The following is a 57671-nucleotide window of genomic DNA, read 5'->3' as shown; positions in this document are numbered from 1 at the left end:
CGGCGTACCGGCCGTCGCCGGGTCGTGGTCCGGGTCAGTCGGACAGGCCCAGACGGGCGACGATCCGCTTGCCGACCGGCTCCTGAGCGACATCGAAGTCCTCCGCCACCGCCCGCACGATCTCCAGTCCGTGCTGGCCCACCCGCGTCGGATCGGGCGCGCGGGGCACCGGCAGCATCGGATCACTGTCCCAGACGACGATCTCCACCGCGGCTCCGGCGATGCGCAGCTGGAGCAGGACGGGCCCGGGCGCGTATCTGAGCGCGTTCGTGACCAGTTCGCTCACCACGAGCTGGGAAAGATCCATGGCCCGCGCCGACACGGCCAAGCCGTGCCGGCTCTGCACCCGACTCAGGAAGTCACCCGTGAGCCGACGTGCCCGGGCGATGCAACCGTCCTTGCCGTCCAGCGCCACCGTCGTCTCGGCAGGGTCCCCGTCGGGAACGGAAGAACCCTGGTCGGGCGGGACAGGTTCCATCCGGACCGCCTTCACTACCCCGTTCATATCGGCGCGACTACCCGCGAACCCTCCCCCTACGCCCCAGCCGTACCACTCACCCGGTCATCGTGCCGCCGTTCGTCGGGGGCGGCATCCGAAGACCCGCCCGGGATGCCGTCCGCAACCGATCTCTGTAACGCTTTCCGCATCTCGTTCCAGGTACGGGCGCGGGACGGAAGTCCGCCGGACCGGGCCGGCCACGGGGGAAGCCGGACGCGGCGCCAGGAGGCCGGCCGGGCGCCGGCTTCTCGCCCCGTCCCGGATCGCCGTCGTCGCGGCGGCCTGCGCGGCGGTCTGGTTCGGCGCGGCGGTGGTGCCCGGGTCGTCCGGCTGCTCGACGGCGCGTCTGCGAGCGCGGCAAGGGGTGGGAGGGCCTGGTGATTCTCGCCGTGATGTTCCTCGGCGCCGCGGTCCACCGGACCGGGAACGGCGGGGCCGACCGGCGGTGCGTGGCCGGCACGGCCGCCGGGGTGCTGGTCTGCGCCGTGGCGAGTGCGTACCGGGGCGGCGACGGCGGCCGCTTCACCCGGCAGGGCTGGATCCTGGCGTTCCTGCTGGCCGTGTTCACCTTCGGCGCCGGGCTGGCGGCACGTCACCTGCGCGTGCCGCGCCCGCTGACCGCGCCGGGAACGATCAGTTACTTGGTCTACCTGGTACATCCCGTGCTGCCGGCGGCCGCCGACGGCACGGTCGGCCGGTGGCGCCACGACGCTCCCGCGCTGGAGGCGGCGTTCCTCGCCGTGCTGCTGCCGCTGTGCGCCCTGACCCATCGGTACGTGGAGGTACCGGGTCAGGCCTGGGGCCGCAGACTGGCGCGCCGCGTCCAGCCGGGATCACGCCGGGGCGGTCAGCCGATGTGGTAGCTGTCGCCGTACACCTTCCAGTCCAGGGGCGGGTCGAGGTCGAGGTTTCCGTTGCGCAGGAAGACGCGCTGGGCGGTGTCGACTCGGCTGGTGTCGCTGTGCGCCTCCTCCTGCTTCATGGCCCAGACGCGGGCGTCGAGGAAGGCGTTCAGATACGTCGTCTCGTCGCCGCCCTGGGCCGGCGGCTTCGCCTTGGCCAGCGCGCGCTTGCGGATGTTGCGGAAGCTGGTGGGGTCGCTGCCGTCGCCGTGCATGACGATGGCGTCGTAGTAGGCGAACTGGCCCAGGACCCGCAGGCCGTCCGTCTTGCCCTGCTGGACGGCGGGGTTGAAGTAGACGCGGTCGCGTTCGTCGTTCTGGGCCTGCTGGAACGCCGCGTCCTGGGCGGCCTTGCGCCAGTCCTTCGGGTAGTTCGGGTCCAGGCCGGAGTGCGAGTCGCTGCCGTCGACCTCGCGCAGGGCGGGCAGGTACCTGGCGAGGACGTTGCCGGGCTTGCGGTCGCTGTAGAGCTCTACGAGGTCGAGCATGTCGCCGGTTCCGGAGCAGAATCCGATGATGCCGGCGGTGTAGCCCCGGCCGTCGCCGATGTCCTCGATGTACTGGTACTGGGCCTTCCAGTCGAGCGAGGAGTTCTCCGCGCTCGACACCAGCTTCATGGCGATCTCCTTCTTCGCCGGGTCGTCGAGGCCCTTCGCGGCGGGGGCCGCGTCCGCCCGGTGGGCGGCGAGGAGCGGGGCGGTCGCCAGGGCGCCGGTGAGGGCGAGGAAGAGGCGGCGGGAGGTGGGGGCTGGGCCGTCGACCGGCCGCGATATGTGCACCACAGTGGCTCCAGGTGAGGAGTGGGGGGTGGGGTGACGCTGCTGTGCAACTGACAGGAAAGTTTCCTATCAAGGCTGGGCGACAGAAGTAACCCCACCGAAGCCATGTTCGTACGATCGAACGAACGGCCGCACCGCCACCGCCCCTCCGTCACCGACCCTGCACCACCGACCCTCCGCCACCGGTTCGCCGCCACGGCGAGGCCGGGCAGGTCGGAGCCCCCCGACCGGCGACCGGAGAGTGGTCGACCCGTGCGCCCGTTTCATCCCTATAAGATCTGCATTGTGATCAGATCAGTTCGGCCTCGGCGCCGCCACCGTGCCCCCGGCGGTCAGCGGCAGGCCGCAACGCTGGCACCGGTGCTCGTCGCCGTACTCATCGCCGGCCTGGCGTTCGCCACTCCACGGGAGGTCGCGTTCAGCCGGCTCCTGCCCGCGGCACCCGCGCTCGCGGCCGCGGTGTGGCCCGTGCTGCCGACGGTCCTGCTGGGGGCCTTCTGCCTTCTGGTCATGATCGGCGTCAGCTTCTTCCACGCCGACCTGGGAACGCCCTACACGGCGGGCGCGATCGCCGCGGTCACCTTTGCAGCCGCATACGCGAGCCATCTCCGGCTCCAGCGCGAGGAGACGCTCTTCCAGGTCCGGCTCGTCGCCGACGCGGCCCAGAAGGTGCTGCTGCGCCCGCTGCCGCACCGCATCCAGGGCATCGAGATCGAGTCGCTGTACCGGGCCGCCCAGGAGCAGGCCCGGATCGGCGGCGACCTGTACGAGGCGGCCGACACGCCGTACGGAGTCCGCCTGCTCATCGGCGACGTCCGCGGCAAGGGCCTGTCGGCGGTGGGGGCGGCCGCGGCGGTGATCAACTGCTTCAGGGAGAACGCGTACGACCAGCCCGACCTGAAGGGGCTGGTCCATCGCCTGCAGATCACCATGACGCGCTACAGCGCCGCGATCCCGGCCGACGACCAGCAGGAGCACTTCGCCACCGCTCTGATCACCGAGATCCCCTACGACAGCGGGCACGTCAAGGTCCTCAACTGCGGGCACCCACCCCCGGTGTTCGTGCAGAACGGCGAGATCCACGTGCTCGAACCCACCCGCCCCTCCACACCTCTCAATCTCGCGGCGCTTCTCGGCGAGCACTACCACGTGGACACCGTCGCCTTCGTCCCCGGCGATCAGATGCTGCTCTACACCGACGGCGTAACGGAAACACGCGATCGCAACGGCACCTTCTTCCCGCTGCCGGACTGGATGCGCCGGCACCGCGCGGCACCGCCCCGTGAGCTGCTGGACCAGCTGCACCGGGACCTGCTCCGCTACGCCGGCGGACGGCTCGACGACGACGTCGCGGCCCTCGCCGTACGCTGCCGGCACCTCGCGGCTCGGGAGCCCTGGGACGTGCCTTAGTCCTCTCCCCGGGCGATCTGCCAGGGACCAAGCTTCTCGGGGTTTCGCACCGCCCAGATACGCCTGATCCGCTCGCCCGCGATCTCGAACGCGAACACGGTCGCGACGTCGCCGTCCTGCCGCGCCACCAAGCCGGGCAGGCCGTTCACCGTGCACTCCAGGAACGTCGTGCGGTCGCCCGACACGCGGGCGATCTCGGCGTAGGCATGGGCGATCCGTTCGCCGCCCGTGATCGGCTGCGGATGGGTGACGGCCAGCCCGCCGCCGTCGGCGGTCGCCGTGGCGTCGGGATCGAGCAGGCCGATCAGCGCGTCGATGTCCTTCGCCTCCCACGCCGTTCTGAACTGCCTCACGATGCGCGCCTGCCCCGCCCTCGGGCCCGCCGGGGCCTGCGCGGAGCGGACGCGACGGCGGGCGGACGAGGCCAGTTGGCGGCACGCCGCCGGAGTACGGCCGACGATCTCGGCGACTTCGCCGAAGGGGTAGCGGAAGACATCGTGCAGGACGAACGCCACCCGCTCGGCCGGGGTCATCGCGTCGAGGACGACCAGGAAGGCCATCGTCACCGACTCGTCGAGGGTGATCCGGTCGGCCGGATCGGCCCCGCCGACGCCGGAGCGCCCGCCGACCCACTCCATGGGCTCCGGCAGCGGTTCCGGGATCCAGTCGCCGACGTAGGTCTCCCGTCTGGCCCGCGCGGAGCCGAACAGGTTCAGGCAGATGCGGCTGGCGACCGTCATCAGCCAGGCGCCGGGCGACCGGATGGCCTGCCGCTCCCGAGGGGACATGGCGTACCAGCGGACGTAGGTCTCCTGCACGACGTCCTCGGCGTCGGCAAGGGACCCCAGGAGTCGATAGGCGAGGTTGATGAGTCTGCGCCTCTCGCTCATGATCGCGCCGAGGCCCGGATCGCTCTGCTCGTCGCCGGGCTCGTCTCCGGTGGTCATGGTCTGGCCGCTCCCTCGCTCGCCGCTGTGCCTCCACCCGTTACGACAGGACAGCGCGCCGGAATGTGAGGCCGACGCGCCGCCTCACATTCCGCAGGGCCGCGTTGTCGTAACGGTGAGGACGACAGCCTGACGAAGAGGGAACCCCGATGAACGATTTCCGGACCATCGCCGACCGCGTCGAGATCGAGGCACTGCGCGGCGAGTTCACCGACGCGGCGATGATGCGCGACCGGCCCCGCCTGGCGTCGCTGTTCACACCGGACGGCGTGCTGCGCATGCCCGACATCCCCGCCGAGCAGGTCGGCCGCGAGGAGATCCTCGCCGGGGGCGAACGGCTGCAGAGCCAGTGGGACTTCTTCGTGCAGACCACACACCCCGGGACGATCCTGCTCGACGGCGACACCGCCACCGGGCGCGCCTACATCCAGGAGCTGGTGCGTGCCCTCGACGGACGCCAGGGGCTGAACTACGCCGTCTACCACGACCGTTACCAGCGCACGATGGAGGGCTGGAAGTTCGCCGAGCGGGTGTACGAGGTCAGGTACCTCGACACCTCCCCGCTGGCGGGCACGGCTCCCCATGCGGCGCGGAGCTCCGGGACCGACCGGACGGACGCCGCGGTCTCCCCGGCTCCGGCCGCGTCCTTCGCCGACCCGGCCTCGTCGCGACGACTGGAGCGGGTGGCTGCCGCGCTGCGCGCCAACGGCTTCGCCGCCGAGGTCCTCGACGACGCCGCGGCCGCACGTGTCCGCGTCAAGGACCTGATCCCCGAGGGCGCCGTGGTGTTCACCGGGGCCAGCGAGACCCTCCGGCTGTCCGGCATCGACGAGGACATCAACGCCGGCGGCCGCTACGACGCCGTCAGGCCGCGCGTCCTGGCCATCGACCGTGCCACCGGCGCCGACGAGATCCGAACGCTGCTCGCAGCCCCCGAATTCGTGGTCAACAGCGTCGCCGCGGTCACCGAGACCGGCTCGCTGGTCCTCGCCTCGGGCAGCGGCAGCCAACTCCCCGCCAACGCGGGCGGCGCCGCCCACGCGGTCTGGATCGTCGGCGCGCAGAAGGTGGTGCCCGACCTGGGCACGGCGCTGCGCCGCATCGAGGAGCACGCCCTCCCGCTGGAGAACGCCCGCGCCCAGGCGGCGTACGGGACGCCGAGCGCCGTCAACCGTCTCCTCGTCCTCAACGCGGAACCCCGCCCGGGACGCGGCACCGTGCTGCTTCTCCGGGAGGCCATCGGATACTGACCCGGCCCCGGCCACGGAGTCGGGCTCGCCGGACGGCCGGCCGGCGGCAGCGGTCCGGCCGTCCGATGCCGGTGGCCGACTCCGCTCGCGCCGCGGGTGGGAAGGTACGCTGCCGGGGTGCTCCTTCCGACGCTCGCCGAGGTACGTGCGCTGCACGAGCGGTACGCGCCCTCGCCCGAGGCCCTGGACCTCGTCTTCACGCACTGCGAGATCGTCTGCGGCATCGCCGAACAGCTCGTGGCACGGACGGACCTCCCCCTCGACGCCGACCTCGTCCGTGTCGGCGCCCTGCTCCACGACATCGGCGTCTACCGCCTCTACGACGACGACGGTCGGATCGATCACCGCGACTACGTCCGTCACGGCGTGCTCGGCCACGAGATCCTCCACGCGGAAGGGTTCCCGGAGCGCCTGCGCCGCTTCTGTTCCTGCCACACGGGGGTCGGTCTCACCCGGCAGGACATCCGCGAGCAGGGACTCGGCATACCCGAGGCCGACTATCTGGCCGAGACCGTCGAAGAGCAACTCGTCATGTACGCCGACAAGTTCCACAGCAAGACGACTCCCCCCACATTCCTCACCGCCGACTCCTACGCGACGCGTGTGGGGAGGTTCGGCGCGGACAAGGTCCGCGCGTTCGGCGTTCTGCGTGCCCGGTTCGGCGAACCCGACCTGGCGTCGGCCCGGGTCCGATACGGCCACGCGCTGACGTGACGCCGACGGCGTGGACACGCGACGCGGAGTTCCGCTCCGAAGCTCGCGCCGAGGCCGCTCCCGAGCTGTCGGCCGGCCCGGATCTCTAGAGCAGTTGCAGCACCTGAGCGGCCAGGAATCCGAGCAGGCCGACGTGGAAGAGGACCAGGCAGATCCACTGCGTGACGGACATGCGCCAGCGCGCCGCCTGGAGGATCTCCCACTCGCTCACCGCGAAGGCCGCCAGCCCCAGGGCGAGCACCTCCCACACCACGTTCCACCAGCCCGAAGGGGTCGCCCCCGTCGTGGCGTCCATGGCTGCGGGGATGCGCGTGACGCGCCCCAGCAGGATGAAGGCGATCAGCAGCTTGTGCCAGCCATGACGGAACGTCGGCGCGGTGGTCGCCACCCGAGCGGCGGGTGCGGATCCTGTAGACATTCGCACATTTGATCACCATCGCGGGATGGAAGCCATTGTTCCGTTCGCCCGGCCGGGCGGTCCTGCCTCTTCTCCCGCCGCGCGAGATCTCTTTACGGAGGTGTCATGCCCCTGTAACTTCCGTTCGCAAGTCCTTTCAGGAAGTTGCCGGTTGCTCTTTCATGGCGACTCCCTCCATCCGCTGCCCGTACCGGGAGAGGCCATGAGGCGCGCACCGAGAACATCCCGCAGGCGCACACCACCACGTTCGCTCGCCGCCGCCCTCGTGGCGGCCGGACTGGTCGGGCTGCTCGCCGGCCCGTCCGGATCCGACCCCGTCCCGCTGCGGACGACGGCCGCGGACTCGAACACGGCGACCGTCTTCTACTACACGAAGACGAAGAACTGGGCCGCGACCTATCTGCACTACGCCCCCGACGGCGGCGCCTGGACGACCGTCCCCGGCGCGCTCATGGAGGCCGCCTGCACCGACTGGGTGAAGCGGACCGTCGACCTCGGCTCGGCCGCGGGGCTCCAGGCCACGTTCAACAACGGCAGCGGCACCTGGGACAACAACGGCGGCGCCAACTACGCGCTGGGCACCGGCCCGGTGACCGTCAAGGACGGGGTGATCGCCCACAGCGATCCGTGCGCGGGCACGGAGACGGGCAACGGCAACGCGGCCACCCTCTACTACTCCACCACCACCTCCGGATGGACCACCGCCAACATCCACTACGCGCCCACCGGCGGCACGTGGACGACGGCACCCGGCGTCGGCATGGAGGCCGCCTGCACGGGCTGGTGGAAGAAGACCCTGGACATCGGTACGGCGACATCCCTCGAAGCCGCGTTCAACAACGGGAACGGCGTCTGGGACAACAACAACAGCGCGGACTACACGATCCCGCTCGGCACCACGACCGTGAAGGACCGGACGGTCACCTCCGGCGCGGCGGACCCCTGCGCGGCCGAGGTACCCGACACGCAGGCGCCGACCGCCCCGGCCGGGGTCACGGCGAGCGCCACCGGCACGTCGGTGGTGGTGGGCTGGGGCGCCGCCACCGACAACAAGGGCGTGACGAAGTACCAGGTCACGCGCACCGGAGGCACCCTGGGGACGAGGGTCACGGATGTCGGCTCGACGGTCCTCTCCGACACGGGGCTCGAGGAGAAGACCACCTACACGTACACGGTGAAGGCGGTCGACGCGGCCGGGAACACCTCGCCCGCCTCCGCAGCGGCGACCGCGACGACCGGTGAGCGCGCACCGGCCCCGGCGAGCGGCACCCCGCTGGGCACCGACCCGCGCAAGGACCCCATCTACTTCGTACTCACCGCTCGCTTCTACGACGGTGACACCACGAACGACCGCGGCGGCAGCCAGCACGTCAAGTCCGGGAACGCGGCGAACGACGACCCCATGTTCCGCGGGGACTTCAAGGGCCTGGTCGAGAAACTCGACTACATCAAGGCGCTCGGCTTCTCGGCGGTCTGGATCACGCCCGTGGTCCTCAACCGCTCGGACTACGACTACCACGGCTACCACGGCTACGACTTCTACAGGGTCGACCCGCGCCTGGAGTCCGCCGGCGCCTCCTACCAGGATCTGATCAACGCCGCCCACGCCAAGGGCATGAAGATCTACCAGGACGTCGTCTACAACCACAGCTCGCGCTGGGGCGCCAAGGGCCTGTTCACACCGACCGTGTACGGGGTCCGCGACACCCAGTGGAGCTGGTACTACGACGAGAAGGCCGAGGGCTTCGAGTACGACGGTCTGACGGTGGAGCCGAAGTCGGGGAAGTCGTACTACAACGGCGACCTGTGGTCGACGGCCGAACCGACCGGCAACACCTGCCTGAACTGGGGCAAGCCCACCGGAGGCAAGAGCGCCGAGGGCTACACCCTCTACAACTGCCAGTGGCCGAGCCCCACTTCGGGCATGTTCCCGAAGACCTATTACCACCGGTGCTGGATCGGCAACTGGGAAGGCGAGGACTCCCGGTCCTGCTGGCTGCACGAGGACCTGGCCGATTTCGACACCGAGTCGACGCCGGTGCAGAACTACCTCATCGGCGCCTACGACAAGTACATCGACATGGGCGTCGACGGCTTCCGGATCGACACGGCCGTCCACATCCCGCGTGTCACCTGGAACCGCCGCTTCCTGCCCGCCATCTACGACCGGGTCACCCAGAAGTTCGGCACGCAGGCGGCCGCCAACTTCTTCGTCTTCGGCGAGGTCGGCGCGTTCGTCAACGACAAGTGGAACCGCGGATCCGTGAACCACTCCGCGCAGTTCTTCACGTGGAAGGAGCGCAAGGAGTACAGCGCGGACGACGAGACGGCGGCCCTCGAACAGTTCACCTACGAGAACAACCTCGGTACCGGGAACCAGCCGACGTCGGCCAACGCCTTCCTGAGCGGCAACAGCTACCACACGCCCGACCGCAGCCTGTTCTCCGGCATGAACATCATCGACATGCGGATGCACATGAACTTCGGCGACGCGCAGAACGCCTTCAGCAACGGCAAGGACTCCGACGACAGCGTCAACGACGCCACCTACAACGTGGTCTACGTGGACAGCCATGACTACGGGCCCAACAAGTCGAGCACGCGCTACAGCGGCGGCACCGACGCCTGGGCCGAGAACATGGCGCTCATGTGGACCTTCCGCGGCATCCCGACGCTGTACTACGGCTCGGAGATCGAGTTCCAGAAGGGCAAGCAGATCGACTGCGGGCCGACCTGCCCGCTGGCGTCCACCGGGCGCGCGTACTTCGGCGACCAACTGGCCGGTTCCGTGACCGCCTCGGACTTCGGCACGGTCGCCGGCGCGAGCGGTACGGTCGCCACCACCCTGGCCCAGCCACTGGTCAAGCACCTCCAGCGGCTGAACCAGATCCGCCGGTCGGTCCCGGCTCTCCAGATGGGCCAGTACTCGACCGACGGGATCAGCGGCGGAATGGCCTTCAAGCGCCGCTACACCAGCGGCGGCACGGACAGTTTCGCCCTGGTGACGGTCACCGGCGCAGCGAGCTTCACGGGTATCCCGAACGGCACGTACACGGACGCCGTCACGGGTGACGTGAAGAGCGTCTCGAACGGCACCCTGTCGGTCGCCGCCCCCGGCAAGGGCAACCTGCGGGTGTACATACTGAACGGGCCCGGGAAGATCGGCACCGACGGGCCCTATCTGAAGTAGCACCGCCGCGGGACCAGGGCTGGTTCAGGGGGCGCCCGGTGCGTCGCCCCGCCAGTCGAAACGGCGGTCGTCGCCGCTGCGCCGTCCGTACAGCGCACGGCCGCCGGGCCCGTAGCGGCCTATCTCCGTGATCAGCGCGACCTCGCGCAGCTCGTGCCCGGTGCGGTCCGTGACGTCGAGCAGCAGCCCGTCCAGCGGACCGCCCACGAGTTGCGCGTACGCGCGCTCCGGGCGGGGTCCCGCGTCGTCGTGATCGGCGCCGTAGACCCGGCCCCGCAAGAACTCAGCCTCGTCCATGACCAGCAGCTTGTCACCCACCACTGACAACGGCCCGGTGAGCACTCTTCGGCCAAGGCGGTGGCGGAAAAGCGGCAGCCGGGCGCGATTCCCGACCCGGCCGGGTATCCACCCCCTACGCATCTTTGTGTATGGGGTGGGGGGGCCGGCCCTGATGGCACGCAGGCGGGAGCGGGCGCGGAGCGGCGAGTCGCCGCGGGCCCGCCGTCGAAGGACCGTGTACGAGTTACGCGCGTCGGGCCGTTACGGACCGAGGCTGCCCGAGGTGCTGCCCGCCCTCGCCGCCTCGGTCGTGGTCGTCGGCGCCGCGCTCGGGGGGCTGGCGCTGCTCTACCGCGCGTTCGGTGGTCCGGTCTGCGCGCTGTCCCTCGCGCCGCTCGTGGTGGTCGCCGCCGTTCTGCGTCGTCGGTCACGGCGGCCCGCCCGGCGGCGGGGCGGGTACTACACCGCCCAGGAACTGGCGGAGTTGGACATGTCCGGGCTGGTACTCGCCGTGGCCCGGATGCTGCGTCGGGACGGCTGGCGGGTGCTGCCGCCGCCTCGGCACGACACCCACCATCTCGCCGCCCGTGACGGTGGCGGACGGCTGCTCGACGTGGCGTTCCGCCCCGTGGCCGAGCCACTGCCCGACGAGGAGTCGGCCTGTTCGTGCCGGGCACGGCTGCGGGTTCGGGGGCGGGCCGGTCCCCCGCTGCGGCTCGTCGTGCACCGGGGCACGTTCACCCACCGGGACGAGGTGTGGGCCTCGCGCGAGCCCCACACGTACCTGATCGACGGCCCACGCCTGCAACTGTGGGCGCGCGGAACACCCTTGGCACAGCTCGCGGGCGGGCTCGCGCCCTCCCCCGGGCGGGCGTGAACCCGGTCCGTCGCGGGGGGGCCGGGGCATCCTCCTTCGCCCGGCCGCGTGGAACACCTCGTCGCCCGCGCACGCCGGACTGAGCGTTCACTTTCGCTTCATTGCAACGCTTCGGGAATGCTTGTTGCGTTGAAATTCAATCCATTGCAACGAATTCAACGAATCTAGCTGCGATTACGCGGCCTTCGGGCCGTTAACTTGTTGCTCAACTTATGAATGCAACGTAGCGTTTCTACAACAAGAAACTACGGACGCAAGGCCCCCAGGGTCGAGGCTCCGCGTTTCGCCGAGGAGCGATCCCCAGGGGGGCGGGTCATGAGGACAAGACACAGTTCGCGGAGGTCGAGAACCGGCGCCTGCTCCGCGTTCGCCCGCTTCGTACTCTGTGGCGGCGGCGTGGGCCTCACGTCCAGCTTCGCCGTGGCCGCCCTCGCCTCCTGGATCCCCTGGATCCTCGCCAACGCCCTGATCACCGCGGCCTCCACCCTCCTCGCCACCGAGCTGCACGCCCGCTTCACCTTCGGGACGGGCGGGCGCGCGACCTGGCGCCAGCACGCGCAGTCGGCCGGATCCGCGGCGGCCGCGTACGCGGTGACCTGCGCGGCGATACTCGCCCTGCATCAGCTGACGGCGGCCCCCGGCGCGGTGCTCGAACAGATCGTCTACCTGTCCGCCTCCGCACTCGCCGGTGCCGCGCGGTTCGCGGTTCTGCGCCTCGTCGTCTTCGCGCGCAACCGTTCGCAGGTCGCTGCCGCCGTCCGCACCGCCCCCCTCGGGAACGCGCCCGTGGTCCGCACCGGAGCACCGGTCGGCGCGGCGATGCTCTGCCGCACCGCCTGACCGTTCGGCCCGGGCACGATGCCGCCGCCCGGGTCTGGGGAGACCCGGGCGGCGGCGTCGAGCGGGGAGCGAGTCGGTCGGGGCGTCACACGGTCAGGGCGTCAGCTGCCAGCCCCGGACGTACCCCACGTCGATCGACGCGCGGTCCTGGACCCGCAACTTCCAGGTACCGGTGACGGGTTGGGCCGAGGCGTCGACGGTGAAGGTCTGGTCGACGTTGTCCGCGGAGCCGCCGGTGCGGTTGAGGAGCGGGTAGACGGTGCCGTCGGGGCCGACGAGGTCGACGGTCAGGTCACCGCGGTAGGTGTGGACGATGTCGACGTAGACCGAGGTGGTGGCGGAGGCACTGCCGTCGCGGCCCGCGATGGTGATCGGGGACTCCACCGCGGCGCCGTTGTCGGGGATGTCGACGCGGGTGGAGGTGGCGTAGATGTACGCGATCCGCCAGGCGAAGGTGTCCGTGACGGACGCGCCCGTGCTGTCGGTGACGGTGACGGCGACCTCACCGGTGCCGGGGGTGGTCGGCGTCCCGGAGATCAGGCCGTTCGCGCCGAGGGTCAGACCGTCGGGCAGGCCGGTGGCCTCATAGGTCAGCCCCGCACCGGAGTTGGTGGTGTACGCGTCCACCTGGAGGCTGACCGACTGGCCGACTCCGCTGGTCTGGTCGGCGATCGGGGCGACGTTGACGCCGAGGGCTATACGGCTGCCGACGTTGATGCCGGCCCAGGCGTCGGCGACGGCGAGATAGGTGGGGCTGTAGGCGCCGAACAGGTCGGCCGACGCCTGGAGGGTGGCGGTGCGGGCGCCCGCGTAGTTGGTCGACGAGGTCATGTACGTCGTCAGCGCCCGGTACCAGATCGCGGCGGCGTTCTCGATGCCGATACCGGTGACGGCCCGGCCGTCGTAGGTCGGGCTGTCGTAGGCGACGCCGTTGACGGTCTTGGCGCCGCTGCCCTCGGAGAGCAGGTAGAAGAAGTGGTTCGCGGGGCCCGAGGAGTAGTGGACGTCGATGCCTCCCAGGGTGGAGCTCCAGCTGTCGCGGGAGGAGCCGTCCCTGGAGGGCTTGTCCATATACCGCAGCGGGGTCCCGTTGCCGTTGATGTCGATCTTCTCGCCGACGAGGTAGTCGCCGGGGTCGGCCGCGAGGTTCGCGTGGAACTCGACGGCGGCGGCGAAGATGTCGGAGGTCGCCTCGTTGAGACCGCCGGACTCACCCGAATACGTCAGGTTGGCGGTGGCGGCGGTGACGCCGTGGCTCATCTCGTGGGCGGCCACGTCGAGGGCGGTCAGCGGGTGCGTGTTGCCCGAGCCGTCGCCGTAGGTCATGCAGAAGCAGCTGTCCTGCCAGAAGGCGTTGACGTAGTTGTTGCCGTAATGGGCCCGGCTGTAGGCGGCGACGCCGTCGTTGCGGATGCCGTTGCGGCCGTACGCGTCCTTGTAGAAGTCCCAGGTGGCGGCGGCGCCGTAGGCCACGTCGACACCGGCGGTCTGGCGGTTGGACGGGGTGCCGTCGCCCCAGACATCGTTGTCGTCCGTGAAGAGGGTGCCGGTGCCCGAGGTGCCCTGGTTCAGGTCGTACGTCTTGTGCCCGGCGCGGTCGCCGTCGATGAGCTGGTATGTCGAGCCCGCCAGGGTGCTTCCGACGGAAACCGTGCCGGCGAACTGACCGGTGCCGGTGCCGGTGTGCACCTTCTCGGCGGCCAGGATCTCCTTGCCCGTGGTCGCGTCGGTGACCACCTGGAGTTCGCTGGGCGTGCCGTCCCGCTGGACGCCGTCGACGACCGTCTCCCAGGCCAGGACCGGCTTGCCCGCGCCGGCCCAGACGACGAGACGGGGCGCGCTCCCGGTCTCGGCGCCGGTGACGTCGGCGCTCCTCGCGGCCGCGAGGGCCTTGTCGCCGGCGGCGGTCACGGAGAGCTTCGGGCTGAGGGACGGCAGCATGAGCGTCGCCCCACTGGCTCTGGACACGGTGGTCCGGCCGCTGTCGAGGTGGACCAGCAGGTCGCCGCCGAGGACGGGCAGTCCGGCGTAGGTGCGCTCGTAGCGGGTGTGCGTGGTGCCGTCGGCGTCCTGGACCACGTCCTTGACGACGAGCTTCTCCCGCGAGCCGAGGGCGAGCCGCCGGGCCATGGAACCGGCCGTGGTCTGGGCGCTCTTGATCAGCGAGGCACGACGGGCCGGGGACAGGGCCGTGGCAGCCGCACCGGCGCGGGGCGTGGCGGTGATCTTGGCGGGGCCCGAGCCGGGGCCGGGGTCGGCGGGCGCCGCGCCGGCGGTGCCGGCGGGGGCTCCCAGGGCGAGCAGGGTGCCTATGGCTGTCAGGGCGAGGGCGGTGGCGCGTCGGCGCCGGAGGGTGGGGCGGTGTCGCCGGGGCAACGGGGACTCCTTCTGTGCGACGGTCGGCCCGTGGTGGGGACCGAGGTGGGCGGACCGACGGGACGGGCCGGTCCGGAGCGCTGCACGGCAGGCGGGTGGAAGGAGGTGGGGGGTGGGTGGGATGCCCCGCGTGATGCGGGTGTGAAGGAAGGGTGAACTTCGGCAGCAGCGTGGCATCGCGTCCACAGGTTTGTCATGGGAATGCCAAAACTACGGCTGGAAATGACCATGCCCGGCCGGGTATCCGCCCTGCTCGGCGCATGTTTTCAGCCGCGGGCGCGACCCTCTTCCCCGAAAGGGTGAATACGGGGACCCTCACGGCGTGTCGGGGCACTCCGGGCAGCACCCTGCGAGTTCAGCGGGCGACGGAACATGGCGGCGGAAGAGCGGCACACAGGGGGCGCGGTGGAAGAGCAGCGGCGAGGGCCGATCTCGTTACGGGAGCGGATGCGCTACCGGTTCGACAACACACTGGCCCGCAGCACCGGCAGACTGGTCGGCTGGCTGGCCGTGACCTGCCTGGGCATCGTCGTTCCGGCGAGTGCGCTGCTGGTGTGGACGGACCCCGCCTCGCCCCGTTCGCTGTCGGGCCGGCTGACCGCGGTGTGGCGGGTGAGCGCGGAGACCCTGCGGCTGGGCGCGGTGACCGGCGCCCCGCTGCGGATGCTGCTGTCGGTGGTGCTGGGCCTGATGGCCCTGCTGTACGTGTCGACACTGATCGGCGTGATCACCACCGCCCTCACCGACCGCCTCACCGAACTGCGCCGGGGCCGCTCCACCGTGGTGGAGACGGACCACTCGGTGGTCCTCGGCTGGTCGGAGCAGGTGTTCACGGTGGTCGGCGAGCTGGTCGCGGCGCGCCCCGATCAGCGGTGGGGCGCGGTCGTGGTCCTCGCCGACCGGGACAAGACTGAGATGGAGGAAGCGCTGGCGGCCGTGCTCGGACCCACCGGCACCACACGGCTGATCTGTCGCAGCGGCTCCACGGCCGACCCCGAAGCGCTCGGTCTGGTCAGTCCGGGATCGGCGAGGGCGGTGCTGGTCCTGCCCGCCACGGAGACCGCCGGGGACGCGGAGACCGTACGGACCCTGCTGGCCCTGCACGCCGTCCTCGGTGAACACGCGGGCCCACCCGTCGTCGCCTGCGTACGGGACGAGCGGTACCGGACAGCGGCCCGGCTGGCCGCGGGTCCGCGGGGCATCGTGCTGGAGTCCGACCGGACGGCGGCCGGGCTGATCGCGCACTCCGCGCTCCACCCGGGCCTGACACCCGTGCTCCGGGAACTCCTCGACTTCGCGGGCGAGGAGTTCTACCTCGCCGACGCCCCCGAACTCGTGGGGCGCCGATTCGGCGACGTCCTGCTCGACTGCGCGACGGCCGCCGTGGCCGGGCTGGTGCGAGCCGACGGCACTCCCCTGCTCAACCCGCCCGCCGAAACCGTCCTCGCGCCGGGGGACCGTCTCGTGGTCGTGGCGCCGGACGCCGACACCGCGCGGTGGGAGGACTGCCGGCATCTCGTGGAGCCGTCGCCGCCGGCCGAACCCGGCCCGGACGCGGACACCCCCTCGCGTTTCCTGCTGCTGGGCTGGAACCGTCGCGCGCCGCACCTGGTCGACCAGCTGCGCCGCCACGCGCGGTGGGGGTCGCACCTGCACGTCGTCACCGACCCGGCGGAGCAGGCGCCGCCGACGCCGCCGCTGCCGGAACCACGCAGGGACCCCGCACTCGCCGACGGTTTCGCCGTGACCTTCGCAGCCGCCGATCCGACCGAACCCTCGGCCCTGCGCGGCCTGGACCCGGGCTCCTACGACCGGATCATCGTGCTGGGACCGGACACCGGAGCCGACGCCGACCGGCCGGACCATCGCACGCTGGTCGTCCTGCTGATACTGCGGTCCCTGGCGCGGGAGGCCGGCCGGGCCGTCCCGGTCGTCGCCGAACTCGCCGACGAACGCAATCGCGTCCTGGCCCCGCTCGGACCGGGCTCCGAGGTGGTCGTCGGCGGACAGCTGACAGGGTTGCTCATGGCGCAGGTCTCGCAGAACGGACAGCTGGCCAAAGTGTTCGAGGAACTGTTCGCCGCCGGCGGCAGCGCGCTGCGATTGCGCCCGGCCCATCACTACGTCCTCCCGGACCGGCCCGCGTCCTTCGCCACGGTCGTGGCGGCGGCGCGCGACCGCGGCGAGTGCGCCATCGGCTACCGCTGTCACGACCCCGCCGCCGCGCACACACGCCACGAGGTCCGGCTCAATCCCGCCAAGGACGGCAGACGGATCTGGAGCCGCGCGGACGAGATCGTCGTGATCGTTGCGGACGCCGCGGCCGAGGGCGGTGCCGGTGGAGCGGGTGAGACGGGTGGGAGCCACGTGGCGCGGGTGGACGTCTCCTAGCGGTCCGCCCCCGGGCGTCAGCGCGCATCGCGGCTCTGGGCCGTTCGAGTGGTCCCCTTCCGCTCCCCGTCGTAGCGTCGGTAGAGAACTTCATCCGGGCGCGGACACAGACGGCTCCCGGTTCGGTCGGGCGGGAGCTGCCATGCGACACACGACGAGAACAGCGGTCATGCTCGGTGCGGCGCTGGGCCTCACGGCGGCCGTCGGCTCGGCCTCGGCCGTACCGGCCGCGTCGCCGCCCACGGCGGCTCGCCCGGCCGCGGTGCGGCAGGCCACGGCGCCGGTCCTGGTCGACTGCCTCTGGCATGCCAAGGTGCGGCCCGGCGACTTCATCCTGGCGTGCGGCGACGGCAACAGCCGTCTGGTCTCGCTGCACTGGGACAGCTGGGGCGCCAAGTCCGCGCGGGCCACCGGGGTCAACGTGGTCAACGACTGCGATCCCTACTGCGCGGCGGGCGCCTTCCACCCGTACGCCGTCGTCGTGAAGCTCGACCGGCCGCAGCCGTGGAAGAAGCACCCGCAGGTGCAGCACTACAGCCGGATCACCCTCACCTACCTCGGGGACAGGCCCGAGCAGTTCGGTCGGGTGGTGACGTACCCGCTCTGGAACTGAGCCTCTCGCTGCCCGGCCCACGGTCTCCCACCCCGTCCCGCCGTCTCACGCTGATTCCGCGTGTCGGCGCGGGGCCCCTCAGTCCATCAGGCCGGCCGCGACCGTCGCGCCCAGTTCCCAGCAGGCCGCCACATCCGCCTTGTCCGGCTCCCCGGTGACGGTGACCGGCTCGGCCGCACGCCGCCAGCCCAGGCCCGTGGTGATGGTCTCGATGCCACGCACGGCGCCGGTCACGTCGTTGCCGCCGTGTACGTAGTAGCCGAAGGGCCGGCCACGGGTGGTGTCGAGGCAGGGGTAGTACACCTGGTCGAAGAAGTGCTTGAGCGCGCCGGACATGTAGCCGAGATTGGCCGGTGTGCCCAGCAGGTAGGCGTCGGCGGCCAGGACGTCGGAGGCGGTCGTGGCGAGGGCGGCCCGGCGTTCGACGCGGACGCCCTCGATCTCCGGCGCCGTCGCGCCCGAGACGACCGCCTCGAAAAGCGCCTGGCAGTTGGGCGAAGGGGTGTGATGGACGATCAGCAAAGTGGCCACGGCACGGAACCCTGCCCGCTCCCCCGGCCCGGCCGCAAGCGACGCCGCGCGGACGGGCCGGGCCCGGGGTGGCCGGGGGCAGCCGGAACCGGGGGCGGGGGTGGCCGAGGGGCGGGGCGGGGGGTCGGGGCGGGGTGGCCGAGGACAGCCGGAGCGGGGGGCCGGGGGCGGGGCCGAGGGGGCTGGGGGCGGACCAGGCCTGGGATCGTGCCTCGTCCCCGCAGCGCGTCGCCCCCGCCGCGCGTCATCCCCGTCGCGCGCCATTCCCGTCACGCGCCATTCCCGTCACGCGTCGGCTCTCACCTCGGATCGGGCACCGGGGTGACGATGACGGTCTCGGTCGTGCCGTCCGGGAAGCGGACCTCGAGGGTGCCCTCACTGACAAGGACCGCGCCCGCGCCCGTCTGTACGTCCGCCGCGGCGATCGGGTCGGCGGTGAGAACGACCAGCGTCGCCAGCAGCCCCGCGCCCCCCGGGTGCGGGGCGGTGAGGACGGGGACGGCCGAGTGGTCGCCATAGGCGTTGTGGCCCCGGGCCCGGGTCACCTCGGCGGTGGCGTCCTCCCAGCCGAACAGGCCGACGAGGGCCGAGGTGAGACCGTCGGTGCGGCGGGCCACGGCCCAGGCCTCGCCCGTCCCCGCGAGGGGCGGGGCCACGTCGCAGGCCACCGCCCAGCCGCCGGCCCGGACGGGCGTGCCTGCGGGGGCTTCGACGCGGTGCACGCGGATCTCCCACGGCCCCCGCACCACGCTCGCCGTGGTGACGCGCAGGCGCTCGTCGCCGTCCGCGCCGAGCGGGGTGTGCCAGGACGCCGCCCGCCGGCCCTGCGCGTATAGCGGGTGGATGCGGCCGCGACGGGTCGGACCCGTGGGGACCAGCAGGGCGATGCGGTTGTCGGGACCGGGTGGTGCGCCGGGCGGCGGGGTCTCGGGGGCCGTCGCGGTGGAGTAGGCGAAGCCCGTGTAGTGCGGGCTGTCGTCGGAGCCGGCGGGTGGCGGCGGGAGCCGGTCGGTACCGTGGTTGACCAGCCGGACGATCCCGTCGGCGGCCGTCGAGTGCAGCAGCCACCCCGGCGCGGGCAGGGCCAGGTGCCGGTCGGCGGTGTCGACGGGACCCGCTTCCTCGGGCGCGGTCCACACCGGGTGGTCGGCGGGCAGCAGCAGACCGAGGAAGGCCTTGCTCGCCCAGTACGGGGAGGCCGGACCCGAGTACGGCTGGGTGACCGGCAGATAGGGCTGGTACCAGCCGAGGCTCAACAGGCCTCGCTCGTCGGGCACTCGATGGTCGGCGAAGTGCTTCAGGGCACCCGAGGCGAGGCGGCGGGTGCGGCCGGGTGACAGGGGGGTGACGTCCGCGAGGGCGCCCGCCCAGAGCGGGGCGGCGGTGGCGTAGCGGTAGGTGAGGGAGCGGCCCTGGTGGACGGGAGCGCCGTCGGAGCCGAAGAAGTACTGGTGGACGTCGAGGAACTCGCGCAGGCGGGCGCGGTGGGTGGCGACACGGGCGGGGTCCGCGCGGTGGCCGGCGACCCGGGCCCACAGGACGGGGTAGAGGTGCAGGGCCCAGGCGTTGTAGTAGTCGAACTTGCGGCCTTCGCCGTCGGTGTACCAGCCGTCTCCCCGGTACCAGTCGTCGAGGCGGTCGAGTCCGCCGTCGATCTCGGCGCGGTCGTGCGGACCCCCGACGGAGGCGAGGAACTCCTCGGCGATGACCTGGAACAGCCGCCAGTTGGAGTCGTTGGCGGTGGCTCCGACGAAGCCGCCCAGCCACGCGACCGCCATCTCCCGCGTCCGGTCGGGCAGTCGGTCCCAGATCCAGGGGCGGGTCTCGTGCAGGGCGATGGCCACGGAGGCGGCCTCGACCATGGGCTGGCCGCGGTCGGTGATGGGCGGCCAGTGCTCCGGGTGGCGGGGGTCGACGCCGGCGGCGAGACCGGCGGCGTAGCGCTCGATCAGGGTGGGGCCGACGTCGCCGCCCGAGCCCGCGATCCGGAACGCGGCCAGGAGGAACGAGCGGGCGTACCCCTCCAGCCCGTCCGACCAGGCACCGGAGTGGCCGGCGCGGCCGGGCAGCCGGTACTGGGCGAGGCCGGGGCCGGCGTACGGACGGATCGCGGCGAGCAGCCGGTCGGCGGTGGCCTCCCAGTGGGCCCTGGTGTAACCGGTGTAGGGGGACAAGGTGGGATCGGGGGGCGGCAGGTGGCCGGCGTCGGCCGACGGATGCGGCGCGGTCATACGGGGACGGTTCCTCCGCGGGTCGGTCGTCGGTCAGTGGGCGCGCCCGGGCGGGGGCGCGGCGACGCTGTCGCGTACGACGATGTGGGTGCCGAGCAGATGGTGGGTCGTGGCGGCCTGATCGGGGTCGCGCAGGGCGATGCGCACGGCGGCGCGGCCGAGTTCCTCGGCGGGTGTGCGCACGGTGGTGAGGGGCGGGTGGAAGTCCTCCGCGAGGGGGATGTCGTTGTAGCCGACGACGGAGATGTCGTCGGGGACGCGCAGCCCGGCCTCGGCGAGGGCGCGCAGGGCGCCGGCCGCGACCATGTCGTCGCCGGCGACGACCGCCGTGAACTCCCGCTCCTCCTTGAGGAGTTCGGTCATCGCTCGGAGCCCGGCGGCCCGTCCCAGGCCGCAGTCGACGACCTGGGCGGTCTCCGGTGGGACGCCGTGGTCGGCGAGGGCGGCGCGGTAGCCGCGTACCCGGGCGTCCAGGGCGGTGTTGCCGGGCAGTCCGCCGAGGAAGACGATCCTGCGGTGCCCTGCCGAGAGCAGGTGCCCGGTGATGGCGCGGGCACCGGCCTCGTTGTCGAACTCGACGACGAGCGCGGGGATGTCGGGGTCGGGGGCGGGCCTGCCGCAGAGCACCAGGCGGGCCCCGGCGGCGTCGAGGGCCTGCGCGTAGTGCGCGACGCGTTCCCGGTAGGCGTCGTCCTCGACGACCCCGCCGACCAGGATGACCAGCCGGGCACCCTCCTCCCGCATGAGCTGCACGAACTCCAGCTCGCGCTGCGGGTCCCCGCCGGTGGTGCCGACCAGGCAGAGCCAGCCGTGGGTGGCGGCCTCCGCCTCGACGCCCTCGGCGACCTGGGCGTAGAACGGGCTGGTGACCTGGCGCACGACGACGGCGACGGTCTTGCGGCCGCCGCCGACGAGGGCGCGGGCGTGGGCGTTGGCGACGTAGTCGAGGGCGCGGGCGGCGCGCAGCACCCGGGTGCGGGTGGCCGGCGGAACCGGGTAGTTGCCGCTGAGCACGCGGGAGACCGTGGCCACGGACACGCCCGCGCGTTCGGCCACCTCGCGGATGGTCACCCGTCCCTGTGCCGTCATGTCGTACCCCGTTCCCCTCGTCCGTGTCCGTTCCGCCGCCGGCGCCGACTCAGGTGTTGGCGTCGTACTCCTCGGCGTACTCCCCGGCCATTCTGTCGCCGCCCCGCGAGCGCCAGGTCCGTACCGCCTCGTCGTACTCGGACATCGGCGTGCGGCCGGCGATCACGGCGGTGATCGTGTCGTCCATCAGGGCCTTGAGCGTGGCGCCCTGGGAGGTGTCGGTCGGGGACTTCAGGCCGAAGGAGGCGTTGCGGATCGCCACCGGGACGACGGTCCGCTGCCAGGTGTGCAGGGCGCGTACGGCGTCGGGCAGGCCGGGCAGGAACAGCACCTGAGGGCCCTCGGCCAGGTAGCGGAACGGCAGGTTGGACACGTTCTCCACCTCACCGAGCTTCGTCGCCTGCGGGGAGCCGTCCTTCCCGCGGGTGAAGTGGACGCCCTCGACGCCGTAGTGGACGAGTTCCCACTCCTTGGTCCCGAAGGGGGCCGCGAGGTGGTCGAGGAGGCGCAGCAGCATCCGGATACGTTCCTTGCCGGCCTTCTTCAGGATCGTGTAGCCGAAGGAGCGGCGGGCGGCGACGACGCCCCCGGGGGTGCCGTCGACGCTGTACGGCAGGGCCGGCGCCGGGGTCAGCAGTCCCTCGGAGTCGGGGTAGCGGGTCTGGTAGGCGCCGAAACCGTCCTGGAGGGCGGCGACGGTGCCGTTGAGGAAGAGGGTGCCGAGGTCCACCTGGGACATCGAGGTGGCGTCGGGATGGTAGGACCCGTTCTTGCGCAGCTGGGCCTGGAAGGCGACGGCGGCCTTGAAGCGGTCGTCGCCGTAGTGGGGATGGAAGGTGCCTGCCTTGTCGACGGCCCAGCCGTTCGGGGCGCGGTGCGCGGCGGCGTGCACGGCGTTGCCGAAGAGGGAGCCGACGGAGGCGCCGAGCGCGTACCGCCTGCCGTGGGTGGCCTCGCGGGCGACGGCCGCGAAGTCCGTGGAGGCCCAGCCGCCTCTCATGCCGGCCTCGGTGAACAGGCCCTGGTTGAGCCAGAGGGTCGAGCCGGGCAGCGGGCGTTCGAGCGGGATGCCGTAGAGCCGCCCGCCGATGCGGCCCATGTCGCGCCAGGCGTGGGTGGGGATGCCCGCCAGGTTGGGGTGGTCCCGGATCGCCTCGCCCGAGAGGTGGGGTGTGAGGTCCTCGGCCCTGCGCTGCACGAACTGGGCTTCGCGCGGCAGGGTGACGCCGGTGAAGACGTTGATGATGTCGGGCAGCGAGTCGGGGTCGCCGGCCATGACGGTGGCCATCTTCTTCTGGTAGTCGGCCTGCGGGACCACCGTGAACTCGATCTTCACGCCGAGGGCCTTCTCGACGGCCCGCCAGTACTGGTTCCGGTCGGCCGCTTTGGGCGGGGTGCCGAAGGTGACGGCCAGGACCTTCACGGTGGAGCCGTCGCCGGGCGTACCGGAGGTCGAGGTGACGAGGGAGGAGGGGTAGGAGGTGAAGCCCGCCTGGACGCCCGCGTCGGTGGGCGCGAGGTCGGGCCGGGGGCCGGCGGGAGCCGCGTAGGCGGGCCAGGGGGCGAGTTCCTTGCCCGCGTTGGAGACGCCCTTGTCGTCCGAACCCGTGGAGCAGGCGGTGAGCAGGCCGGGGACGGCGACGGCGGCGCCACCCGCGGCCACGGATCGCAGCAGCGTGCGTCGGGACATGCCGGACATGACGAATGACCTTTCTGCGGGGCGAGGTGCGGGGTCAGCTCTTGACGGCGCCGGTGAGCACGCCCTTGGTGAAGTACTTCTGGAGGAAGGGGTAGACGAGCAGGATCGGCACGGTGGCGATCACCAGCACGGCCATCTGGATCGTCTGCGGGGCGTGGACCGCGGCCTCGCCGGTGGTGGTGTCGGTGAGGCCGGAGCCGGCCACGACGTAGGTGCGCAGCACCTGCTGCACCGGCCAGTGGTCGCTCTCGAGGTAGAGCGAGGCGTAGAACCAGGAGTTCCAGTACGCCACCGCGTAGAACAGTCCGACCACGGCGAGCGCCGCTTTCGACAGCGGCAGCACGATGGACCACAGAGCGCGAAGGTCTCCGGCGCCGTCGAGGCGGGCGGCCTCGTAGAGCTCCTCGGGGATGCCCTGGAAGAAGCCGCGCAGCACGACCAGGTTGAAGACGTTGACCAGCACCGGGAGGACCAGCGAGCCGTAACTGCCCAGCAGGTCCAGCTCCTTGACCAGCAGGAAGCCCGGGATCATGCCCGGCGGGAAGAGGAAGGTGAAGAGGATCAGCAGCAGGACCGGGCGGCCGCCGAACACGTGGGGGCGGGAGAGGGCGTAGGCGAGGGTGACCGTGCAGACGAGACTCAGCGCGGTGCCGACCAGGGTGACGCCGGCGCTGACGGCGAGGGCGTGGGTGACGATGCCGCCGTCGAGGATGTCCCGGTACGCCTCCAGGGTGGGGTGCTCGGGCCACAGCACCCAGCCGCCGTTCGCCACGACCTCGCGCGGGGCGGCGAGCGAAGTCGACACGATGACGAGGAAGGGCACGCAGACCAGGAGGACGACCGCGGCGAGGGCGACGGCCTTCGCGGCCTGGGTGGCGGGCCGCGGCTTCTCCATCCAGCCGGGGCGGGTCCGGGCGCTCACCGGTAGACCCCCTGTTCGCCGAGCCGGTGGGCGACCTTGTTGGCCGTGTACACGAGCAGGGCGCCGACCAGACCCTTGAACAGGCCCGCGGCGGCCGCGAATCCGTAGTCGCCGCCGACGATGCCCCGGTAGTAGACGAACGTGTCGATGACCTCGGCCGTCTGCGGGCCGACCGCGTCGCGCTGGAGCAGCATCTGTTCGAAGCCGACGGAGAGGATGTCGCCGAGCCGCATGACGAGCAGCAGCACGATCACCGGCCGGATGGCCGGCAGGGTGACGTGCCAGAACCGCCGCCAGGGCCCGGCGCCGTCGATCGCGGCGGCCTCGTACTGCTGTTCGTCGACCTGGGAGAGCGCCGCGAGGAAGATGATCGTGCCCCAGCCGGCGTCCTTCCAGATCACCTGGGCGACGACGAGGGGGCGGAAGGCGTCGGGGTTGCCGACGATGTCGACGGTGTGCAGTCCCGCGTCGCCGAGATAGCCGTTGACCATGCCGGTGTCGCCGAGGACCTGCTGGAAGAGGGCGACGACGATCACCCATGAGACGAAGTGCGGCAGATAGGCCACGGACTGCACGAAGCGGCGGACCGTGCTCCAGGTGAGGGTGTGCAGGAGCAGTGCGAGGCCGAGCGGGACGGGGAAGTAGAAGACGAGTTGGAGGACGGCGATCCAGAGGGTGTTGAGGACCGCGTCCCAGAACTCGGCGTCCTCGAACATGCGCCGGAAGTTGCCGAGTCCGACCCACGGGCTGCCCCAGATGCCGTCGAACGGCACGTACTCCTTGAACGCGATGACATTGCCGGCGAGCGCGCCGTAGTGGAACACGAGGAAGTAGGCGAGCCCCGGCAGCATGAGCAGGAACAGCGTCCGGTGGCCTGATCTCTGAAAACGTTTAAGTTCTTTTCGGCGCCGAAATGGGCGTCGGGGCGCGCTGCACTCTTCCTTTTTACTGGGGTTCTCGCGCAGCAACGTCGCCACGGAGCCTCCTCCCCTCGGGGTCGAGTGAGGTGAAGTTAAAACGTTTTCAGAACACGGGTCAACACTTCTGACAGAGCTCGGCCGTACCCCGCCGTGGCGGAACCTGCGGCATGGCACCCTGACATGACGGGTACTCAGGGACTCATGAGGGACGCATGTTCATGAACATGACACGCAGGCTCATGACGCACAGGCACACGACAGGCAGGGAGGGAAGGATGCTCATCCGGAGTTCGGTGATGGTGTGCACGGCCGCGGCGCTGGCGCTGGCCGGCTGCTCGTCGGGGGACGACGGGAAGGCGGCGGAGCCGACGGACGACGCCGTCGCCTCGGTGACCGTCTCCGACCCCCCGTCGGCGTCCGCCTCACCCTCTCCCTCGGCGCCTCCCCCCTCCTCTTCCGCCTCCCCCGCCTCCCCTTCCGTGTCGCTGCCCGCGTCGGCGAGCCCGTCGCCCGTGCCCGTCACCGGCCCGGACCAGAAGCTGGTGACCATGACCGTGAGCGGCGGCTTCGCCGGGGTGAACCGGCAGGTGGTCCTGCGCGGTGACGGCACGGTCCGGACCACGGACAGCGGCGAGAGCGCGGTACGCCGCACCACCACGGCCCAGTTCACGACGCTGCGGACCCTGCTCGGAGATCCGGCACTCGCCGACGTCCCCGCCTTCGCGATCGACACGGGATCGGCCGACAGGTTCCAGTACACCCTTCAGTTCGGCGGCCGTACGGTCATGACGGACCGCTCCACCGACACACCCGCGCTCGACCGCCTCATCGGCGCCCTGGAGAAGTGGCTGCCCACGAGCTGACCCCCGGGCCGTCGACGCCCGGTATGTGTGACGGATACGTTCCCAACCCTTGACGGCCGACTTATGACTGCGTAGACATGACAGCGCAGACATGACTGCGCAGTCAGACCGACGACGTCTGGCATCATCGTTCGCACGTGCGGCCACCGGGAGACACCATGACGCGAGGAACAGGGCGGGGCGGGAACACCGCCGCGCCACGCAGCGTGGACGTGGCCCGGCTGGCCGGCGTCTCGCAGAAGACGGTCTCCCGGGTTTTCAACGACGAGCAGTACGTCTCCGCCGATGTGCGCCGACGCGTCCTCGAAGCCGCCGAGGAGCTCGGTTACCGGCGCAACAACGCCGCCCGGGCACTGGCCTCCGGGCGGACCCGCTCCATCGGTGTGGTGACGCTGGGCACCGCCCTGTACGGTCCCGCCTCGCTCCTCATGGGAGTCGAGCGGGCCCTGCGGGACACGGGATACGCGCTCCGCGTGGTCAACACGATGGAAGGCGACCCGGCGGGCATCACCGGCGCCGTGGACTCGCTCCTCGACCAGGGAGTGGACGGCATCGTCATCTCCGAACCGATCGACGAACGGGGAGCCGACGGTGAGGTCGCCCTCCGCGTCGACGTGCCGGTGCTCGTCCTCGGCGCGCCGTCCCCCGTCGTCGCGCCCACGGTACTGACCGCGGGCGACGGAGCCGACCTGATGGCCCGCGTGGCCACCGAACACCTCCTGGACCTCGGGCACACGACGGTCCACCACCTCGCCGGACCGCGGCGCTGGTACGCCGCCCGGGACCGGCTGGAGGGCTGGCGGAGCACGCTGGCCGCCCACGGCAGGGACGTGCCGCCGGTCGTCGAGGGCGACTGGTCGGCCGCCTCCGGGTACGCTGCCGGACGGAAACTGGCCGCCGACCCGGCCGTCACCGCCGTGTTCGCCGCCAACGACGACATGGCGATCGGACTGATCCGCGCGCTCACCGAGGCGGGACGGCGGGTGCCCCAGGACGTCAGCGTCGTCGGCTTCGACGACGTCCCGGTCGCCGCCTTTGTGACTCCTCCGCTGACCACGGTGCCGCAGCCCTTCGACGCCGTGGCGCAGGCGGGGCTCAAGCGCCTGGTGCACACCATCGAGAACCCCGAGGCCGACCCCCTGCCGGCGAGCGACCCACCGATCGACCTCGTCGTCCGGTCCTCGACCGCACCCCCGCCGCACCGGACGACCCCGGCTCGCGGACGGCACGCCACCGCCCCCTCCCCCGCGCACACCGCGCCACCGGCGAAGGGAGGCCCCTCGGCATCGCACTGAGCAGCACCACCCGACCCGGCCGACCCCCCTTCTGGCCGCGCGCGACGTGAAGCCGAGCCGCTGTACCGTCCGCGCCCTCGCCACCGGCTCGTCACCGGAGCCGCACCGGGCCGCCGCTGATCGCGGCGCGACCCGAGCCCGCTCCGCCCTCGCCGTCTCCCTCTCCTCCAGCCTCGACCGCATCGGCCCGTAGGCCCCGGTCGTCGCGCCCACGCCTTCCTCACCCATGCCTCCGCACGCCCATGCCAGGCGTGTCGTGACCATCGCCTCCGGCGGGAGTTCCCCATGCCCCAGAACACGTCCACATCCATGTCCGGCCCCTCCCCGATGAGCCGTCGGCTCTTCCTCACCGCGACGGGCGCCCTGTCGCTCGGCGCCGCCCTCACCGCCTGCGGCGGGGACGACTCCGCCGGTTCCGCCGGCTCCGCCAAGCCGGTCGCCCAGGCCGACATCGACAAGGCGATGAAGACGCCGACCGAACTGACGTTCTGGACCTGGGTCCCGGACATCGACAAGGAGGTCGCGCTCTTCGAGGCGAAGTACCCGGCCATCAAGGTCAAGGTGGTCAACGCGGGCCAGGGAACCCCGCAGTACACCAAGCTGCGCACGGCGCTGAAGGCCGGCAGCGGGGCCCCGGACATGGTGCAGATCGAGTACCAGGCCATTCCGACGTTCACCATCACCGACAGCCTGCTCGACCTGCGCCCGTACGGCGCCTCCGCGCTCGAGTCCACCTTCGTGGACTGGACCTGGGGCCAGGTCGGTGGCAGCGGCGGCGAGGTGTGGGCGATCCCGCAGGACACCGGCCCGATGGGCATGCTGTACCGGCAGGACATCTTCGACGAGCACGGCATCGACGTCCCCACGACCTGGGACGAGTTCGCCGCGGCGGCCCGCAAGCTCCACAAGGCCGACCCCGACGTCTACCTCACGAACCTCGCGGCCAACCAGGTCGCCGCCTGGCACGGCCTGTTGTGGCAGGCGGGCGCCAAGCCCTACGTCACCGCCGGCAAGAGCGACATCACCATCAGCGTCGACGACGCGGTGTCGCAGAAGCTCGGCGCGTACTGGGGCGGCCTCGCGAAGGAAGGCGTCATAGGCGTCGAGCCGGACTTCACCGACTCCTGGTACGCGGCCCTCAACAAGGGCAAGTACGCCACCTGGATCACCGCCGCCTGGGGTCCGGTCTTCCTCTCCGGGTCCGCGAAGGCCACCGCGGGCAAGTGGCGGGCGGCGCCGCTGCCGCAGTGGGACGCCGCCAAGCCCAGCTCGGGCAACTGGGGCGGCTCGACCACCGCGGTCATCCGCTCGACCAAGAACCCGATCGCGGCGGCGATGTTCGCGCAGTTCCTCAACACCGACCCCGCCAGCGCGAAGATGTTCGCCACCGAGCAGTTCTTCTTCCCGGCGACCAAGGCCCTGCTGACGGACGCCGAGTTCGTGTCGGACGCACCCTCCTTCTACGGCGGCCAGAAGGTCAACAAGGTCTTCGCCGACATCAGCTCCACGGTCAACTCCTCCTTCCAGTGGCCCCCGTTCCTCGACCAGGCGGCGACCGACTGGACCGAGACGGTCGGCAAGTCCCTCGCCGACAAGTCCGACACCCTCCGCGCGCTCGGCACCTGGCAGTCACGGCTCACGTCGTACGCCAAGAACCAGGGTTTCACCGTCAAGGGAAGTTGAGATGCGCCGTCATCGAGCGGCAGGACCGCTGTTCGTCGCACCGTTCATGGTGCTGTTCCTGCTGCTCTTCCTCGCCCCGCTCGGCTACGCCGCCTATCTGAGCCTGTTCCGGGAACGCCTCATCGGCGGCACGGCGTTCGTCGGGCTCGACAACTACGCCCAGGCACTGGGCGATTCGCAGTTCCTGCACGGCCTGGGACGCGTCGCGCTGTTCTTCGTGGTCCAGGTCCCCGTGATGCTGCTGCTGGCGCTGGCCTTCGCGCTGGCCCTGGACAGCGGGCTGCTCCGGCTCGCCCGGGTGATCCGGCTGGGCATCTTCGTCCCGTACGCCGTCCCGAGCGTGGTCGCCACGCTCATGTGGGGCTATCTGTACGGGCCGGACTTCGGCCCCTTCGCCCAGCTCGGCCGCGACCTCGGTCTGCCCGCCCCGGACTTCCTCGGCGAAGGCTGGATGCTCGGCAGCCTGGCGAACATCGTGACGTGGGAGTTCGTCGGCTACAACATGATCATCCTGTACGCCGCCCTGCGCACCGTCCCCGAGGAGCTGTACGAGGCGGCCTCGGTGGACGGGGCCGGCGCCTGGCGCATCGCCTGGTCGATCAAACTGCCGGCCCTGCGCCCGGCGCTGATGCTCACCCTGCTGTTCTCGGTGATCGGCAGCTTCCAGCTGTTCAACGAGCCGAAACTGCTGATGACCATAGCCCCGGACGTGATCAGCAGCTCCTACACCGCCAACCTCTACGCCTACACGCTCGCGTTCACCGGCCAGCAGGTCAACTACGCGGCCACGGTGTCCTTCCTGCTCGGCCTCGTCATCGTGGCCGCCTCCTACGCCGTCCTGCTCACCGCGAACCGCAGGAGGTCCTCGTGACGACCACGACCCCACCGCCCACCGTCGCCGCGCCGACGCGGCCGGCCCCCGCCACTCCCCCGGGGCGGCGCCGGCGCGGGGCCCGGCGCAGCACCCCGCTGACGATCGCCATGCTGGCCGCCCTGGCCTACTTCCTCCTTCCGCTGTTCTGGCTGCTGATCGCCTCGACCAAGAGCACCCAGGACCTGTTCAACAGCTTCGGCCTCTGGTTCTCGCACGCCCCGCAGTTGCTGACGAACGTCAGGGAGACCCTCACCCAGGACGACGGGGTCTTCCTGCGGTGGCTGGTCAACACGGTGCTGTACGCCGGTGTCAGCGCGGTCGGGGCCGCGTTGCTCGCGGCCGCCGGCGGGTACGGCTTCGCGAAGTTCCGCTTCCGCGGCGACCGGGCCGCCTTCAACCTGGTGCTCGGCGCCGTCATGGTCCCGACCACCGCGCTGGCGATCCCGACCTATCTGCTCTTCGCCAAGGCGGGCCTGGTCAACACCCCTTGGGCGGTCGTCCTGCCCTCGCTGGTCAACCCCTTCGGCCTCTACCTCATGCGTGTCTACGCCCAGGACGCCGTCCCGGACAGCGTGCTGGAGGCCGCCCGCATCGACGGGGCCGGCGAGGCCCGGATCTTCTTCCGGATCGCGCTGCGGCTGCTGGCTCCGGGCCTGGTGACGGTCCTGTTGTTCACGCTCGTGGCGACCTGGAACAACTACTTCCTGCCGCTGATCATGCTGAACGACCCGGATCTGTACCCGGTCACGGTCGGCCTCTCCTCCTGGGCCGCGCAGGCCCAGAACGGCGGGGCGGGCTCCAGCAGCGACATGCTCGCCCTGGTCGTGACCGGCTCCCTCATCTCGATCGTGCCGCTCGTCGTGGCGTTCCTGCTGCTCCAGCGGTACTGGCAGAGCGGTTTGGCCGCCGGCGGCGTCAAGCAGTAACGCGTTTCCCGTCGTTTCCCCCCATCTCCTCGTTCCCCCACTTCCTTGCTTCTCCGGAGGTTTCCCTCATGGCGGCTCTGTCTGCCCGCGTCCTCTTCGGTGCCGCGTACTACCACGAGTACCGGCCCCCCTACGGCGACGACCGCCCCGGCGAACGCCTCAAGACCGACCTCGATCTGATGGCCGACGCGCATGTCACCGTCATCCGGGTCGGCGAGTCGGTGTGGTCGACCTGGGAGCCGGAGAACGGACGGTTCGATCTCGACTGGCTCCAGCCGGTGCTGGACGGCGCCCACGAGCGCGGCATCTCCGTCGTCCTCGGCACCCCGACGTACGCCGTCCCGCCGTGGCTGGTCCGGCAGTACCCGGAGATCACGGGCGAGCGGCGGACCGGTGAGCGCATCGGCTGGGGAGCGCGCCAGGAGGTCGACTTCACCCACCCCGGCTTCCGGTTCCACGCCGAGCGGGTGATCCGCAAGATCATCGCCCGCTACGCCGGACACCCCGCGGTCATCGGCTTCCAGGTCGACAACGAGCCGGGCCTGGAACTCTTCCACAACCACGGGGTCTTCCAGCGCTTCGTGGACCATCTGCGCGAGACGTACGGCGACGTCGAGACGTTCAACCGCGAGTGGGGGCTCGTCTACTGGTCGCACCGGCTGTCGACGTGGGCCGACCTGTGGACGCCGGACGGCAACGCCCAGCCCCAGTACGACGTCGCCTGGCGGGCGTTCCAGGCGCGCCAGGTCACCGAGTTCATCGGCTGGCAGGCCGACCTCGTCCGCGAGTACGCCCGCCCCGGGCAGTTCGTCACCACCTGCATCTCCTACACGCGTCCGGCGGTGGAGGACGACGAACTCACCGACCGCCTCGACATCGCCACCGGCAACCCGTACTACGACATGCAGGACGGCCTCCTGCTCCCCGACCCCACCCCGGACGGCCACGAACAGAAGTGGAAGACGACCGGCGTGTGGGCGCTGTACCAGACCGCCGACTGGATGTTCTCCTCCCGCCAGGAGCCGTTCCTGGTGACCGAGACCGACGCCGGCTCCATCGGCTTCCCGTGGGACAACCGGCCCGCCTACGACGGCCAGTGGCGGCAGGCCGCGTGGGCACTGGTCGCGCGGGGCGCCCGCATGATCGAGTACTGGCACTGGAACACCCTGCACTTCGGCGCCGAGACCTACTGGGGCGGCGTCCTCCCGCACACCGGTCAGCCCGGCCGTACGTACGCCGAACTCGCCCGGCTGGGAGCTGAGTTCGAGACTGCGGGATCGCTCGTCGCCGGGCTCGAACCGGACGCGGACATCACGATGGTGTACTCGACGCCGAGCAAGTGGCTGATGCAGAAGTACCCGCCGCTGGCCACGCCGGACGGCGAACCGGACCCGGCCGCCTACCACCGCTTCTTCGACCCCTTCTACCGGGGCGCGTTCGAGGCCGGGCGCCAGGTCCGCATCGTGCACGCCCGCCAGCTGCACGACCCGCGCGGCGAGCGGGAGGGGCTGACGCCCGAGGAGGCCGTCCGCCGTCATCCGGTGCTCGTGGTAGCGGCGTTGTACCTCGCGGCCGACTCGACGCTCGACTGGTTCGCGGCCTACGCCGAGGCCGGCGGCCATCTCGTCCTCGGCCCGCGCACCGGGTACGCCGACCACGAGGCCAGGGCCCGGCACGAGGCGGCCCCCGGCCGGCTGACCGACGTCGCGGGCGTGCGCTACGACGAGTTCAGCAACCTCGTCGGGGAGGTCCCCGTACGGTCGGCGTCCGGCGGCCCGCTCGACCTGCCCGAGGGGGCGACGGCGACCCGCTGGGCCGACGGCCTGACGGTCACCGACGCCGAGGTGCTGGTCACCTACGACCATCCGCACTTCGGGCGCTGGCCCGCGGTCACCAGCCGCCCGCACGGCGCGGGCCGGGTCACGTACGTCGGCACGGCGCCCGGGCGCGACCTCGCCCGGGCGCTGGCCGAGTGGCTCACCCCTGCCTCGCGTCACGCCTGGCGGGACCTCCCGGCCTCCGTCACCGCGACCAGCGGCACCGCACCCGACGGGCGACGCGTCCACATCGTCCACAACTGGAGCTGGGAGCCCGCGAGCGTCGGCGTCCCGCTGGCCCTGTCCGACGTCCTCACCGGCGCCTCGGTTCCCGCGGGTGCCGCCCTGGACCTCGCTCCCTGGGACGTACGGGTCCTCGTCGCCTGAGCCGGCTCCTGCGGAGATCACCGCGGCCGTCCGCAGGGGAAGGGCCGGCCGCGGGAGGGGCGGGAGGAGAACAGGCCGAGTGCCGGGAACCGTCGTCGCGGCGTCAGGCGGCGAGGGCGGTGCGCAGGGTGGTGGCCATCAGCGCGATGGCCTCCTTCCCGGCCGGCGCCGGTCCGGCGTGGGTGAAGTAGTGGTCGACGCCCTCGAAGACCCGGTGCGTGACCGGCACACCCGCGGCCTCCAGGGCCTTGGCGTAGGCGTCGCCCTCGTCGCGCAGGCGGTCGTTCTCGGCGGTGATGACCAGGGCGGGCGGCAGCCCTGCGAGGTCGTCGGCCAGACCGGGCGAGACGAGCGGGTCGGCCCGCCGGGCCGGGTCCGCGACATAGACGCCGGTGAAGATCCGCATGAGGGACGGCGTGAGCAGCGGCTTGGCGATGCGGGACTGCTTGGCCGCGGGATCGGTGACCATGTCGAGCGGGGCGGAGTCGAGGATCTGGAGGCGCGGCGAGAAGGTGCCCCGGTCACGGGCCGTGCGGCACACCGCGGCCGTCAGGTTGGCGCCCGCGCTGTGGCCGCCGACGGCGAGCCGGGAGCCGTCCCAGCCGCCCGCGTCGCCGTTCCCGGCGATCCACGCGGTGACGTCGTAGGCCTGGGTGACGGCGGCGGGGTACGGGTGCTGCGGGGCGACGGCGTAGTCCACGTTGACCACGACGCAGCCGGCCGTGGCGGCTATGTAGCGGCACAGGTGGTCGTCCTGCTCGTGGCGCCCGACGATGAACCCGCCGCCGTGGAAGTTGACGTAGACGGGGGCGGGCGCGCCGCCGGTACCGGACGGACGGTAGACGGTGCAGGTCACCGGCCCGGCGCCGGTCTCCACCCGGAGGGTCTCGGCGTGCTTGGGGACGTCGGTGAACCGCAGGTCCTTGTGCACGCGGGCCATCATGCCGCCGAGCAGCAGCTGGACGGCCCTGGCCTGGAATCTGGTGGTGAGGGGCATGGTCGGTCCCGTCCTCGCGAAGCGGAATCAACAGGATTCCTGATAGTTGAGATCTCATCCTGCACTGCGGGAGGCCGAGGGCGCCACTCCCTGCGGGACATCTCACGGCCCGGGAAAGCGGGCACGGAGGGGCCGTCGTGAGCGACAGGGCGGGATCACCCGTTCCCGCGCGCGCCGCCGATCCGGTCAACTCCCTTACCCGTGCGCTCAAAAAGGCTCAGGGATCTTCCTGTTCCGAAGTTCATCGGGCCAGTCCCGAAGGGCGTCACCCGGTAGGGGGACAGCCTCCGTACGTTCGGGGAACCAGCGGGGCCGGAGGAGCCCGGGCCCGCGCAACCGGCAGGAGAAGCGCCGTGGCGAACCTGGAGATCTCTATGAAGGAGACCATGACCGCGATCGAAGGGGCGGTGGGGGTCGCCGTCGTGGACTACACGAGCGGCATGGCACTCGGCACGCTCGGCGGGGGCAACGACCTCGATCTGGACGTCGCCGCGGCAGGCAACACCGATGTGATCCGCGCCAAGGTCCGCACCATGGAGCATCTGGGCCTCAAGGGCGAGATCGAGGACATCCTGATCACGCTCGCGAGCCAGTACCACCTCATCCGGCTACTCAAGGGCCGTGGCGGAAGCGGGCTCTTCATCTACCTCGTGCTGGACCGCGGCCGGTCCAACCTGGCCATGGCCCGTCACCAGCTCAAGCGGATCGAGGCCGAGCTCGAGGTGTAGACGACCGGACGGTCCGTGGCTTCGCGCACCCTCGAATTGCAGATTTCTTCATCTCGACACATCCAGATCAGCGCATCACACGGGTGTGCGGAGCCCGCAGCCACCAGGATCGGGACGCAGCACGTGGCGCGCGGTGGCGTACGGCCGGCCGGTCGGGCCGCCGCGCCATCGCGCACCACGCACCGTACGCGGCAGGGAGCGAGCGATCGATCATGCAGGTTCCCCTCTACCAGGCCAAGGCCGAGTTCTTCCGCATGCTCGGGCACCCGGTCCGTATCAGGGTCCTCGAACTGCTCCAGGGCGGCCCCGTCGCCGTACGGGACCTGCTCGCCGAGATCGAGATCGAACCGTCCAGCCTGTCCCAGCAGCTGGCGGTCCTGCGCCGCGCCGGGATCGTGGTGTCGATCCGGGAGGGCTCGACGGTCAGCTACGCGCTCGCGGGCGGTGACGTGGCCGAGCTGCTTCGGGCCGCCCGCCGCATTCTCACCGAACTCCTCGCAGGACAGAACGAGTTGCTGGCGGAGCTGCGCCAGGCGGATCTCCCCCTGCCGGTCCCCCAGGGCGGCACCGGACGGACCTGACAGGAGCCGCTGTCGGCGCGAGGCCGCCCCGCCGGGCGACGTGACCGACAAGCGGCGCGCCCTCGACCACGCCTGCCCGGGGTCGCCCTGTCCGCCGACGGATGCACGCGGACCCGCACCGTCATGAAACCGGCAGCACGTCTACCGCCCTCCGGACCCCGACGGCTACGGCTACGGCTACGGCTACGGCTACGGCTACGACGTGGACCTGCTCAAGCTGCACCGGAGAACGAACTCCAGGGTCCGGGCCGCCGACGCCCGGATCCGAACGGCAGCCCGACGCTCGAACGAAACAGACTAAACGCCACGGTTCGCCACCCCTTCCGCCAGGTAGAGATATCTATCAGCATGCATATGCACGGTCGACTTGCGGCCGGAGGCGGACGTGACACGGAGCCGACATGAGCGATGCGATGTGGACGCGCGGCGTGGAGTGGCTGGCCGCCGCCGCGACGGACCCGCGGATGTGCAAGCGGGAATGGGACCAGGGCGACGGGATCGCCCTGCTTCAGGCGGGCCGCTACTGGGACGTCCTCAGCGTGCCCGACCGGCTGGGTCTGCTCACCCTGGATCTGCTGTGGCAGGCGTCCCGACCCGTCCCGGGACCCACCCTCGTGGACACCGCGTCACACCGGGTCGGCTTCTTCCTCCCGCCGGATCCGGGCACCCGGTGGATCGGCGCCGGGCTGAGACGTGCGGGCCGGGGCTCCTGGGTGGCGGTTCCGCCGCCCTACCGCGCCGCGGAGTTCCTGGAGTGGCTGGTCCCACCGGACGGGACCGGCGCCTTGCACTCGCCCGGCACGCTGGAACTGGCCCTGCGACAGGCCAACGGCACGCTCGCCGTCCTGACCCCGATGTGCGGGCGGTAGCCGGCGCTCCTCGCCCGGTCGACGAGGGCTGCACGACAGGCTAACTCGCCTGTTGCGTACGGCAATTCAGACAGTCGACGCAGAAGTGAACAGATACCGGGCTCTTTGGGAGGCAAGTCTCACTCAACCGTGCGGGATCGATCGATGACGGTGTGTACTGTGCTGCGAGTGCCCGGTCCGAACCCCTCGGATCCACACCCCCGCACCGAGCGCCGAGACGACGCCCGACCCTCCCTGGAACCGAATCGATGATGGAATTACCGGACCTGGTGGCCGGCGGCCTGGCCGCCGGCACACTGTCCGCGCTCGCCCTCGGCGGCGGATTGCTGCGCCTGCGGCGGCAACTGACCCGGCAGCGCGCCGAGATCGCCGCTCTGCGCACTCAACTCGACGGCTCCTTGCGGTCGTTTACGGCCGAGGTCGAGCACCTGGCCGACCGGCGGGTGCCCGCCGCCGCCCGTCAGGTGGCCCATCCGCACGTGGCCGAACCGGGTCCGCTCCAGCCGCTCACCACCGGCACTCCGCTGGGCATGGCCCTGGAGAACGTGGTGTCGGCGCTCCAGTCCGAGGTGGCCGCCCAGCGCACCCGGGTCGACGCGGCGGCACAGGCCGGGATGCGGGGCGCCACCCGGGAGATCCAGGCGGCCCTGTACCGGCTCCAGGACGCGCTGCGCGGACTCCAGCAGCGTTACGACGACCCGGAGTTGGCGCAGACGCTGTTCCGGCTGGACCACGAGAACGAGCAATCGCTGCGGCGCGCGCAGGTCACCGCCGTGGTGTGCGGGGCGTGGGTCGGGCTGGCGCGCGAGGAGTCGCACCTGGTGGACGCGGTGACCGGCGGTCAGGCCCGGCTCGCGGGCTACCACCGGGTCCGGGTCCACAACCACCTCGAAACCGGTACCGCCCTGGTCTCGCACGCCGTCGAGCCGGTGGCCATCATCGTCGCCGAGCTGCTCGACAACGCGCTCCGGCACTCCGCCCCGGACACCGACGTCGTGGTGAGCCTGGAACACGTCCACCACGGCGTGTGCGTCACCGTCGACGACGCGGGTCTCGGCATGACGCGGGACGAACGCGACCGTGCCCAGCGGCTGGTGGCGGGCGACGACCTCATCCTGCTGACCGACCTGGGCGATCCGCCGCGCATGGGACTGGCCGCCGTCGGCCGTCTCACCCGGCAGTTCGACCTGAGTGTCGACGTCTCCTCGGCCTCCCCGTACGGCGGGGTCCGCGCGGTGCTGCGGGTCGACAGTCATCTCCTCAGCCGGCTCGACCCGGACGAGCGGCCGCCCGCCGCGAGCGCCCCGCGCACGACACGGAAGGCCGCGGCCGACCGGCCCGCCCCCTCCCACGCGTACAGCGCGGAGACCCCCACCCCCGAGCCGGCACCCGGGCACCACGATCCCTCGGACACCGAGGGCCTGCCCCAGCGCCGTCGCCGCACCCGGGCCGCCGCGCCCGAGGAGAGCACGGCGCCAGGACCCGCGCAAAGGCCGGCGCGGAGACCGGAGGAGGCCGCGGCGGCGCTCGGCGCGCTCCAGTCCGGCACGGCGGCGGCCCGCGCGGCCGCCGGGAGCGCCGAGGCCGACGACCCCGGGAGCGCCCCGGACGAGCGGCCGGACGAGCCCGGCGACACGGACCACACCGAACGCACCGAACGCACCGAACGCACCGAACGCACCGAACGCACCGAACGCACCGAACGCACCGAACGCACCGAACGCACCGACCAGACCGAACACACCGAGCAGACCGAACACACCGACATCGAGGGGGAAGCGGCGAGATGACCAGCCGTCATACGGGCGACACGGCATGGGTGCTGGAACCGATCCTGCAGGTGCCGCACGTGCTGGCCGCCGTCATGCTGACCCGGGACGGACTGGTGACCGGGTACACCGACGCCCTGTCGCAGCCGTCGGCCGAGCGGGTGGCCGCCATCACCAGCACCGTGCAGGGAGCCTGCCGGACGGCGGCCGCCGCCTTCGCCGACCGGGAGCGGGCCGAGGTACGCCAGATCGTCATCGAGTCCGACCACGGCTATGTGCTGATCGTGCCCACCGACCACGGCACCTGCGTGGCCGCGTACGGCGACGGCGAGATGCGGCTGGACCTGCTGGCGCACCGGGTCCACTCCCAGGTGGCGCGACTGGGCGAGAAGGCCATGGCGGCCGTGCCCCGAGGAGCCGACGACAACGCGCCCGCATGACCCGCCGTCCCGCCGGCCGTCCGCTCGTCCCCGCGTACCTGTCGACCGGCGGTGTGGCCCGGCCCAGCCGGCCCCACCTGGACCGGCTGTCGGTGCTCGCCCTCAGCGGGGAGCCGCCGCCGGCCGGCCTGCCGGCCGCCGAACTGGCCCTGCTGGACACCCTGGAGGGCGGTTCGCTGGCGGTGGTGGAGGCGGCGGCGCTGCTCAGGCTGCCGGTCTCCGCGGTGCGGGTGCTGGCGGCCGACCTCGTCGACCGGGACCTCGTACTCACCCGCGCGCCGATCCCGCCCGCCGAACGGTTCGACCCCGACCTGCTGAAGAGAGTGGCCGATGGCCTCCGCGCCCTCAAACACCACACCTAGCGCCGGTGCTCCCGGCGCGGTCCACCGCCCCGACACCGCGCGCGACCTGGTGAAGATCCTGGTCGCGGGGCCGTTCGGGGTGGGCAAGACGACCCTGATCGACTCGGTGTCCGAGATCCGGCCGCTGCACACCGAGGAACACCTGTCCGAGGCGTCGGCCGAGGTGGACGACCTGGCCGGGGTGCGGGAGAAGTCGACGACGACCGTCGCCATCGACTTCGGCCGGATCAGCCTGCCCGGTGAGGTCGTGCTGTACCTGTTCGGTACGCCCGGACAGGAACGCTTTCGCGCGTTGTGGGACGACATCGCCTACGGGGCGCTGGGCGCGCTCGTCCTGGTCGACAGCCGCCGGCTGGACGCGTCGTTCGACGTGCTGGGTCTGGTGGAGGAGAGCGGGCTGCCGTACGCGGTGGCCTTCAACGCCTTTCCGGACGCGCCCCGTCACTACGGTGCCGAGCAGCTGCGCCGGGCGCTGGACCTGGAGCCCGGGACACCGATGGTGACCTGCGACGCGCGTGACGCCCACTCCTCGATCGACGCGCTGCTCGCGCTCGTCGACCATCTGATCGGACGTACCCCCGTGGAGGCCCGGTGACCATCCATCCCCCGGACCGGCGCGACTTCACCCGCTCCGCGCCGGTACGGCTGTGGGACGAGGGCTTCGCAGCCGACCCGCACCGCTACTACCAGTCGCTGCGCACCCAGGGTCCGGTCGGCTGGGCCGAGTTGGCGCCCGGTGTCCCGGCGTGCGTGATCACCGACCGGCGTGCCGCGCTGGACGTGCTGCACGACGAGGAGACGTTCTCGCACGACCCGCGCGCGTGGGAGTCGACCGTCCCCGACGACTCTCCGGTGCTCGGCATGATGCGGTGGCGGCCCAACGCCCTGTTCGCCGACGGGGCCGCGCATGTCCGGTACCGCACCACCCTCATCGACGTCTTCGACCTGGTGGAACCGCATGACCTGCGGGCGCGGGTGCACCGGGCGGTGCGGCTGCTGGTGGGACGGATCGGGCCGAGGGGCGAGGCCGACCTGGTCGGCGACTTCGCCGAGCCGCTGATGGCGCTGGTCTTCAACGACCTGTTCGGCCTGCCGGAGAGCCAGGGCGACCGGCTGCACTCGGGCGTGGGCAAGATGATGGAGGGCGGCGACCGGGCGACCGCGGGCGAGGCGGAGTACGCGCAGTACGTCCTGGACCTCATCGCCGCCAAGACCGAACGGCGCGGGGACGACCTGCCGAGCCGGCTCCTCGACCACCCGGCCGGGCTGACCCGGGAGGAGGTCACCTGGCAGGTGTTCCTCACCCTCGGCGCAGGCTACGGGCCGACCGCGAACCTGCTGTCGAACACCCTGTCGCGGATCCTCGGCAACCCGCTCTACTACTCCACCCTCACCGACGGCGCCCGCCCCGTCATGGACGCCGTCGTCGAGGTGCTGCACCACGAGACCCCGCTCGCGAACTACGGCATCTACTACGTCCGGCGGCCCGTGGCCTTCCACGGGGTGTGGCTGCGCGAGGCGGTGCCGGTGGTGGTGTCGTACGGGGCGCTCGGCATCCTCGCCGAGCGGGAGGTCACCGAGGGCCGCCATCCCAACGACGCCTCGCATCTGTCGTGGGGAGCGGGGGCGCATGCCTGCCCCGTCAAGCAGCACACGCTGTTGCTGGTCACCGAGGCGATCGAACGGCTCACCCAGTGGCTGCCCGACCTCGATCCCGTCGTCCCGCGCGATCGGCTGACCTGGCGGCCCGGTCCGTTCCACCGTTCGCTGACCGCGCTGCCCGTCCGCTTCAGCCCCCGCTCCCCCGCTTCCGATCCCTCAGGAGTCCGTTCGTGACCGTGACCGACCGCACCGTCCTCGACCCGTTCGGCGCCGATGTGCACGCCGAGAGTGCCCGGCTGCGCGCCCTCGGCCCGATCGTGCCCGTGGAGCTGCCCGGCGGCATTCCGGCCTGGGCGCCCACCGGTTACGACACCCTGAAGGCGCTGATCCTGGACCCGCGAATCAGCAAGGACCCGCGGCGGCACTGGCGGCAGTGGGCGGAACTCGGTGAACACCCTTCCTGGGGCTGGATCCTGGGCTGGGTCGGGGTGATCAACATGCTCTCCACGTACGGCACCGACCACGCGCGGCTGCGCAAACTGGTGGCGCCGAGCTTCACCCACCGGCGCACCGAGGTGCTGCGCTCCCGGGTCGAGGCGATCACCGCGGAGCTGCTCGACACGATGGAGAAGGGCGATGACGCGCTCGACCTCAAGGCCGCGTTCGCGCATCCGCTGCCGATGCAGATCATCTGTGAACTGTTCGGGATGCCGGACCACCTGCGGGAGGCCAACGTCCGGCTGGTCGCGGCGATCATGGACACCACCGACCCGACGCCGGAGCACGCCGCGTACGTGCAGGAGCAGATCGGCGCGGTGCTGGGCGGCCTGATCGCGTACAAGCGCGAGCACCCCGGTGACGACATGACGACCGAGCTGATCCGCGTACGCGACGAGGAGGGCGACCGGCTCGGCGACGAGGAGTTGCTGTACACGCTGCTGCTGGTCATCGGCGCCGGTTTCGAGACGACCGTGAACCTCATCGGGAACGCGGCGGTGGCACTGCTGCGGCACCCCGAGCAGCTGGCGGCCGTCCGCCGGGGCGAACTCGGCTGGGACGCGGTCGTCGACGAGACGCTGCGGCTGCATCCGCCGATCGCCACGCTGCCGCTGCGGTTCGCCGTGGACGACGTGACGGTGGGCGACGTGACGATCCCGGCCGGGGACGCCATCATCACGACGTACGCGGCGGCGAACGCGGACCCGGCGCACTACGGGGCGGACGCGGACGTCTTCGACGCGGCGCGCGCGGCGGAGGACCATCTGGCCTTCGGGATGGGTGTGCACCGGTGCATCGGGGCTCCGCTGGCGCGGATGGAGGCGCTGACGGCGCTGCCCGCTCTGTTCGACCGGTTCCCCGGACTGCGGCTGGACGCCGGGGCCGCGGAGCTGCGGCAGGTGCCCTCGTTCATCGCGAGCGGCTGGCAGGAGATCCCGGTCCGGCTGCGGGGCTGAGGCGCGGGGGTGCGACCGGTCCCCCGTTCCGGTCGTACCCCCGCCGCTCCTCGAAAGTACGTGCCGGGCGAGCGGCTGGGAATCGTGTCGGTGCCCGCTCCGGCCGCCGGAGGACTCACCTGTGCACAGGTGCGTCCGGATGGCCCGATTCCGTCCGGTGGGCGGATTCGTGCAGGTCGGGCTGGTCCAGGTCGCCCGCCGCCACATGGGCGAGGACGACCTCGTACAGGTCGCTGCCGGCCGCGAGGAGCTGGCGTTCGAGGACGGGTTCGGCACTGCGGACGTGTTCGCGCACGGTCTGCGCGTGCACACCGAGCAGCTGGGCGGCGCGTTCGGCGTTGCCGCCGGCGGCGATCCAGGCGCGCAGGGTGCCGCGCAGGTCGCGGCCGTCGGAGTCGAGGCGGCCCAGCAGCTCCCGCGCCCAGACGCGCAGCGCGGGCCCGCCGAGCAGCTCGCCGAGCCGGGCGGGGGCCGCCGGGGTCCCCGGCCGGTGGCCGTCGATCGCGACCTGGGTGTGCAGGGCGAGATGGACCGCGGCCCGGACGGTGAGGTCGGAGAAGTCGGCGCGCAGCAGGTTCTCGACGCGTTCCATGCGGGCCCGGACCGTGTTGCGGCTGACGCCGAGCACCTTCGCCGCGTTGACGGCGGTGAACTCCAGGCCGAGCCGGGTGGTGGCGAGGAGTTCGGCGCGGGTGTGGTGCGGGAGGGCGTCGAGGGGGCGCAGCAGCCGGGTCGTCCAGGTGCGCAGGACGTCGGGGTCCATCAGGCGTTCGGGGTGGGTGCGTTCGGCGTAGACGGCCGTCCGGTCGGGGCGGAAGCGGGCGACGGCCAGGGCGCTGACGGCCTGTCCGTAGGCGGTGGCGGTGCGGGCGAGGCTCTGGAGGGCGCTGCCGCCGAGGAACGCGCCGGCGTGCCGGTCGCACAGGGCGCGCAGTGCCCGGCCCGCGGTGTCGTCCGGGACGACGACGATGACATGGCCGTCCACGGCGGGACAGCGCACCACGAGGGCCTCGTCGTGGGTCGCCGCCACGCAGGCCGCCGCGAGCCGGTCGCGTTCCCCGGGGCTGGTCTCGACGACGTAGACACAGGCGGTGTCGGTGTCGAGCAGGCCGGGCCACAGGCCGGCGGCGACGCGGCGGGCGGCGACGGTGTCCTCGACCATGAGCAGCTGGAGGATGGCCAGCCGCAGGTCCGCGGTGGCGCGGGCCAGCCGGTGTCCGGTCGCCACGGTCTCCCGCGCGCGCAGCAGGAGTTCGAGGACGCCCACGGTGTGCGTGACGATGGCGGATGCCCGCCGGTCGAAGGGGGTCGTCCGAGTCACGGCGAGCACGCCCGACGTGGCGGGGCGCGGCAGTTCGACCCGGATCAGGCGCACGAAGGTGCCCTCGCCCTCCCAGGCCGCCGAGGCGAGCCGCCCGCCGGTGACGGCCGCGACCAGTCCCTCGTCCAGCGGGGTGAGCGGTCCGGCGAGCGAGGCGCCGGAGTCGTCGCGCAGGGAGACGGTCGCGTCGAGCGTGTCCGCCAGCCAGCCGAGGACCCGGCGGAGGTCGCCGCCGGTGGGGCGCAGATGTCCGAGGAGTTCCCGCGCCCACGCCGGATCGGCGTCGCCCGCCGCGTCGGTGTGGGGGTTCCCGTCGTCCCGGCCGGCCATGTCGGCGCTCTCCTCGTCCGTCGCGGCCCGCGCGGGCCGAACCAGTCATATCGGTCGGGGACGTTACCTCACACGCCGCGGAACGTCCGCCCGCGGACCGGGGCGGCGGGGGTGGGGCCGTGAGATCGGCCCGCGACCGAGGCGTCCCCCTGCCGCCCCGTGGCCGAAAAGAGCCGGTGTCGTACGATGTGAACGTCCATCGGAGGACGCGACCTCGCAGGTCGGCGGCCCCTTCGCAGTCGACCGGAAGGCGGTTCGACGTGGCCGGTCTGCGTGCCGCCCAGAAGGAGATGACCCGTCGGCTGCTGCTGACGACGGCGTTGGAGCTGTTCGAGGCGCGGGGCTACGCGGGCACGACGGTGGACGACATCGCGAAGGCCGCCGGCACCACCCGGGTGACGTTCTACGCCTATTTCCCCTCACGGGCCGCGCTGATGAAGGCCCTCGTCGCGGAGCTCGACGAGCTGCTGGGGCGCGGAAGCCCGGCGGAGCCAGGGCCCGCCGCACCGGCCCTCGTGGCCGTCGTACGGGCGGGTGAGCGGGCGGGTTTCGAGGCGTGGCTGCACGACACCTCCCGCCGGTGGCCGCGGATCGGGCCCTACGTGCCGGCCGCGCACGAGGCGGCGGTGGTCGAGCCGGAGCTGCGCGAGCTGGTCGACCAGTGGTTCGACGAGGTCGCCGCCGCCGTCGAGACGGGGCTCGACCAGGCCGATCGGTTCGATCCGGGCTCGCGGCGACTGCGCGGTTTCCTGGCGCTGACCCAGCTCGACCAGCTGGCCCGGCGCTGGATGCGCCACGGGTGGGAGACCGACCCCGCGACGGCGCTGGGGCTGCTCGCCGACAGCTGGCAGTTCCTCCTGGGCGAGCCGCACGACGGTCCTGCGGGGCCGCCTCCCGGTGGCACGGCCCCGCACGGCGGTCCTGCGGGGCCACCACCCCGTGGCACGGCATAAGCTCGGCCAATGGCGAAGTACTACGACGTGCACCCCGACAACCCCCAGCCGCGCACCATCACCCAGGTCGCGGCCGCCATCCGGGCGGACGCGCTGATCGCGTACCCCACGGATTCCTGCTACGCGCTGGGCTGCCGGCTGGGCAGCAAGAACGGCATCGACCGGATCCGGGCCATCCGTGACCTGGACGACCGGCACCACTTCACCCTCGTGTGCCAGGACTTCGCGCAACTCGGCCAGTTCGTACGCGTGGACAAGGACGTGTTCCGCGCGATCAAGGCGTCCACACCGGGCAGCTACACCTTCATCCTCCCGGCGACCAAGGAGGTACCGCGCATGCTCCAGCACCCGAAGAAGAAGACGGTCGGCGTGCGCATCCCGGACCATGTGGTCACCCAGGCGCTGCTCGCCGAACTCGGTGAACCGCTGCTGTCCAGCACCCTGTTGCTGCCCGGCGAGGACGAGCCGATGACCCAGGGCTGGGAGATCAAGGACCAGCTCGACCACGTGGTGGACGCCGTGCTGGACTCCGGGGACTGCGGCACCGAGCCGACCACGGTCATCGACTTCTCCGAGGGCGAGGCAGTGATCGTGCGGCACGGAGCGGGTGACACCTCCCGGTTCGAGTAGCGCCCTCGGCACCCCGGAAGCCCCGCGCCGGCGCCCCGCGCCGGGCCTCCGGCGGCCGGGTGGATGGTGCATGCAACGATGGTCGCCCGGCCCCACCGGGCCGGCCGATCGCTCGCCCGTTCGCCGAAGCGCACCACGCAGAGAGGCACCCCCATGACCTCCGTACAGGGAACAGCCGTGGACATCCCCACCGAGGACGGCGTCGCCGACGCCTATCTCGCGCACCCCGGCGACGGGGCACCCCGGCCGGGCGTGCTGCTCTACCAGGACGCCTTCGGGCTGCGTCCGCACCTGCGGGCGATGGCCGACCGGCTCGCCGAGGCCGGTTACACCGTGCTGGTTCCCAATTTGTTCTACCGTCACGGCCGCGCCCCCGTCATGGAGTTGCCCGAGTTCATCGATCCCGCCGCGCGCCCGGAGATCTTCGAGACGCTGTATCCGTTCGTGCTGGCTCTCACCCCCGAGCTGATCGTCCGGGACTCGGACGCGTATCTGCGGTGGATGGAGGAGAGCGCGCTGGTCGCGGACGGCCCCGCCGCGGTGACCGGGTACTGCATGGGCGCCCGGCTCACCCTGCCGACTGCCGGCGCGCATTCGGACCGGGTCGCGGCGGTGGCCGGTTTCCACGGCAGCCGTCTCGTGACGGACGCGCCGGACAGCCCCCATCTGGCCGCCGAGCACATCACGGCCGAGGTGTACTTCGGCCACGCCGACCAGGACCCGGGCCTGCCGCCCGAGCAGATCGAGCGCTTCGAGGAGGCCCTCACGGCCGCGGGCGTCCGTCACACCTGCGAGGTCTACGCCGGATCCGAGCACGGTTACACGCAGGCCGACACCTCCGCGTACGACGAGAAGGGTGCGGAGCGGCACTGGGCCGCGCTGCTGGACCTGCTGGAGCGGACCTTCTGAGCACGCGACAGGCATGGGACCGGCCACCAGGACCGGCCACCAGGACCGGGTAACGGGACCGGGCGACCGACCCGAGCAGTAGGCCCGAAGGACCGGACGCCCCTGGCACGAGCATGCCGGGGGCGTTCTTTCGTCCGACCGTTTCTTGTTCACCTTGTTGACATGGGCACAACCCCGATGCGACTTTGAGAGCGCTCTCAACATGGTACGGACCAACCCCACAGGCCTACCCGCACGGAGGTGGAGAGTGCTCTCGAGGATCACGCTCACACTCAGAATCGCCGGAGCCGCCGCTCTCGCCGGCGCGCTGCTCTCGCTCGGCCCCCCGGCCCAGGCGGCCGTCCCCGACACCATCCCGCTGAAGATCACCAACAACTCGGGGCGCGGCGAAGCCCTCTACGTCTACAACCTCGGCACCCAGCTGTCGACGGGCCGGCAGGGCTGGGCGGACGCGAACGGCGCCTTCCACGCCTGGCCCGCCGGCGGCAACCCGCCCACACCCGCGCCGGACGCCTCGATCTCGGGCCCGGCCGCCGGACAGTCCGCCACCATCCGGATCCCCAAGTTCTCCGGCCGGGTCTACTTCTCCTACGGACAGAAGCTCGACTTCCGGCTCACCACCGGCGGGCTGGTCCAGCCGGCCGTGCAGAACCCGACCGACCCGAACCGGAACATCCTGTTCAACTGGTCGGAGTACACGCTCAACGACTCCGGGCTGTGGCTGAACAGCACGCAGGTCGACATGTTCTCCGCGCCGTACGCGGTCGGCGTGCAGCGTGCCGACGGGACCACCGTCAGCACCGGGCACCTCAAGCCGGGCGGCTACACAGGCTTCTTCAACGCCCTGCGCGGACAGCCCGGCGGCTGGGCGAACCTCGTCCAGACCCGGTCCGACGGCACCGTACTGAGGGCTCTCGCCCCGCTGTACGGGGTGGAGACAGGCGCCCTCCCGGCGAACGTCATGGACGACTACGTCAACCGCGTCTGGCAGAAGTACGCGACGACCACACTGACCGTCACCCCGTTCGCCGACCAGCCGGGCACCAAGTACTTCGGCCGGGTCTCGGGCGGGGTCATGAACTTCACCAACTCCTCCGGCGCGGTCGTGACCAGCTTCCAGAAGCCGGACGCGGCCAGCATCTTCGGCTGCCACCGACTGCTGGACGCGCCGAACGACGCCGTGCGCGGACCGATCTCCCGCACCCTGTGCGCGGGCTACAACCGCTCCACGCTCCTGGTCAACCCCAACCAGCCGGACACCACGACGGCGAACTTCTACCAGGACACGGTGACCAACCACTACGCCCGCAAGATCCACGCACAGATGGCGGACGGCAAGGCGTACGCGTTCGCCTTCGACGACGTCGGACAGCAGGAGTCCCTCGTCCACGACGGCTCGCCGCGCCAGGCCTACCTGACGCTCGACCCGCTGAACTGAACCCGGCCGAGCGCACACGACGACGTCCCGCACGCGGAGGGAGCCCGCGTGCGGGACGTCGTTCGGTCGATGCCGATCAGCCGGTTCGGATCAGCCGGTCGTGACGGCGGTGTCGTCCACGACGAAGCTGGTCTGGAGCGAGGAGTCCTCGACGCCCGAGAACTTCAGCGCCACGGTGGAGCCCGCGAAGGATCCGAGGCTGAAGGACTTCTGGACGTAGCCGGTGGCGGCGTTGAGGTTGGAGTAGGTGGCCAGGGTGGTGGACCCGGCGGTGACCGTCAGCTTGTCGTACTGCGTGCTGGTGGTGGTCTCGGCCGTGTCGACGTGCAGGTAGAAGGTGAACGTGGTGTTGGTGCAGCCGCTCGGGATCGTCACCGACTGCGCCAGGGTGTCGGTGTGGGTCGACCCGTAGCCGTCGAGCCAGGCCTTGTAGGAGCCGGTGCGGGCCGCCTGGCTGCTGGAGTTGGTGATCACACCACTCGTCGTCGTCCAGGTGGTGCTGCCCGACTCGAAGCCCGCGTTGCCCAGCAGCTGCGTGGCGGTGCAGGAACCGCCGCCGGAGGAGCTGACCGTCCAGGTGAAGGCCGCCGTACCGGTCGCGCCGGTGCTGTCGGTCACCGTGACGGTGGTGCTGGAGGAGCCGGCCGTGGTCGGTGTGCCGGAGATCAGGCCGGTCGAGCTGCTGATCGACAGGCCGGCGGGCAGACCGGAGGCCGAGTAGGTCAGCGAGCCGCTGTTGGTGCTGCTGGCGGAGATCTGGAGGCTCACCGCGGTGCCGACCGTGGCGGACTGGCTGCCCGGGTTGGTCACCGAGACGCCCGTCGACGGGACCGTGATGTGGCTGCCGACGTTGATGCCGGCGAAGGCGTTGCCGACCCCGGCGTACTGGGCGGAGCTCGCGCCGTAGAGCGCCGAGGCGGCGTTCAGCGCGGCGGTGCGGGCCTGGGCGTACGTGGTGCTGGACGTCATGTACGTCGTCAGCGCCTTGTACCAGATCTGCAGGGCGGCGGCCCGGCCGATGCCGGCGACGGCGACGCCGTCGGAGGTGGTGCTGGTGTAGGAGGTGCCGTTGATGACCTTGGTGCCGCTGCCCTCGGAGAGCAGGTAGAACATGTGGTTCGCCGGGCCCGAGGAGTAGTGGACGTCGAGGTTGCCGACGCCGGAGTACCAGCTGTCGGCGGAGCCGCCGTCCTTGGAGGGTTTGTCCATGTAGCGCAGCGGGGTGCCGTCGCCGTTGATGTTGATCTTCTCGCCGATGAGGTAGTCACCGACGTCGGTGGAGTTGTTCGCGTAGAACTCCACGCCGGTGCCGAAGATGTCGGAGGTGGCCTCGTTCAGACCGCCCGACTCACCGGTGTAGGTGAGGTTCGCGGTGTTGGAGGTGACGCCGTGACTCATCTCGTGACCGGCGACGTCCAGCGAGGTCAGCGCGTGCGTGCTGCTGGTGCCGTCGCCGTAGGTCATGCAGAAGCAGTCGTCGTCCCAGAAGGCGTTGACGTACGCCGTGCTGTAGTGGACGCGGGAGTAGGCGGCGACGCCGTCGTTCTTGATCCCGCTGCGCCCGAAGGTGTTCTTGTAGAAGTCCCAGGTCACCTGGGCGCCGTAGTGGGCGTCGACGCCGGCGGTCTGGGTGTTGGACCCGGCGCCGGTGCCCCACGTGTCGTCGGCGTCCGTCATCAGGGTGCCGGTGCCGGACGTGGCGTTGTTGAGGCTGTACGTCTTGTGCGTACCGCGCGTGGTGTCGTTCAGCTGGTACGTCGACCCGGACAGCGTGGTGCCGATGGTGACGGTACCGCTGTACTGGCTGTTGCCGGTTCCGGTCTGGACGCCCTCGAACTGGGAGAGCTTCGCGCCGGTGACCGCGTCGGTGATGACATGCAGCTTGCTCGGCGTGCCGTCGTCCTGGAGGCCGGTGACCACGGTCTCCCAGGCGAGCTTCGGCGTGCCCTCACCGGCCCAGATCACCTTGCGGGCCTTCTCGGCGGCGGGGTTCTGCGCGTCGAGCGCCTTGGCGGCCGTGAGGGCCTTGGTCTGAGCGGCCGCCTTGCTGTACGTGGCGGTCGTGGACTTGACCGAGACGGTGCGGCGGTTGTTGTTGAAGGTCGTGCTCACCGTGCCGGCGGCCAGCGAGGCCGGGGGCGTGTGCACGACGAGGTCGCCGCCGAGGACGGGCAGACCGGCGTAGGTGCGCTCGTAACGCGTGTGCAGGGTGCCGTCGTTGTCCTTCACGACGTCCTTGACGACCAGCTTCTCCTGGGCGCCGAGGCCCAGCGACGCGGCCGTGTCCGTCGTCTTCGCCTCGGCGCTCTTGATCAGCGTCGTGCGCTGGGCGGGAGTGAGGTCGGCGGACTGCGCGCCGGCACGCAGAGGGCTCGGGTGGGGGGCTGCGGGCAGCGCGGTCGCCGGAACCGTCTGGACACCGAGGGCCACGAGTGCGGCGGTGGAGAGCAGGGCCGCTCCGACCGTGGTCCGCTTGCGGGGGTTGGGTCTCACTCGTTCTCCTACTGCGGCGGCCGTGGGGAACGGCCGGTGACAGACCGGGCAGACGGGTGTGCTGCCCGGGACGAGCTGAGTGGTGCGGGACCGTGAGTTACGGGAAGACAACTTTCCGCTGGTGCGCGGTAGTTGGGTGGAGAATGGCAGGCTTGACGGTTGCATGTCAGCCAAAGCCGGGCCCTTCAAGGGTTATCCCTCGGTGCCGGCAGGGGCACGGCGCCCACCCCCCCGACCTCGCTGTGAGACAGCTGTGCGTCGGCTGTACCGGCGGCCGAGGGGCTCGGGGCGCCCGGCCGGGTCCGCGCCACCCCGACCGTGGGACCATCGACAACCGGACAACCGAGCATCTCCGCGAGGAGCATCTCTGCGAAGGCGGTGGGCGGACGTGGTGGCCGGGTGGGAATGGGACGAGACCCTGTTCGCGGGCACCGCCGCCCACTACCGGCGCGGACGGCTCCCCTACGCCCCGGGGCTGGCGGACGTGCTCGCCGAGGCTCTGGGTCTCGACGGACGGGGGCGCCTCCTCGACGTGGGCTGCGGACCGGGGATCCTCGCCCTCGGCCTGGCCCACCTGTTCGGCGAGGTCGTCGGCGTGGACCCGGACCGGGGGATGATCGACGAAGCCGGACGTGAGGCCGCGAAGACGGGAGTGGGCGGCAAAATCCGGTGGGTACGGGCCCGGGCCGAGGAACTGCCGGCGGATCTGGGCGAGTTCACCGTCGCCACCTTCGGCCAGTCCTTCCACTGGATGGACCAGGACCTGGTGGCGGCGACCACCTGGGACATGCTGCGGCCCGGTGGCGCACTGGTGCACATCTCGGACCTGAAGACCGAGACGCTCACCGTCGACGGCCTTCCCCACCCGGCGGTGCCCGGTGCCGCGATCGACGAACTCGTCGGGCACTACCTCGGACCGGTCCGGCGGGCCGGCCGGGGCGTGTTGCCCCGAGGCACACCCGGCGGTGAGGCCGCGGTGCTCGCCCGGGCCGGGTTCTCCGGGCCCCGGCGCCTGGTCGCCCCCGGCGCACCACCGCTCGAACGCACCGTCGACGATGTCGTCGCAGGGGTGTTCTCGATGTCGTTCTCGGCACCGCACCTGTTCGGCGCACGCCACGACGCCTTCGAGGCGGACCTGCGTCGACTGCTGCGCGAGGCCTCCGCGTCGGGCCGGTTCTCCGAACGCCCGCCGGGCACCGAGGTCTTCGTCTGGCGAAGGGGCACCTCACGACGGTGACCCCGATCGGACCCACCCGGGTGGTAGCCGCCGCACCGGGCGGGACAGGCGGCCGGGCGCTCGCCCGCATCCTCGAACGCGCCATCGGATACCTGACGCGCCCGGCGTCGGCGAGCCCGACGGGGAGCTCGCCCACCGCCCCGGGCGAGGTACGTCCGCACGCAGGGCCCCGCCGTCAGGATGTCCCCAACTCCCCTTGCTTTCACCGGCGGCGTTCACGCGGATTTGACCGTCGACTCGTAGGAAACGCTTGCTTTCACCACGCTTCTCCCCGTAGACACTTCCTTCTCAAAGAACAGTCGTCGCTCTGGGGGGAGTTGATGATGGAAGGCACGGTAGACGGGTTCCGGTACGGGGTGGTGACTCCGGTGGCGGCCTTTGTGATGGCCTGCCTGGGAGGGGCTCTGGGGTTGCGCTGCATCGTGCGCACCCTGCTCGACGGGGGCTCGTGGAAACCGGGCTGGCTGGCGCTGGGGGCCGCCTCGATCGGCTGCGGCATCTGGACGATGCACTTCATAGCCATGATCGGCTTTCAGGTGGAGGAGACACGGATCGGCTATCACGTCGGTCTGACCGTGCTCAGTCTCGGGGTCGCGGTGGTGGTGGTCGGCATCGGGGTGTTCATCGTGGGCTACCGGGGCGCCGGCCGGGGGTCGCTGTCGCTCGCGGGGGCGGTCACGGGTATCGGGGTCGCCGCGATGCACTATCTCGGCATGGTGGCCCTCCAGCTCAACGGTGCCATCGAGTACGCCCCGGGCACGGTGGCCTTCTCGGTGCTGATCGCGGTCGTGGCCGCGACCGCCGCTCTGTGGGCGGCCGTCACGGTGCGCGGGTTCCTGTCGAGCCTGGGCGCCAGTCTGGTGATGGGCGTCGCCGTGTCCGGGATGCACTACACGGCGATGGCCTCGGTCAGCGTCCACGTGCACGGCGCGACCTCGTCGTGGGCCGGTGACAGTCCCACCTCGCTGCTGCTGCCGATGCTGATCGGGCCGGTGATCTTCCTGCTGCTGGCCGGGGTGGTGGTGATGTTCGACCCGCTGCTCGTGCTGGGCGACGGCGAGTGGAACCGGTCCGCCCGGGCGGCGCGGACCGGCCCGGCGGAGGAGGCGGTCGGCCGGCCCACCCCCCGGTCGTGGAGCGGCGGGTGAGGAGCGGCGGCGGGTGAGACGCCCGCGCGGGCCCGGGTGCCCGGCGAGCGTCCGACCGCGCGGCTCCGCCCCTGCGTGTCAGGTGCCGAAGCCCGCAGGTGCGTGCCCCGCGCCGGGCGAACTCCTGCCGCACAGTGGATCATTGTTACGGTGCACCGGTGTCTGAATCCTCACGCGATACCGCCGAAGGCGCCGGCTGGGTCGGCGCCGACCGGGGCGCCTACCGCCGTCTCATGCCGGACAGGACCGAGAAGATCTCGTGGCTCGACCCCAGGATGCTCTGGGCGGCCCGCAACGGCGTGCTGGCGTCGTGGTTCGGGGACCCGACGGGCCGGACCCGCAGCCGCCTGGTGGCGCAGCGGGCGGCGGCCGGCGCGCCCGAGGACAAGGTGATCCGGCGCCCGGACCCGGACAGCTTCTCCTTCATGGTCATCGGCGACACGGGTGAGGGCGACGACCCCCAGTACGCCGTCGTGCCGGGCTTCCTGAGGGCGGGTCAGGGCACGTCCTTCGCCGTGCTCGCCAGTGACGTCATCTATCCGGTCGGCAGTGCCGACGACTACGGCACCAAGTTCTTCCGCCCGTACCGCGATTATCCGGCGCCCATCTACGCGATACCGGGCAACCACGACTGGTACGAGGACCTGGGCGCGTTCATGCGGGTCTTCTGCGGCGACGCGCCGCCGCTGCCCGCCGAGACCGCGCCGCGCGCCCTCAGCCGCGCCCGGCTGCGGTCCCTGCTGTGGCACCGGCCACGGGCGCACGACGGCCGACGCCTCGCCGAGGCACGTGCGTTGAGGGCCGCGCCGGGCCAACAGGCGGTGCAGCCCGGCCCGTACTGGGCTATCGACGCCGGCCCGGTCCGGATCATCGGCATCGACACCGGGCTGCTCGGCACGCTCGACGCCGAACAGGGCGCGTGGCTGCGGGCGGTGTCACAGGGCCCGCGTCCGAAGATCCTCGTCACCGGCTCGCCCCTCTACGTCGACGGCGAGCATCACCCGTGCCCCGTCGAAGGGGGCGGCACCGTCGACGACATCGTCACCGCGCCGGAGCACCGCTACGTGGCGGCGATAGGCGGCGACATCCACAACTACCAGCGCTATCCGGTGCGGTTGGCCGACGGGCGCACGTTGCAGTACGTGGTGGCGGGCGGCGGGGGCGCCTTCATGCACGCCACGCACACCATCCCCCGGGTGTCCGTGGCCGGCGTCGGCGAGGAGGACTTCCGCTGCTACCCGCTGCGCGGCGACTCCCTCGCCTTCTACAGCCGGCTCTACGGGCGCCGGCTGCGGATGCCCCGCTTCTTCGCCCTCACCGAGACCGAGGCCCAGGCGGTCGTCGCCGAACGGCTGGGCATCCCGCCGACCCGCACACCGGGCCCGGAGGTCAGGGTGACGCGGCGGATCCGCCTGCTGGCCGGGCTGCTGGGCACCGGGAGCCGTCCGGGGCGTCGCAAGCGGTTCCGGCTGCCGGTGCGCAAGATCTACACCCAGCTCTTCTCGCCCAGCTCGGTGACGTACAGCCCGCCGTTCTTCAAGTGCTTCCTGCGGCTGGACGTCACACCGGACGCGGTCCGGCTGCGCTGCTTCGCGGCCACCGGGAACCGCGCCCAGGAGCTGAACCCTCCGGTCGAGGACGAGGTCACGATCCCGCTGCTCTGAGATCGTCACGCTCGTGAGGAGGAGGTTCACCAGCGGCCCGGCTCGGTTCCCGTCACCGGCTCGGACGGCTTGCCGTCCACGCCGACCGGGACCTCGCCGGCGAGCATCACGCGGTGCATCGTGCGGGGGAAACCCAGGTGTGCGTTGTCGCTGGGCGCGAGGTGGATGGTGGCGCGGTTGTCCCAGAAGGCCACGCTGCCCGGTTCCCAGCGGAATCGGACCGTGTACTCGGGACGGGTCGCCTCCTCCAGCAGCATGTCGAGGATCGCGCGGCTCTCCGCGCGCGAGAGGTCGGTGATCTGCTCGACGTAGTACCCGTTGACGTACAGCACGCGCTCACCCGACTCGGGGTGGACGCGTACCAGGGGGTGTACCGAGGCGACCTGGTGGTCGAGGAGATGGCGGACGTACGCGTCGTCGCCGGGGCGGGGCTGGTAGCCGACGCCGAGCCGGTGCTCGGCGCGCAGCCCGGCCAGGAACTCCCGCAGCGGCGCGGAGAGTCCGGCGTAGGCGGCCGCCAGATTGGACCAGGTCGTGTCACCGCCGTAGGGCGGTACCGTCTCGGCGCGCAGGATCGTCGCGGCCGGCGGGTCGACGCGGGCGCCGTGGTCGCAGTGCCAGCCGCGCAGCAGGGTGTGCCGACGGCGGCGGAGCCACTCCTCGTGCTCCATGCCGAACTTCCCGCCCAGTTCGAGGCGGTCGGCGGTCGTCTCGATCTCCGGGAAGTCCGCGGGCGAGGCGCTGCCGCGCCTGCGCGGGACGACGGGTTCGCCGAATTGTCGCGCGAACGCCACCTGCCCCGCGTGGTCGAGGCGCTGTCCCCGGAAGAACAGCACCTTCCAGCGCAGCAGCGCCGCCCCGACCACGGCGACCTGGGCGTCGTCGAGTCCCGCGGCCAGGTCGACGCCCCCGATCTCGGCGCCGATGTGTCCGGCGGCCGGCCGCACCTCCACTCCGGCCGCCCGCGCGGCCTCCTCGGCCGTCGGGTCGTCGAAGGTGGTGGTCCGGCTGTGCGTCGTCATGCGTGCTCCGCTCGTCTTCACTCGTCGTCCGTCACCGCTCCGGGAAGATCGTGACAGCGAATCGACGGCCTGGCGACAGGGCGTCGGACCCCGCCGCCGGAGAACCGTCGTGGCGCCCCGCGCTCTCCGGTTGATCGATCCCCGTCTCATCGGTGAGGCTGGTGGGACGGCACAGACGTACGCAGTCGAGGAAAGGTCCCCTGGTGAGCAGCATCCCGCAGTACACGCTCAACGACGGTACGAAGCTCCCGGCCCTGGGTCTGGGCACCTGGCCGATGGACGACGCGGAGGCGGAACGGGCGGTGGCCGAGGCGCTCGGACTGGGCTACCGGCTCGTCGACACGGCGACGAACTACCGCAACGAGAGCGGGGTGGGGCGGGGGGTGGCCCGGAGCGGGGTGCCGCGCGAGGAGATCGTGGTGACCACGAAACTGCCCGGCCGCCACCATGGCTACGAGGAGACGCTCGCCTCCTTCGAGGAGTCCCGGCAGCGACTCGGCCTCGACTACGTGGACCTGTACCTGATCCACTGGCCGCTTCCCCGGGTCGACCGGTTCGTCGACTCCTGGCGGGCCATGATCAAGCTCCGCGAGGACGGTCTGGTCCGCTCGATCGGCGTCTCCAACTTCACCGCCGGGCACATCGAGCGGCTGGAGCAGGAGACCGGCGTGCTGCCGTCCGTCAACCAGATCGAGCTGCACCCGCTCCTCCCCCAGGACGAGTTGCGCGCCTTCCACGAGACGAAGGGCGTCCGCACGGAGAGCTGGAGCCCGCTGGGCCGCGGTTCGGCGCTCCTGGAGGACCCGGCCGTCGTCTCCGTCGCGCGGTCGCTGGGCGTGACGCCCGGCCAGGTCGTCCTGCGCTGGCACCTCCAGCTCGGCGCGGTCCCCATCCCGAAGTCGTCCAGCCCCGAGCGGCAGCGCGCCAACCTCGACGTCTTCGGCTTCGCACTCGGACCGGAGCAGCTGGCGGCGGTCGCGGAGCGGCCGCACCGGCGCCTGGGCGGCGACCCCGAGGTGCACGAGGAGTTCTGAGCCGTGCCGCACGGGCCGGTCCGGCGGGTGGGTCGCACCCCCGGCCGGGGTATCAGCCGGTCGCCGGGGCCTCCGCGTACTCCTCGTCGGTGACGGGCTCCGGCCAGTCGACGACGGCGTGGTCGGCGTCGCCCTCGTCGATGGCCGGGTGGACCATGAGCCGGTTCGGTGCGGCGCCGTGCCAGTGCTCCTCGTCGGCTTCGAACAGGACGCGGTCACCGGGCCTGACGACCTCGGCGGGCCCGCCCCGGCGCCGGCACAGGCCGACGCCTTCGGTGACGAAGACGGTCTGGCTCAGCGGATGGCGGTGCCAGTGGGTGCGCGCGCCGGGCATGAAGTGCACCAGGTCGGCGCTGCAACCCGACCGTCGGCGATCTCTCCCTCGCCTAGGAAGCCCTGGACCTGGCCGCCGAACCCGGACTGTGGGCGCCTCGGTCGTTCCCGATCACTCGGGCTCCAGCGACTGCTCCGCCCAGATCGTCTTGCCCCGGTCCGTCTGCCGGCTCCCCCAGCGCTGGGTGAGCTGTGCGACGAGCAGCAGGCCGCGCCCGCCCTCGTCGAAGGCGTGGGCGCGGCGCAGGTGGGGGGAGGTGGAGCTGCCGTCGGACACCTCGCAGATGAGGCTGCGGTCGCGGATCAGGCGGAGCCGGATGGGGGGTGCGCCGTAGCGGATGGCGTTGGTGACGAGTTCGCTGACCACGAGTTCGGTGACGAAGGCGGCCTCCTCCAGGCCCCACGCGGTGAGTTGCTCGGTCGCCGCCTGCCGGGCGGCAGCGACGTGGGCGGGGTCCGGCTCGATGTCCCAGGTGGCGACCTGGTCCGCGCCCAGCGCACGGGTGCGGGCGAGCAACAGGGCGACGTCGTCGCCGGGCTCTTCCGGCAGGACCGCCTTGAGCACGGTGTCGCAGAGGGCGTCGAGGGACGCGGCGGGCGCGGTCAGGGCGCTGCACAGCTCGCCGGTGGCGCGGTCGATGTCGCGGTCGCGGTCCTCGATCAGGCCGTCGGTGTAGAGGGCGACGACGGCGCCCTCCGGTAGTTCCAGTTCGACCGCCTCGAAGGGCAGTCCGCCGACCCCGAGCGGGGGCCCGGGGGTCATCCGGACCAGCTGTGCGGTGCCGTCGGGCAGGACGAGGGCGGGGGCCGGGTGCCCGGCGGCGGCGAGGGTGAGGCAGCGGCTGACGGGGTCGTAGACGGCGTAGAGGCAGGTGGCGCCGAGTTCCGCGACGTCCTCGCCGGCGTCGTCGTAGGCCGCGAGGTGGGTGACGAGGTCGTCGAGGTGGGTGAGGAGTTCGTCGGGCGGCAGATCCACGTCGGCGAGCGTGCGCACGGCCATGCAGAGCCGGCCCATGGTCGCCGTCGACGGGATACCGTGTCCGACGACGTCGCCGACGACGAGGGCGACCCGGCTGCCCGGGAGCGGGATGACGTCGAACCAGTCGCCGCCGATGCCGGCCGTGGAGCCGCTGGGCAGATAGCGGTGGGCGACCTCGACGGCCGCCTGTCCGGGCAGGCCCCGGGGCAGCAGGCTGTGCTGGAGGGCCAGCGCGGTGGTGCGTTCGCGGGCGAAGCGGCGGGCGTTGTCGATACAGACCGCGGCCCGGCTGGCGAGTTCCTCGGCGAAGACGGCGTCGTCGGCCTCGTAGTCGTCGACGTTGGCGATACGCACGCCGACCAGGACGCCGAGAGTGGTGCCGCGGGCCCGCAGGGGCACCGAGATCACCGAGTGGACGCCGCTGCGGTGACGGCTGCCCTCGGGGGCGCGCGCGTTGCGTTCGGCGAGCCACAGCATGAAGTCGGGCTCGCCCGCCTGGATGCGGACGGCGCGCCCCTCCCGCAGGGCGCGGGCGGGCGGGCTGAAGGGCGGGTGGACGTCGGTCTCGCCGAGGCGGACCGCGGCCTCGGGGGTGCCCTCGTGGGCCGACCCGTGGGCGACCCGGCGCAGCACGACCTCGCCCTCCCGGGCGGGCG

The 57671-nt window shown here is 71.8% G+C and carries 51 protein-coding genes (1 of these 51 only partly in view); 32 read left to right on the top strand and 19 right to left on the bottom strand.

The genetic code is table 11. The annotated features are described in order from the left end of the window. Positions 1-34: 34 nt before the first annotated feature. Positions 35-478, bottom strand: a complete 444-nt coding sequence (locus OG440_RS35440; protein WP_406010846.1) for an ATP-binding protein — start codon at positions 476-478, stop codon at positions 35-37. A 398-nt stretch (positions 479-876) separates the two neighbouring features. Between OG440_RS35440 and OG440_RS35435 the strand changes: the two genes are divergently transcribed. Next, positions 877-1362: an acyltransferase family protein gene (locus OG440_RS35435; protein ID WP_406010845.1), complete on the top strand. Its 486-nt coding sequence runs from the start codon at positions 877-879 to the stop codon at positions 1360-1362. Here OG440_RS35435 and OG440_RS35430 read toward each other — a convergent pair. Beyond that, positions 1347-2183: a chitosanase gene (locus tag OG440_RS35430; RefSeq protein WP_406010844.1), complete on the bottom strand. Its 837-nt coding sequence runs from the start codon at positions 2181-2183 to the stop codon at positions 1347-1349. The two genes, OG440_RS35435 and OG440_RS35430, sit on opposite strands and share 16 nt — an antisense overlap. A gap of 357 nt (positions 2184-2540) precedes the next feature. Here OG440_RS35430 and OG440_RS35425 point away from each other — a divergent pair, with 357 nt between their 5' ends. Further along, on the top strand, positions 2541-3590 hold the full coding sequence (locus OG440_RS35425; RefSeq protein ID WP_406010843.1) for a PP2C family protein-serine/threonine phosphatase: 1050 nt from the start codon (positions 2541-2543) through the stop codon (positions 3588-3590). Here the strand turns inward: OG440_RS35425 and sigJ are convergent. Further along, on the bottom strand, positions 3587-4537 hold the full coding sequence (gene sigJ, locus OG440_RS35420) for an RNA polymerase sigma factor SigJ (protein ID WP_406010842.1): 951 nt from the start codon (positions 4535-4537) through the stop codon (positions 3587-3589). The two genes, OG440_RS35425 and sigJ, sit on opposite strands and share 4 nt — an antisense overlap. A gap of 149 nt (positions 4538-4686) precedes the next feature. On the opposite strand from sigJ, the gene OG440_RS35415 reads away from it, so the two are divergent. Then, on the top strand, positions 4687-5787 hold the full coding sequence (locus OG440_RS35415; RefSeq protein ID WP_406010841.1) for an LUD domain-containing protein: 1101 nt from the start codon (positions 4687-4689) through the stop codon (positions 5785-5787). Between the two features lie 117 nt (positions 5788-5904). Next, the gene (locus OG440_RS35410) at positions 5905-6501 is read left to right on the top strand and encodes an HD domain-containing protein (RefSeq protein WP_406010840.1); all 597 of its coding nucleotides are present in this window, start codon (positions 5905-5907) and stop codon (positions 6499-6501) included. 85 nt (positions 6502-6586) lie between these two features. Here the strand turns inward: OG440_RS35410 and OG440_RS35405 are convergent, their stop codons facing one another. Beyond that, positions 6587-6919: a hypothetical protein gene (locus tag OG440_RS35405; RefSeq protein ID WP_406010839.1), complete on the bottom strand. Its 333-nt coding sequence runs from the start codon at positions 6917-6919 to the stop codon at positions 6587-6589. Between the two features lie 202 nt (positions 6920-7121). Between OG440_RS35405 and OG440_RS35400 the strand changes: the two genes are divergently transcribed. After that, positions 7122-10109, top strand: coding sequence for a carbohydrate binding domain-containing protein (locus OG440_RS35400; RefSeq protein ID WP_406010838.1), 2988 nt, complete (start codon positions 7122-7124; stop codon positions 10107-10109). Between the two features lie 24 nt (positions 10110-10133). Here OG440_RS35400 and OG440_RS35395 read toward each other — a convergent pair whose 3' ends face one another. Further along, positions 10134-10406 (bottom strand): hypothetical protein, encoded by a 273-nt coding sequence (locus OG440_RS35395; RefSeq protein WP_406010837.1) that lies wholly within the window; start codon positions 10404-10406, stop codon positions 10134-10136. A 217-nt stretch (positions 10407-10623) separates the two neighbouring features. Between OG440_RS35395 and OG440_RS35390 the strand changes: the two genes are divergently transcribed. Next, positions 10624-11265, top strand: a complete 642-nt coding sequence (locus tag OG440_RS35390; RefSeq protein ID WP_406010836.1) for a hypothetical protein — start codon at positions 10624-10626, stop codon at positions 11263-11265. Positions 11266-11580: 315 nt separating this feature from the next. Continuing rightward, entirely contained in the window at positions 11581-12105 is a 525-nt protein-coding gene (locus tag OG440_RS35385) for a hypothetical protein (RefSeq protein WP_406010835.1), read from the top strand. Positions 12106-12198: 93 nt separating this feature from the next. On the opposite strand, the gene OG440_RS35380 is transcribed toward OG440_RS35385, so the two are convergent. After that, positions 12199-14481, bottom strand: coding sequence for a M4 family metallopeptidase (locus OG440_RS35380; protein ID WP_406010834.1), 2283 nt, complete (start codon positions 14479-14481; stop codon positions 12199-12201). Positions 14482-14928: 447 nt separating this feature from the next. Here OG440_RS35380 and OG440_RS35375 point away from each other — a divergent pair, with 447 nt between their 5' ends. Beyond that, positions 14929-16872 (top strand): CASTOR/POLLUX-related putative ion channel, encoded by a 1944-nt coding sequence (locus OG440_RS35375; protein WP_406011549.1) that lies wholly within the window; start codon positions 14929-14931, stop codon positions 16870-16872. Between the two features lie 142 nt (positions 16873-17014). Next, entirely contained in the window at positions 17015-17485 is a 471-nt protein-coding gene (locus OG440_RS35370; RefSeq protein ID WP_406010833.1) for a hypothetical protein, read from the top strand. 78 nt (positions 17486-17563) lie between these two features. Here the strand turns inward: OG440_RS35370 and OG440_RS35365 are convergent, their stop codons facing one another. The 7 genes from OG440_RS35365 to OG440_RS35335 form a co-directional block, all read right to left on the bottom strand. Then, complete coding sequence (locus OG440_RS35365; RefSeq protein ID WP_406010832.1) at positions 17564-18016, bottom strand: flavodoxin family protein; 453 nt, start codon at positions 18014-18016, stop codon at positions 17564-17566. A 299-nt stretch (positions 18017-18315) separates the two neighbouring features. Beyond that, complete coding sequence (locus tag OG440_RS35360; RefSeq protein ID WP_406010831.1) at positions 18316-20247, bottom strand: DUF2264 domain-containing protein; 1932 nt, start codon at positions 20245-20247, stop codon at positions 18316-18318. A gap of 33 nt (positions 20248-20280) precedes the next feature. Beyond that, positions 20281-21336, bottom strand: a complete 1056-nt coding sequence (locus tag OG440_RS35355; protein WP_406010830.1) for a LacI family DNA-binding transcriptional regulator — start codon at positions 21334-21336, stop codon at positions 20281-20283. 49 nt (positions 21337-21385) lie between these two features. Beyond that, entirely contained in the window at positions 21386-23035 is a 1650-nt protein-coding gene (locus OG440_RS35350) for an extracellular solute-binding protein (RefSeq protein WP_406010829.1), read from the bottom strand. Positions 23036-23069: 34 nt separating this feature from the next. Then, a complete protein-coding gene (locus OG440_RS35345) occupies positions 23070-23957 on the bottom strand; it encodes a carbohydrate ABC transporter permease (RefSeq protein WP_406010828.1) in 888 nt (295 codons plus the stop codon). Further along, positions 23954-24808 carry an ABC transporter permease gene (locus OG440_RS35340; protein WP_406010827.1) on the bottom strand — a complete coding sequence of 285 codons (855 nt, stop codon included), beginning with the start codon at positions 24806-24808 and terminating at the stop codon, positions 23954-23956. The genes OG440_RS35345 and OG440_RS35340 overlap by 4 nt, the downstream gene beginning before the upstream one ends. A 268-nt stretch (positions 24809-25076) precedes the next feature. Next, positions 25077-25427 (bottom strand): hypothetical protein, encoded by a 351-nt coding sequence (locus tag OG440_RS35335; RefSeq protein ID WP_406010826.1) that lies wholly within the window; start codon positions 25425-25427, stop codon positions 25077-25079. Between OG440_RS35335 and OG440_RS35330 the strand changes: the two genes are divergently transcribed. The 6 genes from OG440_RS35330 (at position 25426) to OG440_RS35305 (ending at position 32722) form a co-directional block, all read left to right on the top strand. Further along, complete coding sequence (locus OG440_RS35330) at positions 25426-25740, top strand: hypothetical protein (protein WP_406010825.1); 315 nt, start codon at positions 25426-25428, stop codon at positions 25738-25740. The genes OG440_RS35335 and OG440_RS35330 overlap by 2 nt on opposite strands. 158 nt (positions 25741-25898) lie before the next feature. After that, positions 25899-27035, top strand: a complete 1137-nt coding sequence (locus OG440_RS35325; protein WP_406010824.1) for a LacI family DNA-binding transcriptional regulator — start codon at positions 25899-25901, stop codon at positions 27033-27035. 285 nt (positions 27036-27320) lie between these two features. Continuing rightward, positions 27321-28718 carry an ABC transporter substrate-binding protein gene (locus OG440_RS35320; protein ID WP_406010823.1) on the top strand — a complete coding sequence of 466 codons (1398 nt, stop codon included), beginning with the start codon at positions 27321-27323 and terminating at the stop codon, positions 28716-28718. A gap of 1 nt (position 28719) precedes the next feature. After that, positions 28720-29589 (top strand): carbohydrate ABC transporter permease, encoded by an 870-nt coding sequence (locus tag OG440_RS35315; RefSeq protein ID WP_406010822.1) that lies wholly within the window; start codon positions 28720-28722, stop codon positions 29587-29589. Next, positions 29586-30518, top strand: a complete 933-nt coding sequence (locus tag OG440_RS35310) for a carbohydrate ABC transporter permease (RefSeq protein ID WP_406010821.1) — start codon at positions 29586-29588, stop codon at positions 30516-30518. Before OG440_RS35315 ends, OG440_RS35310 begins: the two co-directional genes overlap by 4 nt. Positions 30519-30586: 68 nt before the next feature. After that, the gene (locus OG440_RS35305; protein WP_406010820.1) at positions 30587-32722 is read left to right on the top strand and encodes a beta-galactosidase; all 2136 of its coding nucleotides are present in this window, start codon (positions 30587-30589) and stop codon (positions 32720-32722) included. A gap of 103 nt (positions 32723-32825) precedes the next feature. On the opposite strand, the gene OG440_RS35300 is transcribed toward OG440_RS35305, so the two are convergent. Beyond that, positions 32826-33719, bottom strand: coding sequence for an alpha/beta hydrolase (locus OG440_RS35300; protein WP_406010819.1), 894 nt, complete (start codon positions 33717-33719; stop codon positions 32826-32828). A gap of 353 nt (positions 33720-34072) precedes the next feature. On the opposite strand from OG440_RS35300, the gene OG440_RS35295 reads away from it, so the two are divergent. The 9 genes from OG440_RS35295 (at position 34073) to OG440_RS35255 (ending at position 41524) form a co-directional block, all read left to right on the top strand. Further along, on the top strand, positions 34073-34447 hold the full coding sequence (locus OG440_RS35295; protein WP_406010818.1) for a hypothetical protein: 375 nt from the start codon (positions 34073-34075) through the stop codon (positions 34445-34447). Between the two features lie 212 nt (positions 34448-34659). Then, positions 34660-35028, top strand: a complete 369-nt coding sequence (locus tag OG440_RS35290) for a helix-turn-helix transcriptional regulator (RefSeq protein ID WP_307161492.1) — start codon at positions 34660-34662, stop codon at positions 35026-35028. A 401-nt stretch (positions 35029-35429) separates the two neighbouring features. After that, positions 35430-35897 (top strand): hypothetical protein, encoded by a 468-nt coding sequence (locus OG440_RS35285; RefSeq protein ID WP_406010817.1) that lies wholly within the window; start codon positions 35430-35432, stop codon positions 35895-35897. 248 nt (positions 35898-36145) lie between these two features. After that, on the top strand, positions 36146-37687 hold the full coding sequence (locus tag OG440_RS35280; protein WP_406010816.1) for a sensor histidine kinase: 1542 nt from the start codon (positions 36146-36148) through the stop codon (positions 37685-37687). Further along, a complete protein-coding gene (locus OG440_RS35275; RefSeq protein WP_406010815.1) occupies positions 37684-38106 on the top strand; it encodes a roadblock/LC7 domain-containing protein in 423 nt (140 codons plus the stop codon). The genes OG440_RS35280 and OG440_RS35275 overlap by 4 nt, the downstream gene beginning before the upstream one ends. After that, positions 38103-38468 (top strand): DUF742 domain-containing protein, encoded by a 366-nt coding sequence (locus OG440_RS35270; RefSeq protein ID WP_406010814.1) that lies wholly within the window; start codon positions 38103-38105, stop codon positions 38466-38468. The genes OG440_RS35275 and OG440_RS35270 overlap by 4 nt, the downstream gene beginning before the upstream one ends. Further along, the gene (locus OG440_RS35265; protein WP_406010813.1) at positions 38437-39063 is read left to right on the top strand and encodes a GTP-binding protein; all 627 of its coding nucleotides are present in this window, start codon (positions 38437-38439) and stop codon (positions 39061-39063) included. Before OG440_RS35270 ends, OG440_RS35265 begins: the two co-directional genes overlap by 32 nt. Beyond that, positions 39060-40304: a cytochrome P450 gene (locus OG440_RS35260; protein ID WP_406010812.1), complete on the top strand. Its 1245-nt coding sequence runs from the start codon at positions 39060-39062 to the stop codon at positions 40302-40304. The genes OG440_RS35265 and OG440_RS35260 overlap by 4 nt, the downstream gene beginning before the upstream one ends. After that, positions 40301-41524: a cytochrome P450 gene (locus OG440_RS35255; protein WP_406010811.1), complete on the top strand. Its 1224-nt coding sequence runs from the start codon at positions 40301-40303 to the stop codon at positions 41522-41524. Before OG440_RS35260 ends, OG440_RS35255 begins: the two co-directional genes overlap by 4 nt. Before the next feature lie 115 nt (positions 41525-41639). Here OG440_RS35255 and OG440_RS35250 read toward each other — a convergent pair whose 3' ends face one another. Further along, the gene (locus OG440_RS35250; protein WP_406010810.1) at positions 41640-43175 is read right to left on the bottom strand and encodes a helix-turn-helix domain-containing protein; all 1536 of its coding nucleotides are present in this window, start codon (positions 43173-43175) and stop codon (positions 41640-41642) included. Between the two features lie 260 nt (positions 43176-43435). Between OG440_RS35250 and OG440_RS35245 the strand changes: the two genes are divergently transcribed. The 4 genes from OG440_RS35245 (at position 43436) to OG440_RS35230 (ending at position 47105) form a co-directional block, all read left to right on the top strand. After that, entirely contained in the window at positions 43436-44128 is a 693-nt protein-coding gene (locus OG440_RS35245; protein WP_406010809.1) for a TetR/AcrR family transcriptional regulator, read from the top strand. A gap of 9 nt (positions 44129-44137) precedes the next feature. Beyond that, positions 44138-44758 carry an L-threonylcarbamoyladenylate synthase gene (locus tag OG440_RS35240; protein ID WP_406010808.1) on the top strand — a complete coding sequence of 207 codons (621 nt, stop codon included), beginning with the start codon at positions 44138-44140 and terminating at the stop codon, positions 44756-44758. A 153-nt stretch (positions 44759-44911) separates the two neighbouring features. Further along, positions 44912-45667, top strand: a complete 756-nt coding sequence (locus OG440_RS35235) for a dienelactone hydrolase family protein (protein ID WP_406010807.1) — start codon at positions 44912-44914, stop codon at positions 45665-45667. A gap of 202 nt (positions 45668-45869) precedes the next feature. Further along, positions 45870-47105 (top strand): glycoside hydrolase family 64 protein, encoded by a 1236-nt coding sequence (locus OG440_RS35230; RefSeq protein WP_406010806.1) that lies wholly within the window; start codon positions 45870-45872, stop codon positions 47103-47105. Positions 47106-47195: 90 nt separating this feature from the next. Here OG440_RS35230 and OG440_RS35225 read toward each other — a convergent pair whose 3' ends face one another. Beyond that, complete coding sequence (locus OG440_RS35225) at positions 47196-49598, bottom strand: M4 family metallopeptidase (RefSeq protein WP_406010805.1); 2403 nt, start codon at positions 49596-49598, stop codon at positions 47196-47198. A 388-nt stretch (positions 49599-49986) separates the two neighbouring features. Between OG440_RS35225 and OG440_RS35220 the strand changes: the two genes are divergently transcribed. From OG440_RS35220 to OG440_RS35210, 3 genes are all read left to right on the top strand, one after another. Next, positions 49987-50835: a class I SAM-dependent methyltransferase gene (locus OG440_RS35220; RefSeq protein ID WP_406010804.1), complete on the top strand. Its 849-nt coding sequence runs from the start codon at positions 49987-49989 to the stop codon at positions 50833-50835. A gap of 323 nt (positions 50836-51158) precedes the next feature. Beyond that, positions 51159-51983 carry an MHYT domain-containing protein gene (locus OG440_RS35215; RefSeq protein ID WP_406010803.1) on the top strand — a complete coding sequence of 275 codons (825 nt, stop codon included), beginning with the start codon at positions 51159-51161 and terminating at the stop codon, positions 51981-51983. A gap of 158 nt (positions 51984-52141) precedes the next feature. Further along, positions 52142-53647: a metallophosphoesterase family protein gene (locus OG440_RS35210; protein ID WP_406010802.1), complete on the top strand. Its 1506-nt coding sequence runs from the start codon at positions 52142-52144 to the stop codon at positions 53645-53647. Positions 53648-53673: 26 nt separating this feature from the next. On the opposite strand, the gene OG440_RS35205 is transcribed toward OG440_RS35210, so the two are convergent. Then, positions 53674-54669 carry a TauD/TfdA dioxygenase family protein gene (locus OG440_RS35205; RefSeq protein WP_406010801.1) on the bottom strand — a complete coding sequence of 332 codons (996 nt, stop codon included), beginning with the start codon at positions 54667-54669 and terminating at the stop codon, positions 53674-53676. A 203-nt stretch (positions 54670-54872) separates the two neighbouring features. Between OG440_RS35205 and OG440_RS35200 the strand changes: the two genes are divergently transcribed. Then, positions 54873-55703, top strand: a complete 831-nt coding sequence (locus OG440_RS35200; RefSeq protein WP_406010800.1) for an aldo/keto reductase — start codon at positions 54873-54875, stop codon at positions 55701-55703. Between the two features lie 52 nt (positions 55704-55755). On the opposite strand, the gene OG440_RS35195 is transcribed toward OG440_RS35200, so the two are convergent. Then, positions 55756-56037, bottom strand: a complete 282-nt coding sequence (locus OG440_RS35195; protein WP_406010799.1) for a cupin domain-containing protein — start codon at positions 56035-56037, stop codon at positions 55756-55758. A 111-nt stretch (positions 56038-56148) separates the two neighbouring features. Then, on the bottom strand, positions 56149-57671 hold the 3' portion of the coding sequence (locus tag OG440_RS35190; RefSeq protein WP_406010798.1) for a SpoIIE family protein phosphatase. The gene runs 820 nt beyond the window's last position; only the last 1523 of its 2343 coding nucleotides appear in the window; its start codon lies off the right edge, out of view; its stop codon occupies positions 56149-56151.

This window comes from Streptomyces sp. NBC_00637 (genome assembly GCF_045161545.1).
In the GTDB taxonomy this organism is placed as follows: Bacteria; Actinomycetota; Actinomycetes; order Streptomycetales; family Streptomycetaceae; genus Streptomyces.
Note: the sequence above shows the minus strand (reverse complement) of the source record. Positions and strands in the feature narration are given on the sequence as shown.

Bases quoted from the DNA above. Each gene is read 5' to 3' on its own strand.
- OG440_RS35440 (WP_406010846.1), bottom strand. From the start codon at position 478: ATGGAACCTGTCCCGCCCGACCAGGGTTCTTCCGTTCCCGACGGGGAC.
- sigJ (WP_406010842.1), bottom strand. From the start codon at position 4,537: ATGACCACCGGAGACGAGCCCGGCGACGAGCAGAGCGATCCGGGCCTC.
- OG440_RS35415 (WP_406010841.1), top strand. From the start codon at position 4,687: ATGAACGATTTCCGGACCATCGCCGACCGCGTCGAGATCGAGGCACTG.
- OG440_RS35405 (WP_406010839.1), bottom strand. From the start codon at position 6,919: ATGTCTACAGGATCCGCACCCGCCGCTCGGGTGGCGACCACCGCGCCG.
- OG440_RS35400 (WP_406010838.1), top strand. From the start codon at position 7,122: ATGAGGCGCGCACCGAGAACATCCCGCAGGCGCACACCACCACGTTCG.
- OG440_RS35395 (WP_406010837.1), bottom strand. From the start codon at position 10,406: ATGGACGAGGCTGAGTTCTTGCGGGGCCGGGTCTACGGCGCCGATCAC.
- OG440_RS35385 (WP_406010835.1), top strand. From the start codon at position 11,581: ATGAGGACAAGACACAGTTCGCGGAGGTCGAGAACCGGCGCCTGCTCC.
- OG440_RS35375 (WP_406011549.1), top strand. From the start codon at position 14,929: ATGCGCTACCGGTTCGACAACACACTGGCCCGCAGCACCGGCAGACTG.
- OG440_RS35370 (WP_406010833.1), top strand. From the start codon at position 17,015: ATGCGACACACGACGAGAACAGCGGTCATGCTCGGTGCGGCGCTGGGC.
- OG440_RS35360 (WP_406010831.1), bottom strand. From the start codon at position 20,247: ATGACCGCGCCGCATCCGTCGGCCGACGCCGGCCACCTGCCGCCCCCC.
- OG440_RS35355 (WP_406010830.1), bottom strand. From the start codon at position 21,336: ATGACGGCACAGGGACGGGTGACCATCCGCGAGGTGGCCGAACGCGCG.
- OG440_RS35350 (WP_406010829.1), bottom strand. From the start codon at position 23,035: ATGTCCGGCATGTCCCGACGCACGCTGCTGCGATCCGTGGCCGCGGGT.
- OG440_RS35340 (WP_406010827.1), bottom strand. From the start codon at position 24,808: ATGCTGCCGGGGCTCGCCTACTTCCTCGTGTTCCACTACGGCGCGCTC.
- OG440_RS35330 (WP_406010825.1), top strand. From the start codon at position 25,426: ATGACCGTGAGCGGCGGCTTCGCCGGGGTGAACCGGCAGGTGGTCCTG.
- OG440_RS35335 (WP_406010826.1), bottom strand. From the start codon at position 25,427: ATGGTCACCAGCTTCTGGTCCGGGCCGGTGACGGGCACGGGCGACGGG.
- OG440_RS35325 (WP_406010824.1), top strand. From the start codon at position 25,899: ATGACGCGAGGAACAGGGCGGGGCGGGAACACCGCCGCGCCACGCAGC.
- OG440_RS35320 (WP_406010823.1), top strand. From the start codon at position 27,321: ATGCCCCAGAACACGTCCACATCCATGTCCGGCCCCTCCCCGATGAGC.
- OG440_RS35315 (WP_406010822.1), top strand. From the start codon at position 28,720: ATGCGCCGTCATCGAGCGGCAGGACCGCTGTTCGTCGCACCGTTCATG.
- OG440_RS35305 (WP_406010820.1), top strand. From the start codon at position 30,587: ATGGCGGCTCTGTCTGCCCGCGTCCTCTTCGGTGCCGCGTACTACCAC.
- OG440_RS35300 (WP_406010819.1), bottom strand. From the start codon at position 33,719: ATGCCCCTCACCACCAGATTCCAGGCCAGGGCCGTCCAGCTGCTGCTC.
- OG440_RS35290 (WP_307161492.1), top strand. From the start codon at position 34,660: ATGCAGGTTCCCCTCTACCAGGCCAAGGCCGAGTTCTTCCGCATGCTC.
- OG440_RS35285 (WP_406010817.1), top strand. From the start codon at position 35,430: ATGAGCGATGCGATGTGGACGCGCGGCGTGGAGTGGCTGGCCGCCGCC.
- OG440_RS35280 (WP_406010816.1), top strand. From the start codon at position 36,146: ATGATGGAATTACCGGACCTGGTGGCCGGCGGCCTGGCCGCCGGCACA.
- OG440_RS35275 (WP_406010815.1), top strand. From the start codon at position 37,684: ATGACCAGCCGTCATACGGGCGACACGGCATGGGTGCTGGAACCGATC.
- OG440_RS35270 (WP_406010814.1), top strand. From the start codon at position 38,103: ATGACCCGCCGTCCCGCCGGCCGTCCGCTCGTCCCCGCGTACCTGTCG.
- OG440_RS35265 (WP_406010813.1), top strand. From the start codon at position 38,437: ATGGCCTCCGCGCCCTCAAACACCACACCTAGCGCCGGTGCTCCCGGC.
- OG440_RS35250 (WP_406010810.1), bottom strand. From the start codon at position 43,175: ATGGCCGGCCGGGACGACGGGAACCCCCACACCGACGCGGCGGGCGAC.
- OG440_RS35240 (WP_406010808.1), top strand. From the start codon at position 44,138: ATGGCGAAGTACTACGACGTGCACCCCGACAACCCCCAGCCGCGCACC.
- OG440_RS35235 (WP_406010807.1), top strand. From the start codon at position 44,912: ATGACCTCCGTACAGGGAACAGCCGTGGACATCCCCACCGAGGACGGC.
- OG440_RS35230 (WP_406010806.1), top strand. From the start codon at position 45,870: ATGGTACGGACCAACCCCACAGGCCTACCCGCACGGAGGTGGAGAGTG.
- OG440_RS35215 (WP_406010803.1), top strand. From the start codon at position 51,159: ATGGAAGGCACGGTAGACGGGTTCCGGTACGGGGTGGTGACTCCGGTG.
- OG440_RS35205 (WP_406010801.1), bottom strand. From the start codon at position 54,669: ATGACGACGCACAGCCGGACCACCACCTTCGACGACCCGACGGCCGAG.
- OG440_RS35195 (WP_406010799.1), bottom strand. From the start codon at position 56,037: ATGCCCGGCGCGCGCACCCACTGGCACCGCCATCCGCTGAGCCAGACC.